Source organism: Paenibacillus pseudetheri, assembly GCF_924513355.1.
GTDB lineage: Bacteria > Bacillota > Bacilli > Paenibacillales > Paenibacillaceae > Paenibacillus_AQ > Paenibacillus_AQ pseudetheri.
The window spans coordinates 57672-115342 of the sequence record NZ_CAKMAB010000004.1; the positions used below are offsets into that span (position 1 = coordinate 57672).

The 57671-nt window shown below is 43.2% G+C and carries 60 protein-coding genes (2 of these 60 cut by a window edge); 57 read left to right on the forward strand and 3 right to left on the reverse strand.

Annotation, left to right across the window (positions count from 1 at the left end):
• From L1028_RS04685 to L1028_RS04770, 18 genes are all read left to right on the forward strand, one after another.
• Window positions 1-747: the 3' portion of a menaquinone biosynthetic enzyme MqnA/MqnD family protein gene (locus L1028_RS04685; RefSeq protein ID WP_234531866.1), read on the forward strand. 114 nt of this gene lie to the left of the window's left edge; 747 of the gene's 861 nt are visible here — the last part of the coding sequence; its start codon lies beyond the left edge, outside the window; it ends in the stop codon at window positions 745-747.
• Window positions 744-1712 carry a polyprenyl synthetase family protein gene (locus L1028_RS04690; RefSeq protein WP_234531868.1) on the forward strand — a complete coding sequence of 323 codons (969 nt, stop codon included), beginning with the start codon at window positions 744-746 and terminating at the stop codon, window positions 1710-1712. Before L1028_RS04685 ends, L1028_RS04690 begins: the two co-directional genes overlap by 4 nt.
• 99 nt (window positions 1713-1811) lie before the next feature.
• Window positions 1812-2255, forward strand: a complete 444-nt coding sequence (gene ndk / locus L1028_RS04695) for a nucleoside-diphosphate kinase (RefSeq protein ID WP_234531870.1) — start codon at window positions 1812-1814, stop codon at window positions 2253-2255.
• Window positions 2256-2282: 27 nt separating this feature from the next.
• Entirely contained in the window at window positions 2283-3086 is an 804-nt protein-coding gene (locus tag L1028_RS04700; RefSeq protein WP_234531872.1) for a CheR family methyltransferase, read from the forward strand.
• Window positions 3087-3191: 105 nt separating this feature from the next.
• Window positions 3192-3353, forward strand: coding sequence for a hypothetical protein (locus tag L1028_RS04705; RefSeq protein ID WP_170880309.1), 162 nt, complete (start codon window positions 3192-3194; stop codon window positions 3351-3353).
• A 219-nt stretch (window positions 3354-3572) separates the two neighbouring features.
• Entirely contained in the window at window positions 3573-4742 is a 1170-nt protein-coding gene (gene aroC / locus L1028_RS04710; protein ID WP_042190184.1) for a chorismate synthase, read from the forward strand.
• A gap of 2 nt (window positions 4743-4744) precedes the next feature.
• A complete protein-coding gene (aroB, locus tag L1028_RS04715) occupies window positions 4745-5839 on the forward strand; it encodes a 3-dehydroquinate synthase (RefSeq protein ID WP_234531874.1) in 1095 nt (364 codons plus the stop codon).
• A 2-nt stretch (window positions 5840-5841) separates the two neighbouring features.
• The gene (gene aroH, locus L1028_RS04720; RefSeq protein ID WP_042190180.1) at window positions 5842-6216 is read left to right on the forward strand and encodes a chorismate mutase; all 375 of its coding nucleotides are present in this window, start codon (window positions 5842-5844) and stop codon (window positions 6214-6216) included.
• Between the two features lie 336 nt (window positions 6217-6552).
• Entirely contained in the window at window positions 6553-8118 is a 1566-nt protein-coding gene (gene trpE, locus L1028_RS04725; protein WP_234531875.1) for an anthranilate synthase component I, read from the forward strand.
• A gap of 39 nt (window positions 8119-8157) precedes the next feature.
• Entirely contained in the window at window positions 8158-9198 is a 1041-nt protein-coding gene (gene trpD, locus L1028_RS04730) for an anthranilate phosphoribosyltransferase (RefSeq protein WP_234531876.1), read from the forward strand.
• Entirely contained in the window at window positions 9188-10018 is an 831-nt protein-coding gene (gene trpC / locus L1028_RS04735) for an indole-3-glycerol phosphate synthase TrpC (RefSeq protein ID WP_234531877.1), read from the forward strand. Before trpD ends, trpC begins: the two co-directional genes overlap by 11 nt.
• Entirely contained in the window at window positions 10011-10688 is a 678-nt protein-coding gene (locus L1028_RS04740; protein WP_234531878.1) for a phosphoribosylanthranilate isomerase, read from the forward strand. Before trpC ends, L1028_RS04740 begins: the two co-directional genes overlap by 8 nt.
• Window positions 10685-11884, forward strand: coding sequence for a tryptophan synthase subunit beta (gene trpB, locus L1028_RS04745; RefSeq protein WP_234531879.1), 1200 nt, complete (start codon window positions 10685-10687; stop codon window positions 11882-11884). Before L1028_RS04740 ends, trpB begins: the two co-directional genes overlap by 4 nt.
• Window positions 11881-12705: a tryptophan synthase subunit alpha gene (trpA, locus tag L1028_RS04750; protein ID WP_234531889.1), complete on the forward strand. Its 825-nt coding sequence runs from the start codon at window positions 11881-11883 to the stop codon at window positions 12703-12705. The genes trpB and trpA overlap by 4 nt, the downstream gene beginning before the upstream one ends.
• Window positions 12706-12764: 59 nt before the next feature.
• On the forward strand, window positions 12765-13862 hold the full coding sequence (gene hisC, locus L1028_RS04755) for a histidinol-phosphate transaminase (RefSeq protein ID WP_234531891.1): 1098 nt from the start codon (window positions 12765-12767) through the stop codon (window positions 13860-13862).
• A gap of 47 nt (window positions 13863-13909) precedes the next feature.
• Window positions 13910-15004 (forward strand): prephenate dehydrogenase, encoded by a 1095-nt coding sequence (locus tag L1028_RS04760; RefSeq protein WP_234531893.1) that lies wholly within the window; start codon window positions 13910-13912, stop codon window positions 15002-15004.
• Window positions 15005-15677: 673 nt separating this feature from the next.
• Window positions 15678-16013 (forward strand): YolD-like family protein, encoded by a 336-nt coding sequence (locus L1028_RS04765; RefSeq protein ID WP_234531895.1) that lies wholly within the window; start codon window positions 15678-15680, stop codon window positions 16011-16013.
• Window positions 16014-16224: 211 nt separating this feature from the next.
• On the forward strand, window positions 16225-17364 hold the full coding sequence (locus L1028_RS04770; RefSeq protein WP_234531896.1) for an IS4 family transposase: 1140 nt from the start codon (window positions 16225-16227) through the stop codon (window positions 17362-17364).
• A gap of 803 nt (window positions 17365-18167) precedes the next feature.
• Here the strand turns inward: L1028_RS04770 and L1028_RS04775 are convergent.
• Window positions 18168-18839, reverse strand: a complete 672-nt coding sequence (locus L1028_RS04775; RefSeq protein WP_234531898.1) for a hypothetical protein — start codon at window positions 18837-18839, stop codon at window positions 18168-18170.
• Window positions 18840-18898: 59 nt separating this feature from the next.
• Complete coding sequence (locus tag L1028_RS04780) at window positions 18899-19669, reverse strand: M23 family metallopeptidase (RefSeq protein WP_234531900.1); 771 nt, start codon at window positions 19667-19669, stop codon at window positions 18899-18901.
• A gap of 1057 nt (window positions 19670-20726) precedes the next feature.
• Between L1028_RS04780 and L1028_RS04785 the strand changes: the two genes are divergently transcribed.
• From L1028_RS04785 to L1028_RS04850, 14 genes are all read left to right on the forward strand, one after another.
• On the forward strand, window positions 20727-21494 hold the full coding sequence (locus L1028_RS04785; protein ID WP_234531902.1) for a hypothetical protein: 768 nt from the start codon (window positions 20727-20729) through the stop codon (window positions 21492-21494).
• 340 nt (window positions 21495-21834) lie between these two features.
• The gene (locus L1028_RS04790) at window positions 21835-22848 is read left to right on the forward strand and encodes a TolB-like translocation protein (protein WP_234531904.1); all 1014 of its coding nucleotides are present in this window, start codon (window positions 21835-21837) and stop codon (window positions 22846-22848) included.
• A gap of 578 nt (window positions 22849-23426) precedes the next feature.
• Window positions 23427-23840, forward strand: coding sequence for a L,D-transpeptidase family protein (locus tag L1028_RS04795; protein WP_234531909.1), 414 nt, complete (start codon window positions 23427-23429; stop codon window positions 23838-23840).
• 561 nt (window positions 23841-24401) lie between these two features.
• Complete coding sequence (locus L1028_RS04800; RefSeq protein ID WP_042190156.1) at window positions 24402-24989, forward strand: RNA polymerase sigma factor; 588 nt, start codon at window positions 24402-24404, stop codon at window positions 24987-24989.
• A gap of 5 nt (window positions 24990-24994) precedes the next feature.
• Window positions 24995-25585 (forward strand): anti-sigma factor family protein, encoded by a 591-nt coding sequence (locus L1028_RS04805; RefSeq protein ID WP_234531910.1) that lies wholly within the window; start codon window positions 24995-24997, stop codon window positions 25583-25585.
• 180 nt (window positions 25586-25765) lie between these two features.
• Complete coding sequence (locus tag L1028_RS04810) at window positions 25766-26353, forward strand: histidine phosphatase family protein (RefSeq protein WP_234531911.1); 588 nt, start codon at window positions 25766-25768, stop codon at window positions 26351-26353.
• Between the two features lie 89 nt (window positions 26354-26442).
• Window positions 26443-27525: a hypothetical protein gene (locus L1028_RS04815; protein ID WP_234531912.1), complete on the forward strand. Its 1083-nt coding sequence runs from the start codon at window positions 26443-26445 to the stop codon at window positions 27523-27525.
• A gap of 245 nt (window positions 27526-27770) precedes the next feature.
• Window positions 27771-27950 carry an IDEAL domain-containing protein gene (locus L1028_RS04820; RefSeq protein WP_042129535.1) on the forward strand — a complete coding sequence of 60 codons (180 nt, stop codon included), beginning with the start codon at window positions 27771-27773 and terminating at the stop codon, window positions 27948-27950.
• A 950-nt stretch (window positions 27951-28900) separates the two neighbouring features.
• Complete coding sequence (locus L1028_RS04825; protein ID WP_234531913.1) at window positions 28901-29320, forward strand: DUF2487 family protein; 420 nt, start codon at window positions 28901-28903, stop codon at window positions 29318-29320.
• A 239-nt stretch (window positions 29321-29559) separates the two neighbouring features.
• A complete protein-coding gene (locus L1028_RS04830; protein WP_234531914.1) occupies window positions 29560-30114 on the forward strand; it encodes a QcrA and Rieske domain-containing protein in 555 nt (184 codons plus the stop codon).
• 6 nt (window positions 30115-30120) lie between these two features.
• On the forward strand, window positions 30121-30792 hold the full coding sequence (gene qcrB, locus L1028_RS04835) for a menaquinol-cytochrome c reductase cytochrome b subunit (RefSeq protein WP_060622723.1): 672 nt from the start codon (window positions 30121-30123) through the stop codon (window positions 30790-30792).
• 26 nt (window positions 30793-30818) lie between these two features.
• Window positions 30819-31691, forward strand: coding sequence for a menaquinol-cytochrome c reductase cytochrome b/c subunit (locus tag L1028_RS04840; RefSeq protein WP_234531915.1), 873 nt, complete (start codon window positions 30819-30821; stop codon window positions 31689-31691).
• Between the two features lie 93 nt (window positions 31692-31784).
• Window positions 31785-32426 carry a DUF1405 domain-containing protein gene (locus tag L1028_RS04845; protein WP_234531916.1) on the forward strand — a complete coding sequence of 214 codons (642 nt, stop codon included), beginning with the start codon at window positions 31785-31787 and terminating at the stop codon, window positions 32424-32426.
• A gap of 155 nt (window positions 32427-32581) precedes the next feature.
• Complete coding sequence (locus L1028_RS04850) at window positions 32582-33481, forward strand: sporulation protein YpjB (RefSeq protein WP_234531919.1); 900 nt, start codon at window positions 32582-32584, stop codon at window positions 33479-33481.
• Window positions 33482-33539: 58 nt separating this feature from the next.
• Here L1028_RS04850 and L1028_RS04855 read toward each other — a convergent pair whose 3' ends face one another.
• The gene (locus L1028_RS04855) at window positions 33540-34409 is read right to left on the reverse strand and encodes a YitT family protein (RefSeq protein ID WP_234531921.1); all 870 of its coding nucleotides are present in this window, start codon (window positions 34407-34409) and stop codon (window positions 33540-33542) included.
• A gap of 168 nt (window positions 34410-34577) precedes the next feature.
• Here L1028_RS04855 and L1028_RS04860 point away from each other — a divergent pair, with 168 nt between their 5' ends.
• The 25 genes from L1028_RS04860 to L1028_RS04980 all read left to right on the forward strand — a co-directional run.
• The gene (locus L1028_RS04860) at window positions 34578-34907 is read left to right on the forward strand and encodes a nucleotide pyrophosphohydrolase (RefSeq protein ID WP_234531923.1); all 330 of its coding nucleotides are present in this window, start codon (window positions 34578-34580) and stop codon (window positions 34905-34907) included.
• A gap of 59 nt (window positions 34908-34966) precedes the next feature.
• The gene (locus L1028_RS04865) at window positions 34967-35488 is read left to right on the forward strand and encodes a tetratricopeptide repeat protein (protein WP_234531925.1); all 522 of its coding nucleotides are present in this window, start codon (window positions 34967-34969) and stop codon (window positions 35486-35488) included.
• 33 nt (window positions 35489-35521) lie between these two features.
• On the forward strand, window positions 35522-36325 hold the full coding sequence (gene dapB / locus L1028_RS04870; RefSeq protein WP_234531933.1) for a 4-hydroxy-tetrahydrodipicolinate reductase: 804 nt from the start codon (window positions 35522-35524) through the stop codon (window positions 36323-36325).
• Window positions 36326-36340: 15 nt separating this feature from the next.
• On the forward strand, window positions 36341-36763 hold the full coding sequence (locus L1028_RS04875) for a methylglyoxal synthase (RefSeq protein ID WP_042129517.1): 423 nt from the start codon (window positions 36341-36343) through the stop codon (window positions 36761-36763).
• Window positions 36760-37470 carry a bacillithiol biosynthesis deacetylase BshB1 gene (gene bshB1, locus L1028_RS04880; protein ID WP_234531942.1) on the forward strand — a complete coding sequence of 237 codons (711 nt, stop codon included), beginning with the start codon at window positions 36760-36762 and terminating at the stop codon, window positions 37468-37470. The genes L1028_RS04875 and bshB1 overlap by 4 nt, the downstream gene beginning before the upstream one ends.
• Before the next feature lie 20 nt (window positions 37471-37490).
• A complete protein-coding gene (gene bshA / locus L1028_RS04885) occupies window positions 37491-38648 on the forward strand; it encodes an N-acetyl-alpha-D-glucosaminyl L-malate synthase BshA (RefSeq protein ID WP_234531948.1) in 1158 nt (385 codons plus the stop codon).
• A 10-nt stretch (window positions 38649-38658) separates the two neighbouring features.
• The gene (locus tag L1028_RS04890) at window positions 38659-39954 is read left to right on the forward strand and encodes a CCA tRNA nucleotidyltransferase (RefSeq protein ID WP_234531949.1); all 1296 of its coding nucleotides are present in this window, start codon (window positions 38659-38661) and stop codon (window positions 39952-39954) included.
• Window positions 39944-40744: a biotin--[acetyl-CoA-carboxylase] ligase gene (locus L1028_RS04895; protein ID WP_234531951.1), complete on the forward strand. Its 801-nt coding sequence runs from the start codon at window positions 39944-39946 to the stop codon at window positions 40742-40744. Before L1028_RS04890 ends, L1028_RS04895 begins: the two co-directional genes overlap by 11 nt.
• 336 nt (window positions 40745-41080) lie before the next feature.
• Window positions 41081-41947: a 3-methyl-2-oxobutanoate hydroxymethyltransferase gene (gene panB / locus L1028_RS04900; protein ID WP_234531952.1), complete on the forward strand. Its 867-nt coding sequence runs from the start codon at window positions 41081-41083 to the stop codon at window positions 41945-41947.
• Window positions 41948-41996: 49 nt separating this feature from the next.
• Window positions 41997-42839, forward strand: coding sequence for a pantoate--beta-alanine ligase (gene panC / locus L1028_RS04905; protein WP_423803015.1), 843 nt, complete (start codon window positions 41997-41999; stop codon window positions 42837-42839).
• Window positions 42832-43215: an aspartate 1-decarboxylase gene (panD, locus tag L1028_RS04910; RefSeq protein ID WP_042129504.1), complete on the forward strand. Its 384-nt coding sequence runs from the start codon at window positions 42832-42834 to the stop codon at window positions 43213-43215. Before panC ends, panD begins: the two co-directional genes overlap by 8 nt.
• Before the next feature lie 111 nt (window positions 43216-43326).
• The gene (locus L1028_RS04915) at window positions 43327-43968 is read left to right on the forward strand and encodes a tetratricopeptide repeat protein (protein WP_234531958.1); all 642 of its coding nucleotides are present in this window, start codon (window positions 43327-43329) and stop codon (window positions 43966-43968) included.
• A 136-nt stretch (window positions 43969-44104) separates the two neighbouring features.
• Entirely contained in the window at window positions 44105-46966 is a 2862-nt protein-coding gene (gene dinG, locus L1028_RS04920) for an ATP-dependent DNA helicase DinG (RefSeq protein ID WP_234531959.1), read from the forward strand.
• Window positions 46967-47097: 131 nt separating this feature from the next.
• Window positions 47098-47751, forward strand: coding sequence for a redox-sensing transcriptional repressor Rex (locus tag L1028_RS04925; RefSeq protein ID WP_234531960.1), 654 nt, complete (start codon window positions 47098-47100; stop codon window positions 47749-47751).
• Window positions 47738-49039 carry an amidohydrolase gene (locus L1028_RS04930; RefSeq protein WP_234531962.1) on the forward strand — a complete coding sequence of 434 codons (1302 nt, stop codon included), beginning with the start codon at window positions 47738-47740 and terminating at the stop codon, window positions 49037-49039. Before L1028_RS04925 ends, L1028_RS04930 begins: the two co-directional genes overlap by 14 nt.
• Window positions 49040-49208: 169 nt before the next feature.
• Window positions 49209-49727: a cell wall elongation regulator TseB-like domain-containing protein gene (locus L1028_RS04935; RefSeq protein WP_234531963.1), complete on the forward strand. Its 519-nt coding sequence runs from the start codon at window positions 49209-49211 to the stop codon at window positions 49725-49727.
• Window positions 49728-50138: 411 nt separating this feature from the next.
• Window positions 50139-50681 (forward strand): hypothetical protein, encoded by a 543-nt coding sequence (locus tag L1028_RS04940; RefSeq protein WP_234531964.1) that lies wholly within the window; start codon window positions 50139-50141, stop codon window positions 50679-50681.
• Window positions 50674-52176 (forward strand): AAA family ATPase, encoded by a 1503-nt coding sequence (locus tag L1028_RS04945; RefSeq protein WP_234531965.1) that lies wholly within the window; start codon window positions 50674-50676, stop codon window positions 52174-52176. The genes L1028_RS04940 and L1028_RS04945 overlap by 8 nt, the downstream gene beginning before the upstream one ends.
• 133 nt (window positions 52177-52309) lie before the next feature.
• Entirely contained in the window at window positions 52310-53182 is an 873-nt protein-coding gene (locus L1028_RS04950; protein ID WP_234531968.1) for a 3-hydroxyacyl-CoA dehydrogenase family protein, read from the forward strand.
• Window positions 53179-54387 (forward strand): acetate/propionate family kinase, encoded by a 1209-nt coding sequence (locus tag L1028_RS04955; protein WP_234531971.1) that lies wholly within the window; start codon window positions 53179-53181, stop codon window positions 54385-54387. The genes L1028_RS04950 and L1028_RS04955 overlap by 4 nt, the downstream gene beginning before the upstream one ends.
• Before the next feature lie 21 nt (window positions 54388-54408).
• Window positions 54409-55707 carry an asparagine--tRNA ligase gene (asnS, locus tag L1028_RS04960; protein WP_234531972.1) on the forward strand — a complete coding sequence of 433 codons (1299 nt, stop codon included), beginning with the start codon at window positions 54409-54411 and terminating at the stop codon, window positions 55705-55707.
• A gap of 26 nt (window positions 55708-55733) precedes the next feature.
• Complete coding sequence (locus tag L1028_RS04965; RefSeq protein ID WP_234531974.1) at window positions 55734-56486, forward strand: DnaD domain-containing protein; 753 nt, start codon at window positions 55734-55736, stop codon at window positions 56484-56486.
• Window positions 56487-56712: 226 nt separating this feature from the next.
• Window positions 56713-57168 carry an RNA polymerase sigma factor gene (locus tag L1028_RS04970; protein ID WP_234532240.1) on the forward strand — a complete coding sequence of 152 codons (456 nt, stop codon included), beginning with the start codon at window positions 56713-56715 and terminating at the stop codon, window positions 57166-57168.
• Window positions 57165-57650, forward strand: a complete 486-nt coding sequence (locus L1028_RS04975; RefSeq protein WP_234531976.1) for a hypothetical protein — start codon at window positions 57165-57167, stop codon at window positions 57648-57650. Before L1028_RS04970 ends, L1028_RS04975 begins: the two co-directional genes overlap by 4 nt.
• An 18-nt stretch (window positions 57651-57668) precedes the next feature.
• Window positions 57669-57671, forward strand: the 5' end (the start) of a protein-coding gene (locus L1028_RS04980; protein ID WP_234531978.1) for a hypothetical protein. 1101 nt of this gene lie beyond the right edge of the window; the window shows 3 of its 1104 coding nt (coding positions 1-3); it begins with the start codon at window positions 57669-57671; the stop codon falls past the right edge of the window.

Here is a 57671-nt window from a genome sequence, read left to right on the forward strand (position 1 = left end):
GTACCTGCCATTCTTAATCAGGGGATGAGTCGTGGAACGATTCATGTGGGTGCATTATCCTCTTTTGCGTATGCTGAAGCCAGTGATAAGTTATTGCTGTTACCTGATTTATCGGTAAGTGCGGACGGTCCTGTGAGGTCTATTTTTCTTTTTTCTCGAGTGCCTCTTGCACAGATAGGTACAGGTACGATTGCTGTTACGAACACTTCTGCAACATCGGTAAATTTGCTGAAAATTTTAATGGAAAAGGCTTTTGGCAATAAACCAGAATATATTAGCGCTAATCCTGATTTGGATGCTATGATGCATCAAGCAGATGCCTGCTTACTCATTGGTGATCATGCGATTAAAGCCTCTTGGCAGGATCAAGGGTATATCGTTACAGATCTGGCGGAGCTTTGGAAAGAATGGACGGGCTTAGGGATGACCTTTGCGGTCTGGGCAGTGAATCGAAAAGCTGCGAATGACAAACCGGAAGCCATTGCGGAGATTACAGAAGCTTTTGCTGAGAGTAAACTGCGGGGATTAAGTGATTTAGATCCTATAGTACTTGCAGCCTGTACGACAATTGGAGGAACTAGGTCTTATTGGGAAGGGTACTTTCGCAATTTATGCTATGATTTTGGAGAAAGGCAGCAGAAAGGTCTGAACCTCTATTTCCGCTATGCCTATGAGATGGGTCTGCTGCCGCAGGCAGTGAAGATGGAGATTTGGAGTCATAAACTGTTGACACGGGTGAAGGAATGAAACGACTGCAAATATTCGGATTACTGAACAGAGACATGGATCAGATTGAGAAAGATTTGTACCGTAGCGTACAGGGTGATGACGACCTACTAACCGAGACTTCTCTGCATTTATTAAAAGCTGGCGGTAAAAGATTGCGTCCCGTATTTGTTTTGATGGGTGGGAAATTTGGTAAGTATGATCTTGAAAAACTGAAGCGTGTGGCGATACCGCTAGAACTAATTCATAGCGCTTCACTAGTTCACGATGATGTCATTGACGATGCAGAACTGCGCCGAGGTGAACTTACTGTTAAGGCCAAATGGGGCGATAAAATTGCCATGTACACTGGTGACTACATATATGCGAAAGCACTGGTGATGACGACGGAGCTGAAGAATCCGCGAATTCATCAGATTTTGTCCAAGGCCATGATTGAAATGTCGATCGGTGAGATGGAGCAGATTCGTGACTTCTTCAACAGTGAGCAAAGTGTGCGTCATTACCTGCGGCGGATTCGCCGCAAAACAGCGCTGTTGATTGCAGTCAGTTGCCAATTAGGTGCACTTGCTGCTGAAGCTGAACCAGAGGTTGCTCGTCTACTTTATAATTATGGATATAATGTAGGGATGGCCTTCCAGATTCGTGATGATTTACTTGACCTCTCAGGCACCGAAAAGCAAATCGGTAAACCTCCAGGTAGTGATATGCGGCAAGGGAACATCACCCTTCCTGTCATTTATAGCCTGGAAGATGAAAGATTGCGAGCTTCGCTTCTTGAGGAGTTAAAGTCTATTCGTGAAGGGCACAGCACAGTAGGGCGTGCAATTGATCTTATTCTTTCTGGAGACGGAATTGCCCGTTCCGAGCAGCTGGCTTCGCGTTATATCGCGAAGGCACTTGCTGCACTGGATCAGTTGCCTAACAACAAGACTAAGCGTAATCTACGCGATATTGCCTTTTTTGTAACAGGTAGAGCCTATTAGTATTTTGGTGATCATGAAATTAAACGTTTCCAGAAAGCGCGGTTTCTGTTAAGATAGCGTCAAAACAACCCAACGAATGGGAAATTGGAGAGTGCCTCTATGGAAAAGACGTATCTGATGGTCAAACCGGATGGAGTACAACGTGGATTAATTGGGCGTATTGTCTCACGCTTTGAAGATAAGGGCTTTAAGCTGGTCGCTGCAAAGCTGATTACAGTTAGTGAAGACCAAGCAAAAAGACATTATGCGGAGCATGCTGGCAAGGACTTTTTTGCAGAGTTGGTTTCTTTTATAACTTCAGGTCCAGTGTTTGCAATGGTATGGGAAGGTGATGATGTTGTAGCATTATCCCGTATGCTCATTGGTAAGACGAAGGTAGGAGAAGCCTCGCCAGGTACGATTCGAGGCGACTTTGCCAGCCATACACCGCTTAATTTAATTCATGGATCAGACTCGCCTGAAAGTGCAGAACGAGAAATTGCTAATTTCTTTACTCCAGATGAACTGAATCTTTATAACAAAGAGATCGCAGTCTGGATGTAGGAGCTAAGCGGGAGGCGGGGGATTAATATGTCTGATCGTAATGTTGCAGCATTAACAGCAGATTCAGATTACATCGGGTTTATTCATCATGTTAAGCAAAGCACCGGAATTGATCTGGCTCTGTATAAAGAAGCGCAGATGAAGCGGCGTTTAACGACTCTTCGTGTGAAGAATGGATATCAAACCTTTAGTGATTTTTTTGCCGCAATGATGAAGGACAAGGAATTATTTTATGAATTTTTGGACCGAATGACGATTAATGTCTCCGAGTTTTGGCGGAATCCGAATCGGTGGGAAGTACTGCGAGATATCATTCTTCCTGACATACAACAATCTGGTCGCAGATTGAAACTGTGGAGCGCTGCATGTTCCACTGGAGAAGAACCCTATACGCTGGCTATGATTTTATCGGATAAGAATTTATTGGGACAGACTGGCATTCTGGCTACGGATATTGACGACGGTGCGCTTTCCAAAGCAAAGCAAGGACTGTATCTGGAACGTTCTTTAAAAGATGTGCCTAAGGATGTTGCTGCGCGATATTTTAAACCTGACGGTCTTTTATTCAAAGTTAGTGACACGCTTAAGAAAAACATAGATTTTCGTAAACAGAACCTACTGCTGGACAAGTTCGATGAGGGCTTTGATCTTATCATTTGTCGTAATGTAATGATCTATTTTACTGAAGAGGCGAAGAATAAGCTCTACCATAAGTTCTCGGCTAGTTTACGTCCAGGCGGGTATTTGTTTGTAGGTAGTACAGAGCAGATCTTTACGCCAGCGCAATATGGCTTTGAATCGACGGAAACCTTTTTCTATCGTAAAAAATAAATACTTCTTGCTCCTTCGTCTGTACTTTTTTAGGTATACTTTCGCTATCGTTCAGTGATACTGGGTAGTAGAATCTGTAAGCTAAGCGAAAGGATCGTTAAACCGATGGACAAAAGTAAGGTCATTGCCGCGTACAAACGAGGCTTTATTACCGTTCGTGAGTGCGGGCAAATTCTCGGTGTAGAAGAAATGCAATTGAAGCGCCTTCTACAACTGGAAGAGCGTAAGTCTACATTTCCTTCAACAAGTCAGCGGATCGGAAGCTAACAAGTGCCGGACCGAGCCGAGCCGAGGAGCGCCATTTATCACTCTATAGAGTATGAATGGCGCTTTTTCTTTACACAAAAACCAATTCATTTTGTCACGAATGGAGTCGTTTTAGGGAGATCCCTTTCTTGTCAAAGAGGATTGCCTATACTATAATGAGCAAAGATCATTAGGATTTTAGCGGTTTACAGTTTAAAAGTATAGAAGGGGGAACGCAGCATGAGTTTGCGCTATTTAACAGCGGGGGAAACGCACGGCCCCCAGCTTACGGCCATTATTGAGGGATTGCCAAGTAACTTGACATTGGATTTTGAAGAGCTTAATTTTCAATTGCAGCGTCGACAAAAGGGTTATGGACGTGGACGTCGCATGCAGATTGAGAAAGATACGGCACAAATTGTAGGTGGAGTGCGTCATGGCTATACTACAGGTGCTCCAGTAGCCTTGGTAGTAGAGAATAAAGACTGGACCCACTGGAAGAACATCATGAATATCGAGCCTATTCCTGGCAGTGACGAAGAAAAACGCCGCGTAAATCGGCCGCGTCCTGGTCATGCAGACCTGAATGGCGGATTGAAGTACAACCATACGGATCTTCGTAACGTACTGGAGCGCTCCAGTGCCCGCGAAACAGCAGCCAGAGTCGCATGTGGCGCTGTAGCCAGACAGCTGCTTGCAGCTTTTGGCGTGAAAGTAGCAGGGCAAGTTATTCGTATTGGTGAAATTGAAGCGCCTGCAAACGATCTGCCTATCGATGAGCTGATTGAGCGGACAGAACAGTCCTCTGTCAGAGTTGTCGATAAAGAAACGGAACAGAAGATGGAGGCTTACATAGATCAGATTAAGGAAGAGGGCGACTCCATCGGTGGAATCGTTGAATGTATCGTCGAAGGACTTCCTATAGGACTTGGCAGTTATGTACAGTCTGATCGGAAGCTTGACGGAGCAATCGCTGGGGCGGTAATGTCGATTAATGCATTCAAAGGCGTTGAAATTGGCATTGGGTTTGAAGCTGGTAAATTGCGTGGATCGCAAGTCCATGATGAAATTATGTATGAAGCTTCTAAAGGATACTACCGTGCAAGTAATCGCTTAGGTGGTTTTGAAGGTGGTATGACTAACGGCATGCCTGTTGTAGTTCGCGGGGTCATGAAGCCGATCCCTACCCTTTATAAACCGCTTCAAAGTGTGGATATTGACACGAAAGAACCATTTACAGCGCAAGTTGAACGCTCCGACGCTTGTGCAGTTCCAGCGGCATGTGTTGTTCTGGAAAACGTAGTGGCTTGGGAAATCGCTAAAGCATTCCTTGATAAATTCGGTGGCGACTCACTGGAAGAAATTAAAGCGAACTATGAAAATTACCTATCACAGCTGGAGAGTTACTAATTATGCGTACCATTAATGTAGATTTGGGCGACCGCTCGTATCCTATTCATATCGGTAGTGGTTTACTAAAGGACATCGCCCATTATTGTGCTGAGGCTGGATTTTCGGAGCGTAGTCCACTGTTAGTAGTGAGTGATACTGAAGTAGCACCAAGGTACTTGCCGGCTCTTGAAGAAGCTTTGCGTTCTCACGGCTATACAGTGGTTAGTCACATAATGACGGCAGGTGAAGCCTCTAAATCTTTAGCCGTGTATGAAGAAGTCATGACAACCGCAATTCAAGCAGGATTAGACCGCAATTCAGCGGTTTTAGCTTTAGGCGGCGGCGTGGTTGGCGATTTAGCAGGATTTGTAGCAGCAACCTATATGCGTGGAATCGGATTTCTGCAAATTCCGACGACGATCCTAGCGCATGATAGTAGTGTGGGTGGTAAAGTGGCGGTCAATCATCCATTAGCCAAAAATATGATAGGGGCTTTCTATCAACCGTCAATGGTACTCTACGATTTGGATACACTACGTACTCTTCCAGCACGGCAAGTTTCATCAGGTCTGGCTGAAGTGGTAAAGCACGGTCTCCTCGTGGACAAAGAGTTCGCATATTGGTGTCGTGATCATGCCGAAGAGCTGCTAGAGCTGAATGTCGAAGCCTTAGGTTATGCTTTAGAGCGTGGCTGTGCAATTAAGGCAGATGTAGTGGCGAATGATGAGCGTGAGCATGGACTTCGGGCGATCTTAAACCTTGGACATACGATCGGACATGCCATTGAAGCAGTTGGTGGGTATGGTGTGTTTCTGCATGGAGAAGCGATTGCGATTGGGATGGCGGGTTCAGCACTATTGGCTGCGAAGCTTGGGCGGGATACTTCCATATATGAGGATACAGTATCTATGCTGACCGCGCTGTCACTGCCTGTACGGCTTCCTTCCGAGTATGATGAAGATGAACTGATGGACGCTATGATGCATGATAAGAAATTCAAAGAAGGCAAGATGACCTTTATCGTGCCTGATTCCATAGGCTCTGTAAGCATTGTGAACGATGTCCAGGAGTCACTTGTGCGAGAGGTTCTCGCAGAGCTTAAGAAGGAGGGATGACCGTGGTAAACCGAGGAATTCGCGGAGCAACAACCGTGACTAAGAACGAAGAGGCAGAGATTTTACGCGAGACCGTTATATTGCTGCGGGAGATCGTAGAACGTAATGATGTTATAGCTGAGAATATAAGCAATGTATGGATTACGATGACCAATGATCTGGATGCTACATTTCCTGCAAGAGCTATTCGTGAGATTGAGGGCTGGGAAATGGTTCCACTTATGTGTTCAACTGAAATCCCGGTTAAAGGAAGCTTACCAATGTGTATCCGGTTGATGGTACAGATTAATACGGATAAATCGCAGCGTGAGATTCGCCACGTTTATCTGAATGAGGCTCAGAAGCTACGTCCGGATTTATCAGAGAGCAAGTCTTAAATTATAGTTGTGGGTTGTCAATGACCCTTGTCATCATGTATAGTGTATTTAGCCGAGTATAGAAGAGTTTAGTTGAGTTGAGATGAGTATAGTTGAGCAGAGTACGAGAAGTTTTTTTAGATTAGCATGTACCGTGTAAGCAGATTCTTTATTTTGATATGCACTGAAGTTATTTATCATCAGTGATATATCTTATTTAGGGATAAGTCTGTAAACACTACATAATTATGCTAATCCATGCTCAAAAACATATACTTACTTACACAAACCCTCTACTTCGGTAGAGGGTTTTTTTGTATTTCGGAACCATTCATATATCTAAGGGGGCATCTAACAATGACGAATCCAAGTGTTCAAGAGGTGGTAAAGCTGTCGCGGGATTATAATCTGATTCCTGTTGTAAAGCGACTGCTCGCGGATATGGAAACACCTATCCGGTTATTCCAACGTTTCGCTGAACGTGATCGCGCGTTCTTGCTTGAAAGTGTAGAGGGTGGAAAACAATGGGCACGGTATTCGTTTATCGGCAGCGATCCCTTTTTGATGATATCCGGTAAAAAGGGTGCAATTAACGTTGAAGTCGGCGGAGAGAAGAAGCAACTATACGGAAAGCCGATTGAGGAGCTTAAAGCGTTACTCCGTTCATACCGTAGTCCTAAACTTGATGAAATGCCTCCATTTACTGGAGGGGCTATCGGATTTTTCGGATATGATCTGCTGCAATATTATGAGAAGTTACCTCAGCATCCTGTGGATGATCTCCAAATGGATGATATAAGATTTATGTTTTGCGATCGGATCATTGTTTTTGACCATGTGAAGCAACAGATTCTGCTTGTTGGTAACCTGCATGTAAAAGATGGAGATACAGATTCGGATATCAGATCCAATTATGAAAGCCTGAGTCGTAAGCTGGAGGCTATGGCCGAAGATCTACAAAAAGAAGGCCCTAAGGAAAATGTGAATCGCCGCAGCATTCCGCAGGATATCGAGCTTGGAGAGATTCATTCTAATCTCACTAAAGAGCAGTATATCAACAATGTAGAACAGGCGAAGGAATATATTCGTTCAGGCGATATTTTTCAAGTGGTATTGTCACAGCGATTGCATATTGAAACGGAAGTTTCTCCATTGCATGTATACCGGATGCTCAGAACACTTAACCCCTCTCCTTATATGTACTATTTGAAAATGGACGAGGAGATTATTGTTGGCACTTCACCTGAAGCGCTCGTAAAGGTGGATAGAGACCGTGTGGAGACACGGCCGATTGCTGGAACTAGACCAAGGGGTGACAGTGAAGCATCGGACCGGGCGTTTGCTGCGGAGCTCTTAGAGGATGAAAAAGAACGTGCGGAGCATCTGATGCTTGTTGATTTGGGTCGTAATGATCTAGGGAGAGTATCCAAATTTGGTTCAGTAAAATGTGATTCCTTTATGGAGATTGAAAGATACTCCCATGTCATGCACATGGTATCGAATGTGTCAGGAACGCTCAGTGAGGATAAAGATTTCTTTGATGCCTTCCTCTCCTGTCTGCCTGCCGGAACGGTTTCTGGGGCACCGAAGCTACGAGCTATGGAGATTATAGCAGAGCTGGAAAGAGAAGCTCGAGGTGCTTATGCCGGAGCAATTGGATATTTAGGGTTCTCAGGAAACATGGATTCTTGTATCACCATTCGTACCATCATCTTTCGGAAAGGTCGTGCGTACGTACAGGCCGGAGCAGGTATCGTTTGGGATTCGGTTCCCGAGAAAGAGTATGAAGAAACGGTGAATAAGGCGAAGGGTATGCTGAAAGCTATTCGTATGGCAGAAGCTATGTTTCCATCCGAAGTGAAAGAGAAACAAGTTATCAACCAAGATTATATGTACGAATATACCCCTGAACAAGTGGTTTGATTTATATAGTAACTCATTAAGGCTGGGAGGAAGAACATTATGGATGCATCGAAATTAATTCAATCAGGAATCGCCGGACTAATCGAAGGCAAGAATCTGACACGCACAGAAGCACGGAATATAATGGGTGCTATAATGCTAGGAGATGCTTCACAAGCACAAATCGGTTCACTGCTGACCGCTTTACGAATTAAAGGAGAAACCGTGGAGGAGATTACGGGTTTTGCGGAAGCTATGAGAGGGTTCGGCACATCCGTACTGACTGATCGCGCACGCTTGTTAGATACTTGTGGTACGGGCGGTTCCGGCATCCATAAATTTAATATTTCAACCGCCTCAGCGATCATTTCATCAGCGGCTTCTGTAAGAGTAGCCAAGCATGGAAATCGCTCTGCATCTGGCAGAGCGGGAAGTGCGGATGTACTTGAAGCCCTTGGTGTAAATATTCATCTGAATGCAGACCAAGCCCGAGAATGTCTGGATCGTATCGGCATTTGCTTTTTATTCGCACAAATTTATCATCCCTCGATGCGGCATGCAGCAGCTCCTCGTAAAGAGCTTGGTGTACGTACGATCTTCAATATGCTGGGCCCTCTTACGAATCCCGCTGGAGCTGACCGTCAGCTGCTTGGGATTTATGACCGCAATAAGACGGAGACGGTGGCTAATGTACTGAAGGAGCTGGGTTCCAAGCGTGCAATGGTTGTAAGCAGTTCGGATGGTCTGGACGAAATCAGCATCTCAGCCTCTACATTAGTGTCTGAACTAAAAGAGGGTGTAGTGACCACTTATGAAATTACTCCGGAGGGATTAGGTCTTAACAGACATCCGCTTGAAGCTGTTTTGGGTGGAGACGCAGCAGAGAACGCAGCAATTATTACCTCTGTGCTCCAAGGTGAGTTCAATCCCTATCGGGATATCGTGTTAGCTAATGCAGGAGCGTGTATTTATGTTGCGGGTCTGGCAGATACCATGGCCGGAGGCGTAGAGAAAGCTAAAGAAGTAGTGGATTCAGGTAAAGCATTATCCAAGCTGAAACAGCTTGTTGTGATGACGGAGGAGCTTAATTATGTATCTTGATAAAATTGTCGCTACAAAGATCAAAGAGGTAGAGGCGCTCAGTGATAGCTTTTCTCTAGCTCAAGCTGAACGTGATATAGCCGCACTCCCTCAGACTAGAGGCTTTCGTAAGGCAATGACCCAAGGGAAGAACAGGGATATGGGTTTGATTGCGGAGGTAAAGAAGGCATCCCCTTCAAAAGGGTTGATTCGTGAAGATTTCGATCCTGTTTCCATTGCAAAAGGTTATGAAGCGGGCGGCGCTGATTGTTTATCTGTTTTGACGGATACGGATTATTTTCAGGGCAGTGCTGCTTACCTGCAGCAAGTGAAGGAAGCTGTAAATCTGCCGCTGCTCCGCAAAGATTTTATTATCGATGAGAAACAGATTTATGAAGCGCGTATTCTTGGAGCAGATGCGGTGTTGTTAATCGTTGCTATTTTGACACCGGATAAACTGTCTCACTTTATAGAATTAGCTACTGGGCTTGGAATGGATGTATTAATCGAAGTTCATGATCGGAATGAGCTTGCGGTGGTATTAAGCACAGAGAAGATAACACATCCTAATATTCTACTGGGTATTAATAATCGTAATCTGCGTACCTTTGAGACATCCTTAGAGACGACAGCAGAGCTGGCAGCACTAGTACCTCAAGGGGTTCCTGTGATCAGTGAAAGCGGAATTGCAGGGCCGAGTGATATTGACTACCTAAGAACGACTGGCGCTCACGGGGTACTCGTAGGGGAATATCTAATGCGTCAAGCAAATGTAGAAGAAGCGGTAAATGGATTGCTAGGAATGCTTCCAAACGGAAAGGACCGTGTCCGGCATGGCTGAGACATTAGTAAAAATCTGTGGACTTCAGGACGTTGAAGTGCTAAAATGCATGTTACACTTACCACTAGATTATATTGGATTTGTATTCGCACCTAGCCGTCGCAGGGTTACTCTGGAGCGTGCTTCCGAACTGATTGCTGAACTTCCGCAATGGAAGACTAGTGAAAAACCAAAAGCTGCTGGGGTTTTTGTTAATCCAGAGCTGGATGAGCTGAGTGAAATGCTCTCCGTTGTGTCACTAGATGTCATTCAGCTACATGGGCAGGAAAGTCCAGCCTTTTGTCAAAAGGTTCGTCATGCTTTCCCACAAGTTCAGGTGTGGAAGGCATTGTCTGTTGCTGATAAAGAGCGTGATGACGCTGATAACAAATATACATTGGAACAATACGCAGGCTTCGTTGATGCTGTATTGTTAGATACTTATGATCCTCAGCAGAGCGGCGGCTCTGGGCGCACGTTCGCTTGGGAGAGGTTGCCTGATTATCAGGAAATCGCGCTACGAAATGGTTTGCCGTTATTTGTGGCTGGAGGACTTCATCCTAATAATGTAGGAGAGTTGCTGGATACTTATGCTCCGTACGGAGTAGACGTATCTAGCGGAGTAGAGAGTGAAGGCGTTAAAGATATTATTAAAATGACAGCTTTTGTGGAAAGGGTGAAGCAATCATGACACAAGTACCGGACCAGCATGGACGTTTCGGTTCATTCGGAGGGCGCTTCGTGCCCGAAACTTTGATGACTGCATTGATTGAGCTGGAGGAAGCCTATCAGAAGTATTCGGCGGACCCGGCTTTTCAAGAAGAAATAGATTATCTATTAAAGCAATATTCCGGACGGGAGACCCCGCTGTATTATGCGGAACGTCTAAGTAAACATCTGGGAGAAGCAAAAATATATTTGAAGCGTGAAGATTTGAATCATACAGGTGCTCATAAGATTAACAATGCGATTGGTCAGGGAATTCTGGCTAAAATGATGGGTAAAACCAAGGTGATCGCTGAGACAGGAGCTGGTCAGCATGGTGTAGCTACTGCTACAGTTGCAGCTCTGCTTGGTATGGAATGTAAGGTGTTTATGGGGGAAGAGGATACTCGTCGCCAGGCACTCAATGTATTCCGTATGAAGCTGCTTGGTGCTGAGGTGATTCCCGTTACTTCCGGATCGCGCACTTTAAAAGATGCTGGAAACGAAGCGCTACGCTACTGGGTTAGCAATGTGGAAGATACTTTTTATATCCTCGGTTCTGCCGTAGGCCCACATCCTTATCCAATGATGGTTCGTAACTTTCAGCGGGTTATTGGTGATGAGACGCGGCGCCAGATTCTGGAGGCTGAAGGAAGGCTGCCAGATGTGCTCGTAGCTGCTGTAGGTGGCGGTAGTAATGCTATCGGCATGTTCTATCCCTTCGTAGAGGATAAAAGTGTCGGTATGATTGGTGTTGAGGCAGCAGGCAAAGGAATTGACACACCATTTCATGCGGCGACGATGAGTAAGGGGACTCATGGCGTATTCCAGGGTTCGATGAGTTACCTTCTGCAGGATGAACATGGTCAAGTAACAGAGGCTCATTCCATCTCCGCAGGTCTGGATTATCCTGGCGTAGGTCCTGAACACTCCTATTTAAAAGATATCGAACGCGCAAAATACGTTCCGATTACGGATGCAGAGGCACTCGATGCACTGAAGCTGTTATGTGTAACGGAAGGTATTATTCCAGCTTTAGAGTCAGCACATGCGATAGCCCATGTAGTGAAGATGGGTCCAACCCTTACCAAGGATGATATTGTTGTTATCTGCCTGTCAGGCCGGGGAGACAAAGATGTGGAATCGATCATGGCCTACACAGAAGGGAAGGGAAACGAATGACAACCGAGACTACAAACCGAATGGATTTGGTATTCTGGAAGCTTAAGGCTGAAGAACAGACGGCATTAATTCCTTTTCTGACGGTTGGAGACCCTGATCTGGAGACTACTCTTGCCATCATTGCAGAACTGGAGGCGGCAGGTGCAGACATTCTGGAGCTAGGAGTACCTTACTCTGATCCACTAGCAGATGGCCCTGTCATTCAGCGAGCGTCTGCACGAGCTCTGCGGGGTGAGGTTCACCTGCGTACCTGTATGGAGACCGCGTTAAAAGCTCGTCAAGCCGGAAGCAGCTTGCCCTTTATCTTGTTTTCCTATTACAATCCTATCCTGCAAATGGGGCTGGATACATTTTTCGCAGAACTGAACGCTCATGAGATTAGTGGCCTTATTATTCCAGATCTTCCTGTCGAGGAATCAGGGGAGATGCGTCGCCGCAGTAGTGAGGTTGGCGTTAATCTCATTCCACTAGTTGCTCCGACCTCAAGTGAACGTATTGCGAAGATTGTCTCAGGTGCGAGTGGGTTTATCTATTGTGTATCCTCGTTAGGTGTGACAGGGGAACGATCCACTTTCCATGCTGATGTAGAGGCATTTATTGATTCCGTGCGTCAAGCTACGGATCTGCCAGTGGCTGTAGGATTTGGGATCTCAACTGGGGAACAGGTTGCCCGCTTTTCTCAGATTTGCGATGGTGTTGTTGTAGGTAGTGCGATTGTTCGCAAAATTGAAGAGGTCATTCCGCTGCTAGATAATCCCGCTACACGGAATGAGGGGCTGTTGCAAATTCGAAAATTTGTGGCACAATTAAAAAGACCATAACAGTGTCATTTTGACCTGTGTATGGTGGAGTAATCAATTATGGAGAGCGAGGACTATTCATGAATCCAAAACCGAATATAGTTAATCTTCCTGTCTACAAACCAGGGAAACCTATAGACGAAGTTAAGAAGGAGCTCGGCTTAAGTGAGGTTATTAAGCTTGCATCCAATGAGAACCCGTATGGAGCTTCCCCGAGGTCTAAAGAAGCTATTCTAGCAGAGCTTGAGAATCTTTATCTATATCCAGACGGATCGGCCGTTGAGTTGACGGCAGCACTTGCCAACCGTCTTGGTGTGAATAGCGATAATATTATTTTTGGCTGTGGTTCTGATGAGATTATTGCTCTTATTGCTCGTGCCTTCTTCTTGAAAGGTGATGAGACAATTATGGCTGACCAGACCTTCTCTGTGTATAAGAGTAACGCAGAAATCGAAGGCGCTGTATCCATTGAGGTACCACTTGTAAATGGTACACATGATCTGGATGGGATGCTGGCCCGTATTACGGACCGTACGAAGGTTATCTGGATCTGTAATCCGAATAACCCGACAGGAACGATTGTACCAGAGGAAGCCTTGGTTTCTTTCCTTGCTGCTGTTCCTTCCAATGTAATGGTTGTCCTTGATGAAGCATACTGTGAGTACGTAACAGATCTTTCTTACTCCAACGGTATCCAATTATTAAATCGGTTTAAGAACCTGGTTGTGCTTCGCACATTCTCCAAAATTTATGGCTTAGCTGCTATGCGTATTGGATACGGTGTTGCGAGTCCTGAGATCATTTCGTTGATCAACAAGGTACGTGAGCCTTTTAATACCTCTCGTCTTGCGCAAGCTGCAGCTCTTGCTGCTTTGAATGACCAAGATCACGTGGAGGAATGCCGTCGTCTTAATAGCGCGGGTATTGTCCAATTACAAGGTGAATTCAAACGTCTGGGCCTAGAATCCTTCCCTGCACACGGGAACTTCATTATGGTAGATGTTCGTAAACCTGCAACCGAGGTTTTCGATGCTTTGATGCGTAAAGGAATCATAGTAAGAGCGGGTCATCAAGTTTACCCTACTTATATTCGTGTTACTGTGGGCTCTGCTGAACAGAACAAAGTGTTTATAACTGCGCTGGAACAAACGCTTATAGAGTATGGTGTGCGCGCTTAGTAATAAATAGCAAGACTAGACTAAAAAAGGCAGGTAGTTCAAAGAACATGACGACAAAAATAGCTATATTCGGTGTCGGTCTGATCGGAGGCTCACTGGCCCTTTGCTTTAAAGGCAAGGAGGGCCTGACCATCGTAGGACATGCCCACCGTCCTGAATCCGCGAGTAAATATATAAGCAGAGGTGTGGTTGATCAAGCCACGCTTTCTGTTGAAGAAGCGGCACATGATGCTGATTTCATTTTTTTATGTGTGCCAGTAGGGATGTTAGAGGATTATCTGCAGCAATTAAGTAAATTGCCTCTAAAACCCGGCTGCATTATTACAGATGTAGGAAGCACGAAAGCTAGTATTGCAGCATGTGCGGTCTCATTAGATATTCCAGGAGTACATTTTATCGGCGGACACCCCATGGCAGGATCAGAGCGCTCAGGTGTTGAGGCAGCTTCATCACTGCTATTTGAGAATGCCTATTATGTGTTGACGCCTCCTCCAGGAGTGCCAGACGATGCTTATCATGCACTGGAGTCTTTACTACACCACACAAGAGCGCAGATTGTACGCCTTGATCCAGAACGTCATGATGAGATTGTAGGTGCCATTAGTCATTTACCGCATATTATTGCTGTTGCTTTGGTAAATCAGATTCGTGTCTATGACGATACTGACTCCTTATATAGCACGTTAGCTGCAGGGGGCTTTCGGGATATCACTCGGATTGCGTCCAGCGATCCTATAATTTGGCGAGATATTTTGTTGAACAATCGTTCCGTAATGCTTCGTTTATTAAAGGATTGGAACGAGGAAGTTTCTTCTTTTGTTCGTCTACTGGAAGGTGCAGATGGCGTAGGGATTGAAGAGGCATTTCAAGAAGCGAATGGCTTCCGCAGTCAGTTGCCTGAACGGCGTAAAGGCATGATAGCACCTTTATTCGACCTACATATTGATGTACCGGATCATCCGGGGATTATCGGTCGTATCGCTACTGAGCTGGGGAACCAAGGCATTAACCTTAGCAACTTACAAATCATCGAGAGTCGTGAAGATGTGCCGGGTATTATGCGCCTATCTTTTCGTCAGGAGAACGATATGGAACGAGCGAAAGTGCTGCTGCAGCAGCACGATTATACTGTATATGTGTAGTAAGCAGCCCTTCCATTATGGAGGGGCTTTTTTTGTTATGTATCAATGCAGAAGTGGGTATTAATGATTGGGGTTATTTCGGAGGATCCGTACGTTCTAAATAGTAGTGATGTTAGCTTAATCTAGAACAGGAAGATACAGCGCTTACAGGACAAAAAAAGACCGCTTACAAAGTAAGCGGCTACAGTTCACAATAAATTGGAACCGTGTAGTATTTGGATAGGAGTGGAGAGAAACCATACTGTACTTTTATTATATGTATACGTTTACATTTTGTCAACAGTTTATTAAAAAGAGATTAAAGTCATATTATAGTGACTAAAGTCTTATAGATCCTTAAGGATGCTTTGGTATGCTTAGCGACACAGCCCGTAAGTTAATTATGATATTGAAGCATTCTTCGGTCTATCATTCTCATATGCCAACCCTACAAGAACTAATAATCAAAAGCGGACGCACTCCCGATAAAATTCATAAGGCATTTCATGAACTAGTTGATGAAGTTTATATCGAATGGGAGCCACACACTGCCTTAGAGAGTGCTGTAATCATTAAAGGTTGGGAAACTCCTGACATAAGACTTAAAACCTCCTAGACAGACGGATTTGAGATAGGGTGGGGCCTAGATGGAAGTAATATCGAATACTGGACAAAATATTAGGAGGATAAAATAGTGAGAAAAAAGTTAGAAGGAAATGGTCTTGGGGAGAGTAGCCGAATGATTATGCCTGAATACGGACGACATATAATTGCAGATCATCATAATCAAGAGATCCGCAACAAACCCGAGCTTGATCCTCTAGCATGGGATGAAATCCATCAATTAGTGGCTAAGTCAATTGAGGATCATAGTGCAATTACATTAACTATGTTCGATTCTAATGAGAATAAAGTAATCGAAGGAATTGCTACGAGGATCGATAAACAATTGAATCAAATCAAAATGAGATGGCCAAATGATGACTATGATTGGATCAAAATAGATAATATTATTAGTGCTAGTTTGTAGTGAATATCTTTTTGATAAAATAAATAGCCCTGGCGCTTATAAATAAGTATCTAATAATATTTTCTATAAATAATAGTATACTAATGTATATTTTGATAGATGAATGCACGCCTGTTGATTAACCAAAATAAGGGATTACTAAATTGAAAAAAGATCGCCCTTTCTATAAAATCGTATGCACCACACACCACGATTTGAAAGAGGCGACCTCATGAAAAAGTCTACCACGTTTACAAACCTAGTTCAAACTCTTCTTAATGAAGAAGATGTGAAGAGGATCCTAGAAGATTTAGATTATAAAGATACTGCGACAAAATTTACAGCTCATCAGTTGTTGTTGTTTTTCACTCATTCTGCTCTTGGTGAATGGGAAAGCTATCGCTCAGCTGTTGGGAAAGCCGTTACTTGTGGCCTTCGTAATATTGATTATTCAACCTTTTCCACGAAAGCTAGTAATGTACCTTATGAGTTGTTCAAGCAACTGTTTCATTTACTTCTGTCCAGATGTAATCGAGCAACAAGACGCCATCTTCGTATCCCAAAAGATCTATTATTAGTAGATTCTACAACGATTACGGTAGGCAAAAGTCGTCTTCCTTGGGCCCTTTTTCACGGTCAACGGGCGGGTATTAAACTTCATGTTGCACTTAGTGCTGCCACGGAACAACCTGCTCAAGTCATTGAAACAATCGGTAAAGTCCACGATGGTCCCATCGGCGAAAAACTTGCAGATAAGAATTACATTCTGGTTCAAGACCGTGCTTACGGAAAAATCAAACGATTTGATCAATATGCTAGAGAACAGCAGTATTTTGTTACTCGTATCAAAGAAAACGTCATGCTTGTAAAGCCCCATTCGTTAAAACGACAATCCATTGAAGACTCGAATATTACGAAAGATATTACTTGCTACCTAGGAACACCGCAGAGTCAGTCAGAACTTCGTCACCGTGTGGTAATATTCCAGGATAACAATCAAAATGAGATTCGCGTTGTCACCAATCTCATGCATGTATCGGCCGAACAAATCGCTGACATGTACAAGGCACGTTGGGGCATCGAAGTGTTCTTTAGATGGATTAAGCAAAACTTAAATGTCCCTGTTCTTTTTGGTACGACAAAGAATGCCGTATTTAATCAATTGTTCGCAGCACTCATGACATACGTGCTTTTAAAGTGGTTATATAATCATTCAAAACCATACGTAATCGCTTGTAAATCAATACCTCTCATTCGATTTAAGGAACAAATCGAAGACGATCAATTACAAGTTGAATGGATTTTAGCTATTGCTAGGGTACTCAAAAAGTCCGTCTATTTGTCGAACCTTATAATTCCAATATCTGGTTAATCAACAGGCGTGAGATGAATGCTTATATTATTATATGAATAGGGATAAAACTGCTAGAAAAAAACCTGGACTCTTTATGAGTGCAGGTTTTTTTCTGAACCAAAAGACACTATGCTAGATAATTTACATAGCTTGAAAGAGGAAAGAAGGTGATTAAATGAAGTAAATAGGTGGAAAATGGTATGTCTCTTCAGCTAACGTTGGCAACGCCCGTTCAGGTTTAATCCGTTGGTTGGAGCAAGGTGAAAGAATTGATCAAGATGCTGTGCGAAGTACCTTGAAAAGCACTAGCAATTTGCAGGATAATATTGTAAATTACCATCGTTGTCGGTGAATTAACGCAATCCTTGAAAGATGACACAATCGCATAAAGGCTTACCAGCGACGACACTATTTCACATTAATCGTGAGTGCTACAAAGCAGGTATTTTGATTGAGTGTTATCGACTACGTTTATCATAAAAAACTCAACTGCTATTTTTTTGATTCAACCCTTTTTTCTAATTATCTCTCTAATTTTAGGATCATCTATATTAAGTGAAGGGATTTTTTGATCTTCAAACTATTTACTCTGCTGCGTGTTTTGAATTTTTAATTTGGATTAGTTTCATTCCGAAGACATCGCTTAACAACACGTAGCTTTACCTCGAGAAATTGTACTTCTATATGGGCATAATAAAAACTCGAAGAAAATACCCGACAGTTCTATTAAACATGAACTGGCGGGTATCTAACCATTTTATTGTTTTTTTACACTGTCTATTTGACAGGTAGAACTTCAAAATATCAAGCAAGTCCTTCTTTTATTGATCCATTCTCAAATCAAAAAGAAAGTAAAGCTGCTCTTTGGATAATTTGCGAATAGTGTCAATACTATTCAGAAGCTGAAATTTATATTGTAGGTCCAGTTCCTCGTCCTTCGAATTCGTTGATATACCGCTCCCCTCCTCTATATTGAACATCGGTGAGAAGTAACTGAGTGACTCTTTCTTAGCTTTAAGTGTAACTTCGAATGTTTTGTTACTTCCATCACGGAGTATTACATCATAGGTTCCCGATACTGCAATAATGTCACTAGAGTAGGATTCGATTTCCAGATTCTTCAAACTCGTTTTTTTAGCTGGCAACAAACCCTTTTTTAGAAGTTTTTCATATTCAAGATAGTAGGTATGCTTATTAAGCTGAGCCTTTAATCGTATCCTTGCATCATCGTCAATGTACCAAGTGATAAAAGCATATTTATTGAAAAGATCATCAACGGATTTTGCAGAAAAAAGCTTAGGCCAATCAGATTCCAATTTCCCAATCAATACTTGGGTGTAGCTCTCTTGGATTTGAACTTTCTCTAGAATTTTAATTTTCCGCTCTAGAATTTTTGCAGATTTGGTTTGGGCATGGGCAACTGTCAGTGAAAAACAGAACATTGTAGCTAGCAGTCCAATACAGCCAAGAAACCAATACTTTCGGGATATCATAATATATTCTCCTTCTGAGAGCTAACAAAGAGGATTAAGTAATAATTACCTTTGATTAATTATGGCAAATTGTTAAGAATGGACATTGCTTTTGGATTATCTTTAAACTTCTGTTTAGCATTCTCAATTTCAAGATCATTTAGTTGATTTTCTTTTTCATCGCTAATACTGAAATGATTTTTGAATTCTTGATTTGTACGATTATCTATAGGATTTGAATCGAACCATCTCTGGAATTCCTCTACACCTACATAATTGATGAGAGTTTGACTGATGACATTGTCAGGGTTGTTATAATCAATTTCATGATGATGATCCTCATCTATGAGAGCAGTTGTTTGAGTTTCATTGTTAAGACTGAGAAGAAAAGTGCTCATTGTAGGATAAAAGAGCATGGGGTTAATTGTCTGAGAATAAGTTGGGTAATCCACATATTGATCATTGATATCAAAGTGTAAATGAGGGGGAACACCTCCAGATGTTCCTGAAGTAGCAATCAACGTCCCCTTAGATACATAGGAAACAGTAGAATAATTTCTTGCGCTCAAATGTAAATATCGGGAGATTATATTTAATCCGCTGTCACCCAAATAGGGATGAGTGATATGAATTGCACTAGTTCCATCCGAATATACACCGGAGAAAGAAATCAATCCTTCTTGAGCTGCATAAACAGGAGCGTAATTGGCGCGAATGTCAATTCCTTTGTGCGGACCGCTATCTCTATTTTCACCATAAAGGCCAGTGACCGTTGTATTGGGTGTCGGCCATTTGAATGCATACGAACCATAGTTGGCGGCAGATGCACTGACTGCTGGAATTACTAGCATTGCTACTGATACTAAAGTTAATACAAACAGAGATTTCCTACTTTTCTTAATTCTATCATCTCCCTAAAATGTAATTTTTATACATCCATAGCTTACTACAGATGATCTCTATTAACAATATAATTTCCAAAATTTAATAATAAATAGATATTGTTTTACAAATATTACGAATAGCATTTTTAGCATGTCTTGTATTCCTAATGGCTATCAAAGAAAGGTAGTCAGTTTAATAGAAGTAGCTAACTAATCTCAAAGGGTTAGTGAAGTAACAACCATTTAACTCATACTCATCCAGAATTCTGTGATCAAATCACTCACTATTTGCATCCCTTTAATGAATTGGTTTTGATACGGTTTCTCACGAAGAATCGATTGCGGTATCTGTTAGAAGTAAACAAAGTATTAGACTGAGAACATAAAGTTATAGCCTGACTGCAACGCGGCGTGGACGGTAGCCGAATCAAGCTGTGGTAACACTTGCTCCTGGTTCTTCTAAGTTTTACCAGATGGCTGTAGTGAGGCCGAGAATCCCGCTAGATAGAGGGGAGGTAGCTCTCGTTCCTGGTGATCCGGATTTGGCGGCTACGAACCATTGCGGGAGGAACGGTCGCCGATCAAACAGCGGCAGCTCAATCTACTATTTTATTTCACACTCCTCATTTTGTCAGAGCGTCATGGCGAAAAGGGCTTGTAATACAGAGTTACAATCCTTTTATAGTGGAGTTATAGTCACAGAATACCCTTTAGAAGCCAGTAGTAAATGATAGCGATGCAATCAAGGTCTGCGGAATAAATTCGAGGATGAGATGCTTTCTTTTCACACTCGGCAACGATAAAAGTAGGGAGAATTTAGTTATTTGGACACATCAGAATATGAGAGTTATTATCGTTTTTGATACATTGTTAAAAAAACAGTACAGTTCTTAGCTCATATCTTCTAATAGACACGGAACGGATATGAATATTCCAAAATTTATAAAAAAACTATTGTTTTTAATATAAAATACATTTATTACTAAATTAGTAAATATAACCATTAATGGAAAGGGTGTAAGCTATGCAGTTAGGAAAATTAATCTTATCTGGTTTACTTGCAACATCTCTTTTGAGTCCAAGTTTTGCTTCAGCTTCAACAAATTCCGAAAAAGGAATTATCCCTAGTGAAATGCCACCAGGTACAGTTATTACTTTTGATGAAGACAATAGTCCTGTTATTACAAAACAAGGATCGTCTACTTTTAGAATTAATAATGTAGAAAAAATTGATTTGAGTAAGGAAAATCCAGAAATTCCTAATAGTCCGATTTCACTGGATGAGTTTAATAAAGTGATAGAAGAAATTAAGCAAGAAGCAAAGGATTTACCAGTATACTACATTGAAAGTAAAAAGCCTCAACCTGGAACAGTAGTCTCCTATGGTTCTGATGGACAAATCAATACTATCGAAAGTAAATCGCCAAATATTTCCACTTATGCTACAGCTGCTAATGGAAATTATGTATATGGGTCATATCCAAATACAATTACGATTACTACTAGTAAAGTTTCAGGTGTAGGTAGATTTACAGTATTTAATTCTATAAAAGGTGATAATGATAATAATTTAGTAGTAGGAGATGTAGCTACTAAAGGTCAATACGATAATCCTAAATCAGGAACAATAATTACAGCATCAGCAAATGGAATTACAAAAAATCTAACAAAGAATGATAATGGAGCATTAGATAACGCAGTTTTAGATGTTTGGAAATGGTCAGGTGTAATGTTTGGATATACTTATAGCAGTACCCTTTCTTTTGCTGGAAGCTATTATTACAATAGATAGTTGTATGGAAATAAATACTTATGAAGAATAAAGCATTTTAGCCTTCAGATATACTAATTTCTGAGTGCTATATAACTAATGGCTTTTACAAACTAGATAATTGATCTAGAGTGTAAAAGCCATTTCAATTTGTGCTTTATGATTTGAATCTGATTATTCTAATATAGTAAAGTAGATACACACCTTGATCTTTTTATTTATAGTAAATGTAAACAAAATTGAAAGGTATCTCGTATTCTTCTTACAGGAAGGAAAAACTGGAATTTCTTCCACTAATCTTATTGAATCATTCAACAAGAGAATTAAGAAATATACGATGCGAAAGGAATAATAGATACTTATGAAAAACAAAAAAAATTTAGGAAGAAGCTTACTATTTTCAATAGCTTTTATTTTTTTTCTACTAGGTTGTAATAGTAAAGATAAAGATAGACTTATAGAAAAGCATGATGATTTTTTATCAATAACGTGTACTACATATATTCAACCAGATAAAGAGGATATGTTAACCACTATTTACCAGTACGCTCCTAATACAGGGGAAGTAAAAGAAATATATAATTTCTCATACACAACCCAGTATCCATTAGGAGTTTTCAGTTCGAATGATAAAGTTGTTTATTATACAAAAAGGGATGATAGTAAGCGTGATCAAATCTTTAGTTATAATGTAGAGAATAAAGAAGAAACGCAATTAACAACAAATTTACGGGCTGTTAATCAAATAATACCCACAAAAGAAAAAGTATTTTTTGTAGCTTCTATAGATAGGGTATTAAGGTTAGGTATGTTAGATAAACAAAGTGGTATTATTTCATACTGGGGAGATGAAGATACAAATGTGGAAACTATCGCGATAAATCCAAACACAGAACATATCTACATATCTGCATTTTCTTATAGTAAAAATCGAGAGGTTTTAGAGAAACAGTTTATCTCCGATGAAAATAAATATACTATGCCACTTTTTTCAGTTTATGAAACAAATTATTCCTTTACGGATACGCGAAAATTCCTCTCAGGACATGCCTGGATTAAAATTTTGATGGTTAATATGAAAGAAAATAAGCTTATAGCCATTTATGACAAAGAATATAATTCAGATGAAAAGTCAAAAGCTGTAGCTATAGATGTTAACTCTCAAGAAAATGAAGAGTTTAATTTACCACCTGAAAGGATGAACGTAGATGGAGCTAGTTTTTCAGTTGATGGAAAAGGTCTATATGTGACATCGGTTGTAAATGATAAAAGAGGAGTCTATTATTATGATTTTAAATCTAAAGAATATACAAAAGTTTTTATATCTGAAGATGGATTTATGAATAATTTTCAACTGGTTTTAAATAGTCAATAAAATAGCCTTTGCAACCAAAATAGCAGGAAATATACAATCTAAGTTTGAGCTTCGTTTCACATCTTAAAGTAGAGCCGTTCTATCTTTATCATCGACGAAGTACGGTTGAAGCATCAAGAAGAAGAGCATCTTATCCAATTGAATAATGATAAACGAGCGCGGCTAAAACTAAAAGAACTGACACCGATAGAGTATCGGCGTTAGTTCTTTTAGTTTTTTTAAAATGACCACTAAATAGGGTCTTGATCACTTCATTGGGTGGACTCTTTTTGTTAGTTTTACAGATGAGAGATGTTCAACCTTCCACTTCACTCTTTTGCTTCCTTGAAATCTCCACCTGGCTGTAATTCAAGAAAATAAGGTATCAGTTTTCATTTCAAATAAACTAGGTTGTAAATACCCAAGCTTAATCACCTATTATATAGAAGGTGGTTGATGCAGAGTACAATGATATGGAGTTATCTAGTATACTCTGCACTCCATCAGCTTATCCTTCAAAAAAAATCGGAGGTTTTAAAAATGGGATATCACATTATGGTTAACTTGTTAGCAGATCGTACAAAATTGGTACGTTGAAAATGTATAATGATAGTGGTGCTTTAGTATTTGGCCCAAAACAAACACTTGGCCGCTCAGAATACGGTTACAACTGGTCTCAAATTAACGGACATACACCGACTGGAGTATATTCAGCAACAATTTCGGGAGCTCCAATGGACCAAACTGAAGGTAACATCCGTTCTTATGGGCCATCGAAATATGTCATTATGGATCCTATCAGTGGTAATGCGTTAACTGCAGAACAAAATGGGCGCACAGGTCTATGGATTCACGGTGGTGCTGCAGCAGACGCAGGTGCCATTTCTTATCCGCTTCGTCCCACACATGGTTGCGTAAGACTTTCTGATAATGACCAAGCCAGTTTGATTTATGTGCTTTCAACGTTGGGTGGAGGCACAGTAAGGTTACTATCTCTGAAAGTTAATCAGTAAGCAGAAAAGGATGGGCTTAAGCCCATCCTTTTCTGCTTAAAAACTAAATTATTATTCATTCTATCTTTATCGGTAATAATTTTGTTAAGGTTGTTTGTTCGTTTTCAGTAAGATTATTGGTTATATTTTAGTATTCGTATATAGTTTGATGTCATGTCGTGCTGACGAGATTACTGCTCTGAAGTCTATTAATGTCATCCTATGAGAATCTATGATACAATAGAGTAGGTATGTTTCTAGATGCTAAAATTTTTGTGCACTTAGAATTATGTCATTTTTCTTTTTATATTCATCACAATCATCATGCCTTAATCATAGGGTGGTTGAATATACATAGATGTATTTGAAAATTTAAGAACGTGTAGGTCTCGTGTTTACTTTATCCATAAATGTAATGTCTACGAGAAACGATTGTCCATCATAAAAGGACGTCTAAGTCATTTCTTCTTGTAATAAACTAAAAACTTGCAGTAACACCGCAACTTTTAAAGCCCAAACCGGTATAATAAGTACGGACCGGACGGGAAAAGACGTGCAAGGGCGAGGAGGGCCAATCTCACCATGACGGATTCCCAGTTGATCCAGGAAATCAAACAAGGCAACACAGAATTATATTCAGAATTAATGCGTCGTTATCAACGAAAAATATTGGCATTTGTATATCATATGCTTAGAAACTCACAAATGGAGCTAATTGCAGAGGACCTTTGTTCGGAGACTTTCTACAAGGCATTCCGTAGCTTGCATTCCTTTCGAGAGGTAGATGCTTCCTTTTCAACATGGTTGTACACTATTGCTCGTAATACCGTGCTAAGTGAGCTTCGTAAGAATCGTGCCGGAAATGTATCCCTAGAAGAGAGTGGATATACTCCCGTTGCACCGTTTGAAGTAGCGCCTGAGCAGGCTGCATTGCGTAAAGAACGGATGAATTTGGTTCGTGAGGCAATTAATAATCTTCCGGAGAAACAACGCTCTGCGCTAATCCTGCGTGAATACGATCAGATGGATTATCAAGAAATTGCAGAAATTTTGGATCAGAGTGTAAGCTCCGTGAAATCATTGTTGTTTCGTGCCAGAAGTAGTGTGAAGCTTCAACTCGAATCCTATTTCAATGAGCCTGAAGTTGAAGAGCAGGTTGAGAGGGTGTAAGGCGAATGAATTGCAGGGAAGCGCAAGAATGTATTCCGCTCTTGTGGGACGCTCCCCCCACACATCCTAGGCGGATTTTGCTTGAACAACATATTGAAACTTGTCCTTACTGCGCTGCTGAATGGTCTCTGTGGCAAGAGAGTAGCCAGCTTATGCATGATTTGAAAGAAGAGATTAGTGAAGAGCGTGCAGAAGTTATAAATGTTAAAGTTATGGAGCGGATTTATCTAGAGAGTCCTTGGTTGATGCCAGGGGATGGGAAATCCGCAGGGACATCTGCCATTGTTCGCCATAGGCTTAGTCTCTGGATCGCTTGCTTCCTGGCGGTATTTTTGTCCAGTGTTCTTTACTTTACTATGTTTAGAACACCTGCTGATATCACTGTGGCTCAAAGTGGAATTGTAGAGACTGGCGTTGCTGGCTCTATGGAATGGACATCCACTTATCCCATTTTAGGCTCTGAAGGTGGGATTATTGAACCACTTGTAGTAAATATGAGACCTACTCATCCTCAATATTGGATGATGTTATCCATGCTTGGCGTGGGTTTTGCAGTGTTTTCGTTAACCCGGCTGAATCGATATCGCAGATCATAAAGGGTCTATTGATGTATGACTTAGCTATTTCAGTATATAATAGTGTTAAGAACGATGTCGGAGTCCCTTTATGTAAAGATAAGGGGCTTTTTTTGTATTCTAATGCGCATAAAAGAAGACATTTTTATTCATCCATGTTACATTAAGAGACAAATACTTTGGTGAAAAGGGGGAGGCAATATGCTAATCGGCTTGATACGCCATGGATTGACGGACTGGAATGCAATTGGAAAGATACAGGGGCAAAGTGATATTCCGCTTAATGATGAAGGACGGATGCAAGCTGCTATGCTTGCTGACCGCTTATTACAAGAGCCGTATCGCTGGGATTATTGCATTACAAGTAACCTTTCCCGGGCAGCAGAGACAGGCAAGATTATCGCTGATAAATTAAATGTACCGTTGCTTGATCCTGATCATCGGATTCGGGAACGTGCCTACGGGCAAGTAGAAGGGCTTACTGCCGCTGAACGTGAAGAGAAGTGGGGGAAAGATTGGAGCCAGCTTTCACTTGGTCAAGAAACTGACGAAGAGCTTCAAGCGCGTGCACTTGCCTTTATGGAAGATATTTCGGCGCAGCATCCCAATCGGAACATATTAGTCATATCTCATGGAGGGTTCCTCGCTCAACTGTATACTGTATTTTACAAAGATAAGTATTCTGAGCGAATTGGAAATTTATCTTTGACGATTTTGGAGAAGAAAGAACAGGAATGGAACCCTATTTTATATAATTGTACTCGCCATATCCTGCAAAATCAGCGTTAACCCGTGCATCGGGTTATTTTTTTTGCGCAAAGGGGAATAAAAAGGGCTGTATTTCCCATAATGGTAGTAAAACGGTGAGGCGATAAAACATGAATCTGGCGGATATGCTCACTTATGCAGATATTGGACAGCTGACCGCCATAGCGGGACGCTACCGGTGTGAATGCAAGCAGAATTCCAAACATGACTTGATCCAGAGTATTCTGATTATGCTTGGAAGCAGAAGTTTTATGGAGTCTCATATCCGGGAATGTGCTCCGGAGGATCTACGCTTTCTGAATACATTACTTTTTGATGAACGCTGCTACTTTAGTCTGGAAGATTTGTTGGCTGTAGCTAGACAGGCTTCTTTTGATACTCCAGAAGGAAAGACCGGAGGCTTCCGGGAAATGGTTTCTCGTTTCAAAAGCGCAGGCTGGCTCTTTAGCGGTTCCTCCCAGCAAACCAGATACTTGTTCCAAGTGCCTAAAGACTTAAAAGAGCGCTTTCGTGAGACGATGAGCGCGCATATCAAGGATAAGGTTACGGTTAGCTCTGAACCAGCCATGTATCGAAATGAAGGAGAATTGTTATTAAGTGATCTGGTTATGCTTCTAAGATATATCAAGGAAAATGAGCCAGAGCTGAATCAGGAAGGGGCAATGTATAGGCGGTATCAGCAAGGATTGATGAATGCACTTCATATTCCGGAGGATCTTCTTAGCAAAGGCGGCTGGAGATTTGGTTATGGTAGGGCATGTGAGCATTATCCACCTAGATTAGCGCTCCTGTATGATTATGTTCGTCATCGCCGCTGGATCACTGAAGAAGGTTTTCGGCTAAGGCTTACAGCAACAGGAGAGGCAGTGTTGGCTGATGGGAAATGTGACTCGTTGATGCAGATATTCTCTTTTTGGTTAAAACTATATAAGGGGGCTGTACCAAACCTGCCTTCACTTGTGTATTGGGTAAGCATTAGTGCTGGGAATTGGGTGAGCGTACCTTCATTAGTGGATGGTATAGGGTGGTTAATTAAACCATTCTATTATGACAATGCCGCATCTATTTTGGAACAACGAATTATTCGGATGATGGTGCACCTTGGGATGCTTAAATTAGGGGAGACCACTGCTGGTCTCACTGTGATGATGACGCCGTGGGGGATGGGGATAGCCGTGCCTAAACATCTATAGTAGTATGGAGGCATACAAGCAAATGCTTATGGGAATTACATACGTAGATGAGGACTTCGCTTTGGTTATTGATAGGAACAATAGATGAAGTATTGATTAGAATGGGTGAATATGTAGAACGTAGACAGGATTGTTGAATATGATTTAGTAGGTGCCGTCACTTTTGAAACCGAAAACAAAATCATCTTGATGGATATCAAAATATTAAAGCAATAAGGATCTCTTAAACAGCGGAGGTGTATCGAATGGACAAAATGAAGGCTACGTACGAAGTGATGCTAGGACTTGCGGCAGAAATGGTGTGGGATGAAGCGCTGCGAAAGCGTCGCTCCGACATCTTGCACCGTGAGATTGACACGGCGCTGGCTACAGGAGATAAATTGGCTTTTCGAAATCTTACAGAAGAACTTAAAAGTTTGGCATAAAGAAATGCGCTTAGCGCATTTTTTTTTTTAGTACGCCCAGCATGGGCGCTATCTATAGGGTTGAAGTCCCGAATGGCGAAGGCAGTAGTAGCCATTAGTCTAAGGCAAGGATGTCCACCGTGAGTTGGAATCTGAAGGAAAACCGGCGGCAAATCTCCGGTCTGAGGAACACGAACTTCATATAAGGCTAGCGTACGTTGGGTGAGGTTGTTAAACAAACTAAAACCCTTACTGCCAAAGGCGTGCGAGAGTAAATGAAGCAGATGATGGAGAGGAAGATAGCGTTCTTACCTGGGGAGATCTGTGCGGAAGGCGGAACAACTTCCGTAACCTTACCTGTGAAGGTAAGTTGAAAGTACAGAAGTCAGCAGACGCCATAGTACGTCCCATGGTGCAATACGGGTGGAAGGGCTGAATATGAAATAGGTATTTGTATATCCAGGCGTTCGAGATGAGTGATGAAAGCAGAAAAAAATCCGTAAGGATCTAACTGAAGAAGGAAGCGATGAATCCCGTAGGGGACTTCAGCAGGGCTGAATTCATCTTTGGCACAAGAGGAAGGTGCAAATCACGTAAAGAGAGGTGGAAAAGATGTACCGATCATTTTATTTACGATCTCGGGGTCGGTTTCTTTCAATCCGGACTCATTTATTTCAATAACTGTACTTACAGGCTCCAACTCTGTTAGAGCAATTGTAACCACCGTTTCTCCGGATCAATGATTGCTTCAAAAACCTCATTCACTGGCTTAGAAATTTTGAATTTCTTAATGACTTGAGTATCCAACCTGTTCAACTCACTTTCTGTATCAATTAGAGGTGAAGGAAGACGAGTGGAAATCTAAATCTAGACGTTTATCCCCCTCTTTCAATATAATGGGATTTATAACTTCGGGCAAATTTGTGAAAAGTGTAAGCGACGAAGGATCGTATATAGGGAGATGGACATAAATGAAATTCAGTGATTTTAAAGTTGAGCAATGGAAAGAAAATCAAAAGTTCTATGATACATGTCTCATACCTTTTACAGGATTAAGTGGGTCCGAGACTCCTCCCGAGGCGGTTCAAGCATTAGAAAGGTTACGTGATTTCATGGATTTGGTGGAAATACCGTTTAAGGGACGTATTGTAACTTACCCAGCGATTCAGTATGGAGGGGATGGATATGTCGGTTTAATTAATGAGGTTTGCCGAAAAGTCAAATCCAGTGGTTTCCAGTATGCCGTGGTGTTGACAGCAGATGTAGCACTTCTGGAACAAGAAATTATTGAAAGCGATTTAGTACTCTCTCTGCCTATCATTGAGGGCTCTCTGGAAGGTAAGATTAATAGTGATATTAGTATGAAAATTCAAGAGATGTGGCGACGGTGAGTCTCTTTTAAATGTGACAGAAAATCAACAATTGTAATGAGAAATCACTTTTTGGCCTGTCACAAATTAGACAATATTCTTGACGGGTTTTGGTGCCTAAGCTATTATTAGGTTGAATCGAAATGGTATGTGATGTATTTCATTGATAAGATTTGAAAACGGATTATTTATAGTAAGGCATCTCTGATCGGACAGCTTAGATACTTTCTTATATCTTGAGAAGGGGGTTATATAACAGTATGAGCAGCCATAAGGATCAACAGGATATTTGGCCTGAACAACCACCCAGCCGTAAAGAGATGTCGCGCAGGCAATTTTTGACCTACACGCTAGGTGGCGCTACTGCTTTTATGGGGGCAGGTACAATTCTCCCCATGGTCCGTTTTGTCGTGGACCCAATATTACATAAGAAGGGCGCAGGGGATTTTATAAAGGTTGCTGAAATAAGTAAAATCACCGAAGAGCCCCAAGAGTTTACGTTTGAATTGAAACAGAAAGACGGATGGTACGACAGCACAGCGACGCTGACTGCGTGGATCCGTAAAGACGCAAAGGGAGATATTTATGCGCTTTCACCCATTTGTAAACATTTAGGATGTACGGTCGGATGGAACAATGATAAGGCGCATCCGGACGAGTATCACTGCCCTTGCCACGGTGCACGTTATACCAAACTCGGCAAAAATCTCGAAGTAGCTCCAAAACCGCTTGATCAGTATAAAACGAAATTTGATAACGGGTGGGTTCTTTTGGGTGATATTGTGCCTAATACAGTAGCTAGTGAGGAGGCGTAGGTTCTAATGTTTAAAAATATCTATAACTGGATTGACGAACGTTTGGATGTTACGCCAATTTGGAGAGATGTGGCCGATCACGAGGTTCCTGAGCATGTTAACCCGGCCCATCACTTCTCTGCGTTTGTGTATTGTTTTGGCGGACTGACCTTTTTTATTACAGTGATTCAGATCTTATCGGGTATGTTCTTAACGATGTATTATGTTCCAGATATTATCAATGCTTATGCAAGTGTTGAGTATTTACAATCTAGTGTTGCCTTTGGACAAATTGTTCGCGGAATGCATCACTGGGGTGCCAGTCTTGTCATTGTTATGATGTTCCTTCATACGATGCGCGTCTTCTTTACAGGCTCTTACAAGGCTCCACGTGAAATGAACTGGGTAGTTGGAATGCTCATTTTCTTCGTAATGTTGGGGCTCGGTTTAACGGGGTACTTATTGCCTTGGGACAATAAAGCTTATTTTGCGACTAAGGTAACACTCGAAATTGCAAACTCTGTTCCAGTGATGGGGCCCGTATTGAAAGAACTTATGCAAGGCGGTACGATTGTTGGTGCAGAAACGTTGACTCGGTTTTTCGCACTACATGTATTCTTCCTCCCAGCGGTGCTTCTTAGTCTGCTCGTAGGACACTTTATTATGATCCGCAGACAAGGGATTTCTGGACCGTTGTAAGTTAATCTGAGAGAGGAGGAATACGGATGGCACATGGAAACAATTCTAAGGAAAAGGTTGTATATGTCGGTGATACCAGAGTTCGTAAAGGCAATGGATTTATCATACCTCCAGACTATACAGCCTATCCTGGTAAATCGGAAGCCTTTATCCCTAACTTTCTACTGAAAGAATGGATGGTTGGTGTCGTTGTACTTGTAGGAATATTAGTGCTTACTATTTCAGAGCCTGCGCCGCTAGGGTTTCCAGCGAATGCGAGTGCTACGGTTATTCCAATTCCTGACTGGTATTTCTTGTTTCTTTATCAGTATTTGAAGCTTCCTTATGCATCTGGTGATTATATCGTTCTAGGTACATTAGGAGTGACAGGTGTAGCTTTTGGTTCACTTCTTCTAGCTCCATTTCTTGACACGGGCAGAGAACGTCGCTTCTACCGTAGACCGATCGCTTCATCTTTGATGTTCTTATCACTTGCGGCGATTGTGTACTTAACGAATACGGCTTGGACGGAATACAAACATGAAATGGCTGAGACTGGCCAAATTCCTGAAGATGTTCAGCGGGAAGAGAAGGCGGCAGAGAATAGGGCGAAGGGGCTTCCAACCTCGAGTGCAGTTAAGGCAAAGGAAGTAGCGATTGTAGATAAGGATGATCCAGCTATGGGGCTCTTTAAGCAAGCTACTTGCATCTCTTGTCATGCGGCGGATTTGAAAGGGGCAGGTGGACCTTCACTTCGCGGCGTTGGGGACACCCATGATAAAGAAGCAATCCTTACTATTATAAAAGAGGGTCAAGGGCAAATGCCGAAGATGTATGATACTGCTCTGGGAGCGGGGCTTTCGGATCAAGACATTGATGCCTTGGCAGACTGGCTTGCCAAACAAAAAAGCGAACAGTAAAATAATAATAACGCAAAACCTGATCGAAACTGCGGTCAGGTTTTTGCATGTCTAAATGTAAAGTTGCCACTACTTGGGAGGTTAATGATCTGTATGTCAGTTCTTGATAAACTGTTTAAGCACCGAGGAATCATTTGGTTGTTATTTATTGTGAATCTTCTCGGTACCCTTTATGGCTACATATGGTACGGCAATCAATTGGAGTTCACGGCGGCTAACTTTCCGCTTTGGTTGCTCCCGTTTGTTCCAGATAGTCCAACCGCGAGCTTGTTCTTTACCTTGGCGCTGTTGCTAATGCTCTTTCCTCCAAAAAGCTATACGGGAAACAATGTAAGGGAGCTTATTGAGGCGTTAGCAGTGGTGACTTCTGTTAAGTATGGGATTTGGGCAGTAAGTATGATTTTTGCTGGAGGTTATCAAGGAGATATTCTAGTCTGGAAAGACTGGATGCTGGTGGTCTCTCATTTGGGGATGGCGGTAGAAGCTTTGATCTATGCACGATTCTTTTCTTTCCGCAAAATGATTCCGCTAGCGCTGTTCTGGACCCTTGCTAACGATATGCTGGACTATTCCTATGGAATATACCCATGGTTACCCTCTGTACTGAACGATGATGTCACACAGGTGCAATACTTCACGATGGCGCTTACGTTGTTTAGTGTGATTGTTGCTTGGTTGTTTAGTAGTAGACAAAGACCAGTAGACTCTATCTATCAGTTTAAGAATAGGTTCTAGTAAGCAGTTCTAACCCTTGTCCCCCTGCCATACATTTAGAATTATAAGAAGTATAATTTTTATACTATACTTTATCCTTATAATTTTACGAGAAACGAATATCGTCTTTAAAAGACGACAACGTCGTTTCTTCTTAGGCAGGAGGGGGATGTCTCATGCTCCGAGGGAGATATTATGTGTTGGTTATTCTAGTATTTTGCTGGTTACTGACCAGCATGAATGTTGAAAAAGCTTCAGCAGCGCAAGGGAATGCTGGTGAAGGTTCTGGCAAGGTTTCGAAGCAAAGCGCCGACGTTAGTTCGGGCAACGGTTTGACAGTGATAAGCGGAAAGACTGGAGCACAGCAGCTAGAACAAGCCGCTGAGGCATTGTATGGGTATGTCTTGGAAGGGGATGTGATGAAGGTCCGACAAGAGACCGAAGAGATCTCTAGGATCATAGTGTCCTCTTCTTTTGAAGGAATGACCTCTGTAGAGGGCATTAATGCGTTGTCAGGGGTCATTATGGACCTGAAGTCTGCTGTGGCAAGTGCAAAAGTATCCCAGCAGCAATTGGAAGCTACAGCTACCAGGTTACGATTAGCTGCTAACAGTCTGAATCAACCCGGACAGCCCATTTGGCTTCAGTATTATAAGCTAATCCGCGAGGATTTAAATGCGATGGAGCAAAGTGGTGCTACAAATGATCTGGCGGGATGGAAAACGGCTGTAGAGAGGCTACAGGGCAGGTACGAAAATATCAGGCCAGCGGTGATCGTCTCCCGGAAACCTGAAGTTGTAAATGCTTTTGATTCTTGGCTCTCTTACGCCGCAGGTATTCCTTCTTCCTCACAAAAAATCGAACGGGCCCGGTTGCTTGAAATTGTATCTTACGGTCAGGATACGGTGCGGGTAATGTTCGGAAAAGAGAAAGATGAGCCGGCTTTGTCAGTACCCCTGGCCTCACAAGAATTTGGGATTTGGGGAGGACTAGCCGCAGGCTTTATTATCGCTGTATTAGCTTATGCGGGCTACCGTAAGTACAGAGGAGAGAATCAGAACTTGAAGCCAATTTAGTGGAATGGTTATATAAATAACCAAAAGGAGCGGGGAAGAGTCCCCCGCTCCTTTTGGTTTATGTTTCTCTGAATCCTTCGCCTTGTACGTCGTGCACATCGCTAATAATTACGAACGCGTGTGGATCAACCGATTTTACCAGTAAACTAAGACGGCGAATTTCCTGCCTTGAAACTACACAGTACACCATATGTTTGGCTTGCTTAGAATACGCACCGATTGCGGGGATAAGTGTTACCCCTCGTTCTAGTTCAGCAGTTATTAGATCAGCAATTTGAGGTGCCTCATCACTAATGATTGTAAAAGCTTTGGCGGCATAAGCACCTTCTTGGATAAAATCGATGACACGCGATGCGATAAACACTGCAACGAGTGTGTATAGAATTTTTTCTTTGGGAATATAGAAGATGGAAGAGCCGATAATGAAAATGTCGATGGCCAGAATAATCTGCCCCATGCTCCAGCCGAAATTCCGTCCCAGAATTCTTGCCACAATGTCTACACCACCTGTAGTGCCACCAAAACGGAATACAATCCCAAGCCCGGTTCCAAGTGTTACCCCTGCGTATAGCGCAGCAAGAATAAAGTCATGTTCGGTACTGAAAGGAACAATCCAACCAGCAGAGATCAATCTTTCGAAGATCCACAAGAAAAGGGACAAAGATCCGATTCCTACACCTGTGTATACAATTTGGCGGCCGCCTAGGACTTTCCAACCCAGCAGAAACAAGGGGAGATTGATTAGCAGTGTTGTTAAAAAGATTGGAATGTCAAAGGCATAATTCAGCAGCAGTGTGATTCCCGTTACGCCGCCTTCCATTAGTTGACTGGGAATGATGAAATACAGTAGTCCGAATGCATATACTGCGGTTCCGAGCATGATAGGGGCAACTGTTTTGCTGATTGAAATTACCTTGTTTGAATTCATAGAATCCCTCGTTAGGCCTTGTTAAGGCAGTTTTTCTTTTCCTATAATAAGTATACCTTTTCTTGCAGGTGTTAAAATATTCAAAAAAGATTTGTCTTCAAAACGTCTTTACGATAACATAGGGGCAAACAGAAGGCAAGATATACTGAGGGGGCAAAGAAACATTTTATGGACAAAAGTCTTGGTGACATTCAGCGTGAAGTAGACGCTTATATATCGCAATTTAAAGAAGGATACTTCAGTCCGCTGTCTATGTTAGCCCGCATGTCCGAGGAAGTCGGAGAGTTGGCGCGGGAAGTCAATCATGAATTCGGTGAGAAGCCGAAGAAATCTGATGAAGCAGACAATTCTATTGAGCTTGAACTGGGAGATATTTTGTTTATTACTGTTTGTTTTGCAAATTCTCTTGGGATTGATCTGACTGAAGCACATAATAAGGTCATGCATAAGTTTAATACCCGAGACGCTGGTCGTTGGACACCAAAAGACACCGATTAGGCCTCTATAACATATGCTGTACCAAACGAACGGGATTTAGCCGTGAGGATGGTGAGGATATGGATCAAAGGGATTACGTAAGAGAAGCCTATCGCTCTATATTGCGTAGTGACTTTGCAGAAGCTATTGTTTGCTTTGAAGCCGCGATTGCAGCAAGTCCGGCTGATGCTGAAGTCAGATATCGTTGTTCCATAACGTATGCCCGCAGTGGTATGCTAGATAAAGCTTTAGTTCATGCTCAGGCGGCTATGAAGTTAGATGGCAGCAAACCTGAGTATAGTCTACATCTACAGCATCTTCAAGCTATGATGCATGTACAGGAAGCTAAGCGGTTGATAGAAGATGAAGATAACAAAACTCGTAACCCGTATCATCCGATTACGCTACTTAAAGAGGCCATCACCCTTGATCCATTATATGGGGATGCTTATGTATGGCTTGCCATCGCACATAGTCGGGTGAATGAACATATGCAGGCTATGGCCGCCTTGAAAGAAGTGATTTCTTTACATCCGGATGATTCTGGTTTGCGAGAATTGATGGCAGACCTTCAGAAATCCATACAATCGTATATGCAGTAACTATATAACTAGTGAAAGCGAGGATGAAAAGATATGAGCAACAAGATCAGAGTTATCGTATCCGGAGCAGGCGGGAGAATGGGTAAAGAGGTAGTTAAACTTGTGCTGCAGGACGAAGAGTTGGAGCTAGCGGCTGCGGTAGATCGTTCAACGATGGATATAGATGCAGGCCGTCTAGTAGGTCTCGAAGACTCAGGAGTTATTGTAACTTCAGATCTTGGGGCTGCCCTCGCGGGAAGCAACGGAGATGTTGTGGTCGATTTCACTACACCGCAATCAGCGTATATGAATACAGTGCTAGCCATTAAATATGGAGTGCGTCCGGTTATCGGTACAACCGGATTCACACCGGAGCAAATTTTGGAACTGGACAAGCAGTGTCAAGACCAGGGGATAGGTGGACTTATTGCTCCGAACTTCTCCATAGGGGCTATTCTGTTGATGAGATTTGCAGCTCAAGCTTCAAAATACTTTCCACATCTGGAGATTATCGAGTATCATGGTGACCAAAAACTGGATGCTCCATCCGGAACTGCAGTCAAAACAGCAGAGATGATTTCAGAAGTACGGGAAGAGCTTCGTCAAGGAAACCCTAAAGAAGAAGAAACGATTGAGGGTTCCCGTGGGGGTTATTATAACGGATTCCGGATACATAGTGTCCGTCTTCCTGGTGTGTTTGCCCAAGAAGAAGTGATTTTTGGTGGGTTCGGACAATCCTTAAAAATCCGGCATGATTCTTATGAGCGAGCAGGCTATATGCCAGGCGTTAAGATGGGTATTCAAAAGGTTATGGGATATACTGGCTTGATCTATGGATTTGAGCACTTTATAGAATAGACAGGGGAGAACACCATGTTAAAGATCGCATTTATTGCACATGATCGTAAAAAAGATGAAATCGTAAATTTTGTATTAGCTTATGAGCATGTATTTGTAGGTCATGAATTGTTTTCTACGGGGACTACAGGCCAACGGATCATGGATGTGACTAGCTTGAAGATTCATCGCTATATGTCAGGACCATTGGGTGGAGATCAGCAAATTGGGGCAATGGTAGCCCAGGATGAATTGGATCTTATTATTTTCTTGCGCGACCCATTAATGGCACAGCCACATGAACCAGATATTACAGCTTTACTTCGTCTATGTGACGTATATGGTATCCCTGTAGCAACGAATATCGCAACAGCTGAGGTGCTTGTGAAGGCGATTGATCGTGGTGACTTTGCTTGGCGTGAACTCGTCCATAAATACAAACCAGGTGTTGATGAATGAAGCTGGACATTCTTGTATTTGGGGCTCATGCGGATGATGCGGAGATCGGAATGGCAGGTACGATTGCGAAGCATACCGCTGCAGGACTAAAAGTAGGTCTGTGCGATTTAACAGCTGCGGAAATGTCCTCGAACGGTACTGTAGAGCTACGCAAGGAAGAGGCACAGCAAGCTGCTGATCTGCTTGGCGTGTCAGTGCGGACGAATTTGGGTTTATCTGACAGAGGGCTGTTTATAACAGAAGAGCATGTGGCCGCTGTGACAGCAGAAATTCGCCGGTTTGCTCCTGCGATTGTTTTTGCTCCTTATTGGGAAGATCGTCATCCGGATCATATTGCGTGCAGTAAGCTGGTAGAAGAGGCTGTTTTTAATGCTAAACTACGAAAATATATGCCGGACAAGCCGGCAGTTCCGGCTCCACAGCTGTTTTTTTATTTTATAAATGATCTAGGACGTACAGATCTTATTGTAGATGTAACTAAACAATATGGGATGAAGGAGCAGGCGTTGTCCTGCTATCGTTCCCAGTTCACCATGCCGCTCGGTGCCGATGCTGTATCCACACCGCTAACAGAAGGTTACATTGAACGTGTTCGTTCCAGAGACATGTTGCTTGGACAGCGGAGACTCATTCCCTATGCGGAAGGGTTTGCAACAAAAGTTCCTTATGCAGTAGATCTGTTCACTGCAGGGGATCAGACTATATAAGGTATAGAAGGGGACGGAATATGGATCGTTTGAAAATAGGCATCACTTGTTATCCGTCTCTTGGCGGCTCAGGCGTAGTAGCGACTGAATTAGGAAAACTCTTGGCCGAGAAGGGACATGAAGTTCATTTTATTACACACAGCATTCCGTTTCGGTTAGGAAAATTCCAGAAAAATATATTTTACCATGAGGTAGAGGTTAATGATTATTATGTATTTAAATATCCTCCTTATGATTTAGCACTTGCTACGAAGATGGCTCAGGTTGCCAAAATGCAGAATTTAGATCTGTTTCATGTTCATTACGCCGTTCCGCATGCTGTTTGTGCTTTCCTTGCTAAGCAGATGCTTGGTAATGATATAAAAGTTGTAACGACTTTGCATGGCACTGATATTACGGTACTTGGACAGGATGAATCGCTAAAAGATCTAATCCGTCTTGGAATTAATGAAAGTGATGCCGTAACAGCCGTATCGAAGGATCTCATTAGAGAAACACGAGAGGTGCTGGATATCACGCGCGAGATCGACCTTACTTATAATTTCGTTGATCATCGTGTCTATTATCCTCGGGATGTATCGAATCTGCGAGAAGATTTTGCTTCTCCTGAGGAGAAGATCTTGATGCACATCAGTAACTTCCGCCCAGTTAAAAGGGTAAGCGATGTTGTCGATATCTTTGCTAAAGTGAATCGTGAAAACCCTTCACGCCTGCTTCTTGTTGGTGAAGGGCCAGATCTTCCTAAGATTCAAGCTAAGATCAGTGAAATGGGTCTGGATGATAAAGTCCGCTTCTTAGGAAGACAGGATGAGATTGCTCAAGTTATATCGTTGGCTGATCTTCTTCTGTTACCTTCTGAGAAGGAAAGCTTTGGTCTGGTCGCCCTGGAAGCGATGGCCTGTGGCGTTCCGACTATAGGTTCCCAAACCGGAGGCATTCCGGAGCTCATAGAACATGGCAAGACAGGATTCATTGCTCCAATTGGTGATACAGAAACTATGGCGAAATATGCAATCAAACTCCTATCGGATGATCGTATGGTGGAGCAGTTCAGACAAGCTTGTCTGGAAACGGCCTGCAAAGATTTCTGTAAGGATTCGATTACAAGTCAGTATGAGGATATATATTACCGTGTGCTCGGGCGCAAGGTACCTAGACTGGATACAGTCAGGGGGTAAGGAGTTCGTAATGAAATGGAAAATGGCGCCATCAGCTATGGCTCTTGCGGCGGAAGATGTAATTTCTGAGCTAACTCAAAACGGCCATGAGGCTTTTTGGGTCGGAGGTTGCATTCGCGATGAGCTATTGGGTAGGCCAGTGCATGATATGGATATTACAACTTCAGCAGTGCCTGAGGAAGTGATAGCCATCTTCGCACGCAGTATTCCGACAGGGCTAGCACATGGGACGGTCACCGTGCTTCAGGATGGGCATGGATTTGAGGTGACGACATACCGGACTGAAAGCGGCTATGTCGATCATCGCCGTCCGGACCATGTTGAATTTGTTAGCGATGTGAAGGAAGATCTTCGCCGTCGTGATTTTACGATTAACGCGATATGCTGTGGGCTGGGTGGAGATTTGATTGATCCTTTCGGAGGTGAGAAGGATCTAGCTCTCCGTATGATCCGCTGTGTGGGTGATGCAGAGGAACGGTTCGATGAGGATGCGCTTCGCATGCTTCGCTGCGTTCGTTTCGCATCGGTGTTAGATTTCTCCATCGCGAAGAATACGTGGAGGGGGCTACTGCGCCAGCGAGATAAGCTGGCGCATATTGCTGTGGAGCGTGTCCGCGCGGAGCTGGACCGTATCGTAGAGGGGCCGCATCCTCGGCGCGGCCTTGCTATGCTAGCGCGCTGCGAGCTGCTAGCGCGCGGCAAAGCCCCGTTCCCCTGGAACGGAACCGATCTGGCGGCTGCTGCCGCCTTAACGGCCGGGATAGGGGAACTGGAGAGCGCCCATCTGCGGTGGGCGCTTCTCCTCCATGCCCTGAAGCAGTCGGCCCAGGAGGCCGATGAGCTGCTGCGGGCATGGACGTTCTCTGGGACGACGCGTACCAGCGTCGTCCAGGTGCTGCGGGTCCGCGAAGCTTGGACCGCTGCCCTGGAGGCAGTGCCACCGGGGGAACCGGGCGGCACGGATTTACTGCGGCGGCGCTGGATCGCCGCCGTGCTTACCTTCGGCGTGGAAGCCGCCGAAGGGTGGCTCTCGCTGCTGGCGATCCTGCCAGCAGATGCCCTTCCCGCTGCTGACAGAATCCCAGCGGTGCCTGCAAGAGACTGGATCGCACAAATGCCATTGAAGAGTCTCTCGGAGCTTGCTGTTACAGGCAATGAGTTGGCGGAAGCGCTTGAGAAACGTCCAGGACCTTGGCTTGGCAATATGCTGAGTGCACTTCTGCAGGCGACTGCTTCGGGAGATCTTCTTAACAATAAACAAGAATTGCTGCTTGAAGCAAAAAGGATGGATGGACATGAGCTATGAAAAAGCGCTGTCGCTAACCGGATTGAAGCAGGAAGCTTCTGATTCGAATTGGCTAGACAGAGTTCAGCTCCTAGAGTCTGTCGTATCTACTCAGGAGGAAGCCAAACGATTGGCGGAAAACGGTGCGCCAGAAGGAACAACCGTAATCGCTGAAGAACAGACCGGTGCTAGAGGGCGAATGGGTAGGAAATGGTTTTCTCCTCGTGGCAAAGGCATTTGGATGAGTATTGTATTGCGTCCGAATTTACCTTTGTTACAGACTCCTCAGTTAACACTGCTTGCTGGGGTTGCTGTCTGTAAGGCAATTCGCCGTGTAACTGGAGTAGACGCCGGGATTAAATGGCCAAATGATTTGCTTGCAGGCGGTCGAAAGATATGTGGAATTTTGCTCGAGTCTTCGCTAAGAGAAGGAGAGCTTCATTATTGCATCGCCGGGATTGGAATTTCTGCGAACTTGACTGAAGACGATTATCCTGATCACCTGAAGGAAGTAGCGACTTCTCTTCGGATTCAGCGGGGCGGTGTCCCTATTGACCGTTCGGAGCTGGTAAGAGCTGTATTGAATGAGTTAGAGCTGCATTACAATCTATACATGGAACAAGGTTTTAAACCTATCAAAGAGCTGTGGGAGTCGATGTCAGTTACTTTGGGTCGCCAAATCGCTCTGAATAGCCCTCAGGGACGCTCTGAAAGCATTGTGGTAGGTCTGGATGAGTTAGGTGGACTAATCCTTAAAAACAGCGCAGGAGAGATTTCAAGCGTATGCTCAGGTGAAATCGAGCTTTTATAAATCTTTTTTTATATGACAGGGTATCATCCCTTGTCATATTTTTTTCGTGTATTTCCGAGTCCTTTTTGTTATACTATGGGGCAGAGGCGGTATCGTTTTGCGAACTGTACTCTTGATCTTATGAACTTATAATGGTTTTATTATTGGAATCACCTTCATAACTGCGTTAGACGGTTACGTTGGATTCTGCTCTGAGCCGTAAGGACCGAGACAGAAGGGACGATCGCGAGTGACTCTTTTTTGCCCTTCGGACCTTTTTAGCAAATCGTTGCTAAAAGGTTTTTTTGTTGCGATTTTTACGGGGATGTAATTTCAAAAAGGAGGACGAAGAGAGAAATGGCAAACAATCAAGCGCTTAATATTGTGAAAATGAAAAAAATGAAAGCAGATGGTGAGCGGTTAAGCATGCTGACTGCTTATGATTACCCATCGGCTCTACTTGCTGAAGAAGCCGGTATCGATCTTATTCTGGTGGGTGACTCCCTGGGAAATGTGGTACTTGGATATGATACAACTTTACCTGTTACGATTGACGATATGGTCTACCACACTCGTTCAGTAACTCGGGGCGCACAAAAAACATTCATTGTGGCAGATATGCCATTTATGACCTACCACGGAAGTATAGATGAAACCTTGCGGGGTGTGCGCAGACTGATGCAGGAAGGGCGGGCTCATGCCGTCAAAATGGAAGGCGGTCTCGAAATTTGTGAGACTGTTACTGCGGTTGTAGCTGCGGGAGTTCCTGTGCTGGGGCATATTGGACTTACACCACAATCGGTAAATATGATTGGTGGCTACCGCATTCAAGGTAAGGACGCCAAAGATGCAAAACGTCTGATGAATGAAGCTAAAGCCCTTGAAGCGGCAGGTGCTTTTGCAGTGGTACTGGAGCTGGTGACAGAAGAAGTAGCACAAGCGATTTCTGAGGCACTGAGCATTCCGACCATTGGAATTGGTGCAGGCCGTTATTGCGACGGTCAGGTATTGGTTTTCCATGATTTGCTACGTTATGCCTCACCCTACCGTGAGAAACGTTTTGTCAAAACCTACGCGGATGTGGGTAATGTAATTCGTGAGGGTATCAGCCAATATGTACAAGAAGTGAAGGACCGTTCGTTCCCAGATGAAGGCCATGTTTTTAAGGCGGATGAAACCGTTCTGGAATCTTTATACGGCGGCGCCGGAAAGGATGGGGAATAAAATGAGAGTCGTCAGAAGCGTTAAGCAACTGCGCGAGGCCTTGGAATATATGAGACAAGGTGGGCATACCCCGATTGGGTTTGTTCCAACAATGGGATACCTGCATGAAGGACATGCCAGTCTGCTTCGGCGGGCAGGAGAAATGAGCAACACGGTCGTCATGAGCATATTTGTGAACCCGCTGCAGTTCGGACCGAATGAGGATTTTGATTCCTATCCGCGCGATGAAGAGCGTGATTTGGAGCTTGCGGAACGCGAAGGTGTCGATATTGTATTTATCCCCAGTGTGGAAGAAATGTATCCACAACCTACCCGGACTACTGTCTCGGTATCAGAGCTTACCACTCGACTTTGTGGGGCTTCGCGTCCAGGGCATTTTAATGGCGTAACAACAGTTGTTAATAAACTATTCAATATCGTGCAGCCAGATTATGCTTTCTTCGGGTTAAAGGATGCTCAGCAAGTAGCTGTACTCCGCCGAATGGTATCCGATTTGAATATGAATGTTGAAATTGTGCCTTGCCCTATCGTTCGTGAAGGAGATGGACTTGCACTAAGCTCGCGTAACGTATTCTTATCTCCGGAGGAACGTTCTCAAGCATTGGTGTTATCTCGTTCCTTACGTGAAGCACGTCAGGCCATTGAAGAAGGAAAAGTTACAACCGTTGCTGAAGTGCGGGAATTGTTGACATCGGTTGTATCCAGCTCACCTTTGGCGGTCATTGATTATGCGGAAATACTGACATTCCCTAATCTGGAAGGCTTAGAGAACGAAGTTTTATTAACGGATGTAAATGGGGAAATTATTATAGCGCTTGCCGTGAAGTTTGGCAGAACGCGCTTAATTGACAATAATGTATTTATTCCAAAGGAGGTTGCCGCTCTTGTTTAGACATATGATGAAATCCAAAATTCACCGGGCGACGGTGACAGAAGCGAATTTGAATTATGTGGGAAGTATTACCATTGATGAGAACTTAATGGAAGCGGCAGATATTCTTGAGAATGAAAAAGTGCAGATCGTGGATAACAATAATGGTTCACGGTTAGAAACCTATGTTATTCCAGGGCCTCGCGGCAGTGGTGTGATCTGCCTAAATGGTGCAGCTGCACGTCTTGTTCAACCGGGAGATACAGTAATTATTATTTCGTATGCGATGCTGTCTTCGGAAGAACTGGAGTCGCATAAGCCAACGGTGGTATTCGTGGATGAGAACAACAGACCTGTGAAGCTGGCTGATCATGAATTGCATGCTACAATCGCTTAAATTATGGACTTACGCCATGTAATGAATGGCAGGGATGAAAGACCCCGTTCTCGCAGAAAATGAAGTCAGGCAAGCTGAACTGATTTCATCTTCAGTAAGGGGGGATAGCCCATGTTTCAACATTTGTTTGCTGAAATGAACAAGGTGCTTCAGGAGATCGTAACAGATTACCCTACAGCGGAGGGTGCCCGCCGGAATGAGCTTTTATGCAATTATAATATGCTGCACCGACTTAGTGATAAAGTGATGGATGAATGGCTGGCCTTTGCTGAGAAGCTAAGTCACTTTCGTGAAAGTGTAGATTTTACGACTGTGGTTGAAGAGGAAGTGCCAGAGCAGGAAGCACCCGAGCTGTGCATGGATACTTTTGTTAGAGGTCAGGGGTATTATAAGCTGCTGATGTTTGGAAAATGTATTGAACAGTTTAAGGAAGTTATTGTGCAATATCCGGATAGCCTGGCTGCTCGATTATATTTAGCCATCTCTTACCTGCAGGAGGGGGAGGGGGAAGCTGCTTGGAGTCATCTGAACCATATGCTCGGTTTGGTACGGGAAACCAAGCTGAAGGCAATGGTTTATAACGCTTTAGGTTGCATCAGGGCCTCTCAAGAACGTTTCAATGAAGCGCGGGAGCTGTTTGGCCTTTCTTTGCAGCTTGACCCGGCACTTCCTGAACCAACCGTTAATTTGGAGGTTTGCCGCCGCCGAGGAGGTAAGCTTCATTTCGGAAATCAGCTTGTTTCATTATTGTAAATTATTACGTTTACGGTTTATTATTCCGCATTTTCATTCAAGCGATGCATCCCCTGAACCAGTGGTGTGCATCGCCTTTTTTCGCAACTTCTGTTATGCTGATTAAGAGTCTCAATTGAAAGGGAATAGAATTATAATGAAATTTGCCGTGCTTGATTTTGAAACAACGGGAACCCAATCCGTGGGTGAAATTATCCAGGTTGGCCTTGCAATTATAGAAGAAGACCGGTCCATCTCCCGGGTATATGGTTCCTACGTCAAGCCCGGAACGCCGATACCTCCTTTTATAACTGGTCTAACGGGGATTACCGACGATGATGTAAAGGATGCACCTGAGCTGGATGAGATGATGATGGAGCTTGTCCCACTCTTGGATGATGTTGTGCTTGTAGGGCATAATGTCGCATTCGACTTCCATTTTTTGCAAAATGCTTTAGACCGATGTGGGTATTTACCATTTCAAGGGCGGATTTTAGATACGATTGATTTTCTGAAAATCTGCTTTCCTTCCCTCACATCCTATCAACTAGGATCAGTTAGTGCACATTTTGGAGTGACGCATGATCGTCCGCATCAGGCAGACAGTGATGCACTCGCAACAGCTCTTGTATTGCTGAAATGTTTGGAGGAGCTCTACGATTTGCCTCTGCTGACGATCCAGAGACTCTGTGAGCTGTTTACGGAAGAGGATAGTGATCTTGGTTGGTATTTTGATGGTCTGCTGCGTGAACGGGAAGCGGAGACGCTTCAGCCCGAAGGTGATCTGACTTTCTATCGTCAATTAGCACTTGCTGTAGGAGACTGGAACGAATTAGCTCCACCTCGAGACGAGCATGCTGAGAATCCACTACACAATTTATCTTTTACAGATTATATGGATGAAGTAACGAAACGACTTAAAGAAACTTTGCCACAGTATGAAAGCCGAGAAGCTCAGGATATTATGATCAATGAGGTGATGACGGCACTTGCCGAAGATAAGCATTTATTGATCGAAGCAGGGACAGGAACCGGCAAATCCCTTGGTTATTTATTGCCTGCCATATACCAAAGCGTACGAACAAGTGAAAAAGTCATGGTCAGCACTCATACTATTAATCTGCAGGATCAATTGCGTGAGCGTGATATTCCTTTGTTAACACAGGTAGTTCCTTTTCCATTTAAAGCTGCAATTTTTAAGGGCAGAGGGCATTATTTGTGTCTTCGTAAGTTCGAACATAAAATTAATAAAAAAGACTTTATAAGTCCGAGGGAAGATGCGCTTACTGCGGCTCAGATGATCGTTTGGCTGACACAAAGTGAATCAGGAGATGACGAAGAGCTCAATCTAAGTGGACGTGGCGGAGATTTCTGGGAGACGGTGGCAAGCGATACCGATTCTTGTCTGGGTCGCTCCTGTCCTTGGTTCCGTAAGTGTTATTATCACCGGGCTAAGCATGAAGCTGGTATTGCAGACGTGGTCATTACGAACCACTCTAAGCTTTTCGCAGATGTTAAGGCTGGGCACCAGCTACTTCCGGCTTATGAACATCTTGTAATAGATGAGGCCCACCATCTGGAGGACGTGGCTGGCAAGCATTTAGGCATGCATATGAAGCATTTCACGGTGGCGCATACACTATCGCGTCTTTATAAGGATAGTCGAAATGGCCAACTTCCTACGCTGCGTCAAATGCTTCAGTCATCAGGCAGTGAGGAAGCTTCTGAATGGAGCGGAGTGATCGATAGAATCTATCCGGACCTGCTTACCGTAAAAGAAACCTGGGATCTGCTTAGTGATAAACTATTCAGCCTCTTGCCGGAACGTAGCGATGCAGCGGCGGGAGAAGCTGGACAGTTAGTCATGCGGCTACTTCCTACCCGTAAACCGAAAGATTGGGATGAATTGGTTGCTCTAGAGAATACTATGAATCTGACATTAAGCGAAATTATCCGTAAAGGTGATAAAATGCTTAATGAGATGCGAGATCAAGAAGGTCAATCTTCCTCAGATAGTCTAGTTACCGATATTAGCGGCTTATTTAAGGATTTAGCTTCTATACGTGAGCAAGTGCGGTTTTTTATGGGATTAAACGATGAGAATGTAGTATATTGGCTGGAGGCGAATGGGAATTATCGTAGTAAATCGCTACAGCTGTATGCCGTTCCTGTTGATGTTAGTACTCAGCTTAAGGAGCTGTTTTTCGACAAGAAGAAAAGTATCGTGCTAACTTCGGCGACACTCTCTGTCGACAAATCTTTCCAGTTTATGATTGATAATCTCGGACTTAATGAAGCTGCGGAAGAGGGGCGTCTGATGACATCACTCCTGCCTTCTCCCTTTAAGTATCGGGAGCAGGCGCTGTTAGTTATTCCCCGGGATTTCCCTAGTGTGAAGGGTAGTGTGGGCGATGCCCGATTTGTCGATACACTCGTACAGTCACTTGCAGAAGCAGCGATTACAACACGTGGGCGGATGCTTGTCCTGTTTACTTCTTACAAGATGCTACGTCAGGTTTACGATCCTCTGAAAGAGGCTCTGGCTTCACAAGAGATCGCGGTGCTAGGTCAAGGCGTGGAGGGGGGCAGCCGTAGCAAGCTGATCCGCCGTTTTCAGGATAGTGCAGCCTCTGTACTGTTAGGAACAAGCAGCTTTTGGGAGGGTGTAGATATTCCAGGTGAAGCATTAACATGCTTGGCGATCGTGAGGCTTCCATTTCAACCGCCAAACCACCCCCTAGCGGAAGCAAAGTCTGAGTTATTACAAGCCCAGAAAAAGAATCCGTTCATGAAGTTGTCTGTTCCTCAGGCGGTTATTCGCTTTAAGCAAGGATTTGGAAGGCTGGTACGGACAGCGCAAGATCGGGGTATTGTTATTGTGTATGACACAAGGGTGATTGAATCTCACTATGGGAAGTATTTCCTCTATTCGTTGCCTGGCCCGAAAATGGAGCATATGCTTACGGATCAAATGGTTCCTCGTATAGCGGAGTGGTTGGAAGACGGAGGCGTTTCTTGAAAAGAACGTCATCGATCTTATTAATCACTCTACAATGAAGGGCGGTATAAGAATACCGCTCTTCATTGAGACGAGGTGCAGAAATTTTGATAGGATTTGAACAGAATATTACTTAAATTAGGAGGTAAATTATGAAATCGGATAAAATATCAGAAGCCGTTGTTCGCAGACTTCCTGTGTACTTGCGTTTCTTGAATGATCTCCAGAAACGTGAAATATTAACCGTTTCCTCACAAGAACTAGGACAAAAACTTGATTTAAATCCCGCTCAAATCCGTAAAGATTTAGCTTATTTTGGAGACTTTGGCCGAAAAGGTATCGGGTATGACGTAACTTATCTTATTGAAAAAATCCGCCATATTCTGAAGCTGGATCAACAATTGAATGTGGCTCTAGTAGGTGCTGGTAACCTTGGACATGCATTATCTAATTACAATGCTTATTTGAAAGATACTATGAAGATTACCGCTATATTTGACTCCTATGCACCTAAGGTAGGACGGAAAATCAACTCTCTTACCGTTCAACCGATGGAGGAGCTTGGTCAGACGGTTCGTGAACAAGGGATTCGAATTGGGATTATTACAGTGCCTGATTCAGAAGCGCAGAATGTAGCTGATATTCTCATTGAGTCTGGCATTGAGGCGATTTTGAATTTTGCACCAATGATTCTAAAAACACCACCGAATATCCGGGTTCATGCTGCCGATTTTACAACGGATTTGCAAAGCCTTGCTTATTATTTGAAAGACGGAAAGGAAGAAAGCGGAAATGAAGAGCAGTAAAACGATTATTAAGGGCGGGCGATTTCTTATTCCGGGAACGGATGAGCCGGTTCTGAGTGGATATATGACTATTGAAGATGATTTGATCACTTACATAGGAAAAGAAGAGCCTTTAATGGAAGATGGTGTGCAAATTGTTGATGGCAGTCGTCTGCTGTTTATGCCAGGTCTGGTAAATACACATGGCCATGCTGCAATGTCATTGCTTCGTGGTTATGGAGATGATTTAGCACTTCAGGTGTGGCTTCAAGAGAAGATGTGGCCGATGGAAGAGAAATTCACCGGAGAAGATGTATACTGGGGAACCTCCTTATCAGTACTAGAAATGCTGAAAGGTGGCACTACAACCTTCCTGGATATGTATGATCATATGGATCGAGTAGCTGAGGTAGTCGAATTATCAGGTATTCGTTCCGTACTGATGAGAGGCGTAATTGGCTTATGTCCAGAGGAAGTACAGAATCACAAGCTTGCGGAAGCGATTTCTTTTGCGCGCAACTGGCATGGTAAGGCTGACGGCAGAATTACGACGATGATCTCGCCTCATGCCCCATATACTTGCCCACCGGACTTCTTCGTTAAGTTTGTACAGGCGGCACATGATTTGGATTTACCAATGCATACCCATATGTCCGAGACGAAACGCGAAGTGGAGCAGAATGTGGTGGATTACGGACTGCGGCCTGTAGCGCATTTAGAGAAGCTTGGAATGTTCACACGTCCGTCTATTGTTGCTCATGGCGTTCATTTGAATGATGAAGAGATCGAGATTCTGGCTCGTCATGATGTAGGTGTGTCTCATAACCCAGGAAGTAATCTGAAACTGGCTAGTGGAGTGGCTCGGGTTACGGATCTTCTAAAGGCTGGTGTGAAGGTGTCATTGGGTACAGATGGTGCGGCAAGCAATAATAATCTGGATATGTTTGAAGAGATGCGTCTTGCAGCCCTCATCCATAAAGGTGTAAGTGGTGATCCGACGGCTGTTCCAGCTCCGGAAGCGCTGCGTATAGCTACGGAGTATGGAGCAAAGTCTATCTTTTTAAATGATGTGGGTAGACTCGCTGCAGGCATGAAAGCGGACTTTATCGCGATTGATATAGACCAGCCGCATTTGCTACCACACACAGATCTGTTGTCTCATGCTGTATACTCTGCCAGTGCCAAGGATGTTGAGCATGTATGGGTGAACGGTAAACAGGTTGTAAAACATGGACAATGTGTAACGTTAGATGAGGAAGCAATCCGTCGTAAGGCGCAAGAATCCTTTGATGGACTGCTTAAACGGTAGTCTAAGATCAAAACGAATAACTGAAAGGCTGTGACTTTCTGCGATTGCAAAGTTACAGCCTTTTGTGTTTCTGATCATTAGATCATTGAATTGGATATGAAACTTTGGATAAACACACAGGTGTGTTATATAATCAAAAAAGATATATTACTAGAAAGGGAGCTGCACCTTGAAGAAAAGGAAAAAATGGATCCTCCTGGGGTCAGTTCTGATTCTGCTCCTTCTGTTCGGACTTATCCAGTTCTATGCTTATATTATGAAAGATCAATGGAACGAGCGAGATATCGCTAAGGATGTCGCCAAAACCAGTGCTGGTCTGACAGAGGTAACCAAAGCGCAGAAATCCGTGTGGGATGAAAATGCGGTGTACTGGGTCTTAACAGGGAAGAATGAAGCCGGGACCGAGTTGATGGTTTGGGTGCGTTTTACTGTAGACGGGAAGTTTGTTGAAGGAACCGACGCAGTATATGCTGAAGAACTAAGTAAAGGGACCTCTGAAGCGAAAATGCGTAGCCTTATAAAAGCCGATCTTCCGGACATCAGCATTGAGCGGTTGTTGCCAGGAGTGTATAACGGGGAGTATGCTTGGCAGCTTTTTTATAAACAAAGCGGTCGATATTATTATCAATTTTATCGGTTCTCAGATGGGGCTCGAATGGGTGAAGGTTACAGTTTACCTAGCCGCTAAATTAAACAAAAGCATTATAGGAGAAACAAGCGGATCATTTATGGTTCGCTTGTTTTTGTTCAAACGGATATTTGTTTGATATACTAAAAGTATACGAAATGTGATATACTATAAGCGTGGTTTTTTTATATAGGTATTTAAAGATTCATATGAAAAAAAGGTCTGTTAATTAAGAGTAACAGCCCTTTTTTTGTCGAAATAAATCAATAAATTTAATAAAATGGAAAGAATTAAAAAATAAAATTTTAAATATCTTCACACTTTTTTTCAATATAGTATATACACCTATGATATACTACTGTTTGTAATTAGAACAGTGTAAGTAGAACGTTAGGCTCTGATGAGCTCTTAGCAGCTATGACTTTGGATCATTCTGTTTACATTTTTTCATCTTTGAGAGGAGGACGTTTCTTGAAATTACGTCTTGTACCTGTACTGATAACGTCTCTACTGTCGGCTATGCTATTATTCGGAGGATTCTTTTTATATCGTCAGTTTGCTTTGCAGGAACCGCTCCAAAAGATTGTAACTGGATTTGAGGGAGTAAATACTTCACATATTAGTATTAACCGCGATGAGGTCACTTTGAAACTTGATTTGCAGCCGGGCACGAATTTACGTGATCTAGTATCATATGTATCCAAAGAAGGAAAATCAGTGATTGAAGGACGTAAACTTAAACTCGATGTGGAGCAAAATTCAAGTGAACTATTGGATGATTACTGGGATAAAGCGATGTTCTCTGTTGCTGAGGCCATGGAGAGCCGTAAATATACAATTATACCTACAGAACTTGATAGATTGAAACAGCAAAATACGCAATATAAAGATGTAATAGCATCTACTGATATCGACGACAACAATGTATACGTAAGCTTGAGTAATGGAAAAGAAAGCAAATTTATTATTTTGCCGCGAAAACCTGCGACTTTGGGGGTATGGAATAATGCCTAAGTACCTTAAAGAAATTTTACTCGGATTTATTCCTGTACTGTTTATTTTCATGGCTTTTTTAGGTATTAATATATTCCCGATTGTTATAGCAGCTGGGATGCTTACTGCACTACTTATCATTGCTCATTTGCGTGGCGGGCTTACGGTGAACGCTGGTGCTGGAAAGAAACGCAAGAAGGAAGGACCTTCAAAGCTCACTTTTGAAGAAATAGGTGGGCAAGACAATGCGAAGCAAGAGCTTCGTGAGGCGCTCGATTTTTTGATCCGTCATGAGGAGATCAGTAAATTTGGGATTCGTCCTTTGAAAGGGATTCTACTCACTGGCCCTCCAGGAACAGGTAAGACCCTTATGGCCAGAGCGGCTGCGCATTATACAAACTCTGTATTCGTGGCTGCATCAGGCAGTGAATTTGTAGAAATGTATGTTGGTGTCGGGGCCGGTCGGATCCGCGATTTGTTCAAGGATGCTCGTAACCGTGCTGTTAAGGAAAACAAACAAAGTGCCATTATTTTTATTGATGAAATTGACGTAATTGGCGGTAAACGTGAAGGCGGCCAGCAGCGTGAATATGATCAGACCTTGAATCAGCTGTTGACTGAGATGGATGGTATTTATAATAACGAAACTCCGCGTATTCTACTGGTAGCTGCAACAAACCGGAAAGAAATGCTTGATTCGGCATTGCTGCGTCCTGGACGCTTCGACCGTCATATTCAAGTGGACATGCCTGACAAAAAAGGCCGCAAATCGATTCTCGAATTGCATGCGAAGAATAAACCTCTTCATCCAGATGTGAGTCTCGACAAAATTGCTGAAGAAGCCTATGGTTTTTCCGGTGCTCAGCTTGAAAGTGTCATGAATGAGGCCGCGATTTATATGATGCGTGAGGACTTGACGAAAGTTGAGCAGCGGCATCTGTCGATGGCGATTGACAAAGTAATGATGGGTGAAAAAACGGATAGAGAAACAAATCACGAAGAGAAAAAGAGAGTCGCCATTCATGAATTGGGACATGCCATCATGGCAGAGCTCCTTCGTCCCGGAAGCGTTAGTCAGGTTACGCTGACTCCACGGGGGCAAGCCCTTGGTTATGTGCGACATAATCCTCAGCAAGAGCAGTATTTGTACACCAAAGATTATTTGGAAGATCAGATTATGATTGCACTTGGTGGAGCAGCGGCTGAAGAAATGTATTATGGTGGACGAAGCACAGGTTCACGCGGTGATTTCGATCAGGCGCTGAATATTGTGGAAACGATGATGAAGTCAGGTTTAACTTCGCTGGGTATCGCCAATCTGGAAATGGTTACCACTGAAGAGCTTATGAAGGAAAATAGTAAGATATTGGATGAGTTGATGACGCGCACTCGTGAGCACCTTGAAAAGCAACGAAATGTATTTGATTACTCTCTTGACATTTTAATGAAGGAAGAAGTACTCTCTGGAGAGCAATTTCGATGTCAATTTCGTGACAGCGTCCTTTTACCAGCATAAATATTTATGCTGGTTATTTTTTTTTACTTTTCAGGCATGCTAAGATATCATTATATGTCGGGCTTTATAAATTTTTGCGACAGACAAGGTACAATACAAAAGTATAGATACCTGAAAGGATGGAGACTTTTTTATGAATTTCAAAAAAATAGGTGTCATCGGCGGTGGCACAATGGGACAAGGTATTGCTGAAATGTTAGCAGCCAAAGGCCTGGATGTATTACTAGTGGAGAAAACCGCGGAGAAACTGGACTACTCTTACGAAATGATCGAGACAAGTCTAGATAAGCAACTGGAGAAATGGGCGATTACTCAAGCAGAGAAGAAGCTGATTCTTAGCCGTATTCAAAAAGTGACACATTTCGCGGAGCTCAGCTCTTGTGATATGGTTATCGAAACCATTGTTGAGGATTTGGATGAAAAGAAAAAGATTTTGAATCAATTGGATCAAGTATGCCCGAACCACATTATTCTTGCCAGCAATACATCAACACTTAGCTTGACTGAACTTGCAAGTTCTACGATGTATCCGGAACGCGTGATCGGAATGCACTTCATATATCCTGTAGCTAAAGTGGATCTTGTAGAAATCGTACGCGGTCTGAAAACTTCAGATGCTACTTTTGAAGATACAAAATCCTTCGTTGATGAAATTGTTGAGAAAAAAGGTGTAATGATTTATGAATCCCCAGGATTTGTAACATCACGCCTCATTTGCTTGTTTATCAATGAAGCTATGCATGTGCTACAAGAAGGCGTTGCCTCCGCACAGGATATTGACGATGCTATGCGTATTGGTTATCAATTTCAAAATGGACCGCTTGAAATGGCGGACAGATTTGGCCTGGATTCGGTACTTGCTGCACTTGAAAATATGTTCCGTGAATACGGAGAACTGAAGTACCGTCCTTCTACAATTCTTAAGAAGATGGTTCGTGCAGGACAACTGGGTATGAAATCAGGAGAAGGCTTCTTCAAGTACGACAAGGATGGTGACCGTGTATGAATATTTTAGTTATTAACTCAGGTAGTTCTTCTTTGAAATATCAGCTGTATAACATGACAGATGAATCGGTTTTGGCTAAAGGTTTGGTTGAACGTATTGGAATGGATTCCTCCATTCTGAATCATAAACCGACTGGCAAAGCGGAAGTGACAGAAGTAAGCGAAATTCTGGAACATAATACTGCGATCCGCAAAGTCCTTGCTTGTCTTACAGACAAAGAGCATGGTGTAATTGAATCTATTAATAAAATTGATGCTGTAGGTCACCGCGTAGTGCATGGTGGTGAGTTCTTCAAAGCCTCTGCACTTGTGGATGCTGACGCAAAAACGAAAATTCGTCAATTGTTTGACCTTGCACCACTGCATAACCCAGCAGCAATGATGGGGATTACGGCTTCTGAAGTAAATATGCCGGGTGTACCGCAGGTTGTTGTATTCGATACTGCATTCCACCAAACCATGCCTGAAAAAGCTTATATGTACGCTATTCCTAGAGTACTGTACAATAAATATAAAGTTCGTCGTTATGGCGCACACGGTACATCACATGACTTCGTAAGCAAGGCTGCTGCGGAGTACTTGGAGCGTCCACTGGAAGATCTGAAGATCATTACTTGTCATATCGGTAACGGCGGTAGTGTAACTGCAGTTCAAGGTGGAGTGTCCGTGGATACTTCCATGGGTATGACACCTCTGGAAGGTTTGATGATGGGTACTCGCAGTGGTGATCTTGACCCAGCAATTGTCCCTTACGTGATGAACAAGGAAGAATTGTCCGTAGGCGAAGTTAACTCCATGTTGAATAAACATAGTGGTCTCTTAGCAATTTCGGGCGTAAGCAGTGACATGCGTGATATTATTGATGGTATGGAAAAAGGTGAGCCTAATTCCACGCTAGCTTTTGAAATGTATGAATACCGCTTGCGCAAGTATATCGGTTCATATACGGCTGCCATGAACGGTGTAGATGCGATCGTATTTACTGCCGGTGTTGGGGAAAATGCTTCATTACTTCGTGAGAAACTGCTAAATAACCTTACTTTCCTGGGTATTGAGTTGGATGCTGAGGCTAACAAAGTTCGTTCCGGCGATCCACGTCGTATCTCTACGGCAAATTCCAAGGTACAAGTGCTAGTAGTTCCGACAAACGAAGAACTTGTCATTGCACGTGATACACACCGTATTGTGCAAGGAATTAACGGCTAAATTAGAGGAGAGATTGAAGGCATGGCTAACAAGAGTGTAATTAAGAACGTGAATGAACATGTTGGAGAGAGTGTTGTTATCGGTTGTTGGGTAAACAACAAGCGCTCCAGTGGTAAAATTCAGTTCCTGCAGCTTCGCGATGGTACAGGTTATATTCAGGGAGTTGTAGTGAAATCAGAAGTGCCTGAAGAGGTATGGGATGCAGCTAAGAGCCTCACACAGGAAAGCTCTTTGTATGTGACCGGAATTATCCGTGAGGAACCTCGCAGTCAATCTGGTTTTGAAATGACTGTAACAGGAATTGAAGTCCTGCATCTTACAGAGAATTATCCGATTACTCCGAAAGAGCATGGCGTAGATTTCTTAATGGATCACCGTCACCTCTGGCTGCGCGCCTCGAAGCAGCGGGCTGTTCTGGTAATTCGTGCGGAGATTATTCGTGCAATCCAACAGTTCTTCAACGAGAGTGGATTTACAAAGGTGGATCCTCCGATTCTGACGCCAACGTCAGCAGAAGGAACTACGAACTTGTTCCACACGAAGTACTTCGATGAGGATGCCTATCTAACACAAAGCGGACAGTTGTATATGGAAGCAGCGGCAATGGCACTAGGCCGTGTATATTCCTTTGGACCAACCTTCCGTGCAGAGAAATCTAAGACTCGTCGCCACTTAATTGAGTTCTGGATGATTGAGCCGGAGATGGCCTTTACAGATCACGAAGAAAGCTTGAAGGTTCAGGAAGAGTTTATTAGCTTCGTAGTGCAATCCGTGTTGAAGAATTGCCGTGCGGAATTAGAGGCGGTGGGTCGCGATGTTTCCAAGCTGGAGAATATCAAAGCTCCATTCCCACGCATTACTTATGATGACGCGATCAAGTTCTTGAACGATAAAGGCTTTGAAGATATTGCTTGGGGTGATGATTTCGGTGCACCTCATGAAACAGCAATCGCAGAAGCATACGATAAACCTGTATTCATTACTCACTACCCTGCTTCTTTCAAAGCGTTCTACATGAAACCAGATCCAAATCGTCCGGAAGTCGTGCTATGTGCGGATATGATCGCTCCAGAAGGCTACGGAGAGATTATTGGTGGCTCACAGCGGATCGATGATCCTGCACTGCTTGAAGAGCGTTACAAAGAGCATAATCTTTCGATGGACTCTTACAAGTGGTACATGGATCTGCGTACTTACGGATCTGTACCTCACTCTGGTTTTGGACTTGGACTTGAGCGTACTGTAGCTTGGATCTGTGGCCTTGACCATGTACGTGAGACTATTCCATTCCCACGTACACTGTACCGTCTCTACCCATAAGTTCTTATATTTGAAGGGGGACGTTCATGGACGGCAAAGGATGGAGTACCTGGGGCGAAGGCGTCTCCTTCGGTCTGGAGAACGGAATGGCCGTCATACCTTACGCATTACTGAAGTATTACCGAAAGCTGAATTTAAGCGGAAGTGAAGCTATGCTGCTGATACATCTGCTTTCTTTCAGGCAGGTGGAAGGGATTGACTTCCCTTCTCTTGAGGAGCTTCAGGTTGTAACAGGCCGTAGCATATCCGTTCTAGCAGGAGAATTGCAGAAGCTTATGAAGGAAGGTTTTATTAGCATCGATGGAGACAACGATGAGCTAAGAGACATCCATTATGAACGCTACAATTTCTCAGGGTTATACGGAAAGCTTGGTGCTTATCTAGCGACAGTTGTACAAGAGCATGAGCAAGATAAGCACGTAGGTGGCTATGCAACGTCGGCACCGCGGGCTGCTTCAGGGGGTGGATTCGGCGGAAAGCCCTCCTCATCTCCTTCTCAAATTGGGGCTGAAGAAGAAAGTCGAAACCTGTTCAGTATTTTCGAAAAGGAATTCGGACGTCCGCTATCTCCAATGGAGTGTGAGACGATATCCAGTTGGGTGGATCAAGACCGGTATCCAGAGGAGCTGATTCTGTTAGCGCTGAAGGAATCTGTATTTGCAGGAAAGGTTCATTTCCGCTATATTGATCGAATATTGCTGGAATGGGCCCGCAACCGGGTCAAGAACGCTCAGGATGTAAAGAACTATACACAAAAATTCCGCAATGGCGGAAGATAGATCGTTCAGGAGAGGACCGCATTGCTTTAGCCCATCGCTAAAGTCAGTGCGGTTCTTTTTAATATTTTTATAAAAAGATGCAGGGGTAGTTGTAATCGGGCGCGTCTATTGCTGTGGGAAGGAGGGGAGAGTCATTGAAGAAGAGGTATTAATCCAGCGGATTTGCCAAGGTAACGAGGATGCATTCCGTCAATTTGTAAATACATACAGTCAACAAATTTACAAAATTACTTATTCTGTATTACGCGATGTCAAAATGGCTGAAGATGCTGCTCAGGAAGCTTTTTTACAAATGTACAAATCTCTCCCTGACTACCGTTATCAAGGCTTAAAGTCATGGATTACAAGGATCGCCTTAAATAAGGCAATTGATGCGAAACGTAAACGTGATCGAGTTAGGGAGCTTCCTGTTGACTATGAGCTTGTACTGAGCCAGACCGCTTCCAACGAAGAGGATGTGTTGTCAGGTGTGATACGCCGTGATCGGATGGATCGGCTGCTCGGTGAAATCAATAGCCTGCCTGAAACTCATCGTGAAATTATGGTGGCTTATTATCTGGAACATAAAAGATATGATCAGATTGCTGCAGAACAGGGAATTTCCCTGAAGACGGTAGAGTCCAGATTATATAGGGCGAGACAATGGATTCGAAATCATTGGAAGGAGGACGAATGGCTATGATGAAGCGTGGAGACGATCTAATCCAACGGGAACAAGCAAAAGCTTATATTGAAGGTCACATGGACGAGGCGATCAGAGAAGATTGGGAACGTTTGCTGCTGGAAGATGAAGAAACGTTTACTTCATACATGAAAATGTTGGATGAGCTACAGGAGGATCTGCCTTCATTGGAGAATTCGTCTGTTTTTACAGAGAGAGTCATGGGAGATTGGGCTAACCTGACGGAATCTTCTGCAGCATTGGAACAAGTAACGGTTGAAGAAGGGGGACGGCGATATCGCTGGTATGAAAAGACAATCTTTCATTATGCGGTTGCCGCGTCACTTACGCTGTTGATAATGTCATCTGGTATGTTTGATAAGCTGCACACAGGTCAAATGGAACTAATGATCCCTAAAAAAGATAATTCCCTATCATTTAGCGAGCAAGTCATACAGGCAACTAGCGGATGGTTGGATCAGCTAATGGGCAGCAGAAAGTGATGAGAGGAGAAATGAAACATG

Bases quoted from the DNA above. Each gene is read 5' to 3' on its own strand.
- L1028_RS04690 (WP_234531868.1), top strand. From the start codon at position 744: ATGAAACGACTGCAAATATTCGGATTACTGAACAGAGACATGGATCAG.
- ndk (WP_234531870.1), top strand. From the start codon at position 1,812: ATGGAAAAGACGTATCTGATGGTCAAACCGGATGGAGTACAACGTGGA.
- L1028_RS04700 (WP_234531872.1), top strand. From the start codon at position 2,283: ATGTCTGATCGTAATGTTGCAGCATTAACAGCAGATTCAGATTACATC.
- L1028_RS04705 (WP_170880309.1), top strand. From the start codon at position 3,192: ATGGACAAAAGTAAGGTCATTGCCGCGTACAAACGAGGCTTTATTACC.
- aroC (WP_042190184.1), top strand. From the start codon at position 3,573: ATGAGTTTGCGCTATTTAACAGCGGGGGAAACGCACGGCCCCCAGCTT.
- aroB (WP_234531874.1), top strand. From the start codon at position 4,745: ATGCGTACCATTAATGTAGATTTGGGCGACCGCTCGTATCCTATTCAT.
- trpE (WP_234531875.1), top strand. From the start codon at position 6,553: ATGACGAATCCAAGTGTTCAAGAGGTGGTAAAGCTGTCGCGGGATTAT.
- trpD (WP_234531876.1), top strand. From the start codon at position 8,158: ATGGATGCATCGAAATTAATTCAATCAGGAATCGCCGGACTAATCGAA.
- trpC (WP_234531877.1), top strand. From the start codon at position 9,188: ATGTATCTTGATAAAATTGTCGCTACAAAGATCAAAGAGGTAGAGGCG.
- L1028_RS04740 (WP_234531878.1), top strand. From the start codon at position 10,011: ATGGCTGAGACATTAGTAAAAATCTGTGGACTTCAGGACGTTGAAGTG.
- trpB (WP_234531879.1), top strand. From the start codon at position 10,685: ATGACACAAGTACCGGACCAGCATGGACGTTTCGGTTCATTCGGAGGG.
- trpA (WP_234531889.1), top strand. From the start codon at position 11,881: ATGACAACCGAGACTACAAACCGAATGGATTTGGTATTCTGGAAGCTT.
- hisC (WP_234531891.1), top strand. From the start codon at position 12,765: ATGAATCCAAAACCGAATATAGTTAATCTTCCTGTCTACAAACCAGGG.
- L1028_RS04760 (WP_234531893.1), top strand. From the start codon at position 13,910: ATGACGACAAAAATAGCTATATTCGGTGTCGGTCTGATCGGAGGCTCA.
- L1028_RS04770 (WP_234531896.1), top strand. From the start codon at position 16,225: ATGAAAAAGTCTACCACGTTTACAAACCTAGTTCAAACTCTTCTTAAT.
- L1028_RS04775 (WP_234531898.1), bottom strand. From the start codon at position 18,839: ATGATATCCCGAAAGTATTGGTTTCTTGGCTGTATTGGACTGCTAGCT.
- L1028_RS04780 (WP_234531900.1), bottom strand. From the start codon at position 19,669: ATGCTAGTAATTCCAGCAGTCAGTGCATCTGCCGCCAACTATGGTTCG.
- L1028_RS04785 (WP_234531902.1), top strand. From the start codon at position 20,727: ATGCAGTTAGGAAAATTAATCTTATCTGGTTTACTTGCAACATCTCTT.
- L1028_RS04790 (WP_234531904.1), top strand. From the start codon at position 21,835: ATGAAAAACAAAAAAAATTTAGGAAGAAGCTTACTATTTTCAATAGCT.
- L1028_RS04795 (WP_234531909.1), top strand. From the start codon at position 23,427: ATGTATAATGATAGTGGTGCTTTAGTATTTGGCCCAAAACAAACACTT.
- L1028_RS04800 (WP_042190156.1), top strand. From the start codon at position 24,402: ATGACGGATTCCCAGTTGATCCAGGAAATCAAACAAGGCAACACAGAA.
- L1028_RS04805 (WP_234531910.1), top strand. From the start codon at position 24,995: ATGAATTGCAGGGAAGCGCAAGAATGTATTCCGCTCTTGTGGGACGCT.
- L1028_RS04810 (WP_234531911.1), top strand. From the start codon at position 25,766: ATGCTAATCGGCTTGATACGCCATGGATTGACGGACTGGAATGCAATT.
- L1028_RS04815 (WP_234531912.1), top strand. From the start codon at position 26,443: ATGAATCTGGCGGATATGCTCACTTATGCAGATATTGGACAGCTGACC.
- L1028_RS04820 (WP_042129535.1), top strand. From the start codon at position 27,771: ATGGACAAAATGAAGGCTACGTACGAAGTGATGCTAGGACTTGCGGCA.
- L1028_RS04825 (WP_234531913.1), top strand. From the start codon at position 28,901: ATGAAATTCAGTGATTTTAAAGTTGAGCAATGGAAAGAAAATCAAAAG.
- L1028_RS04830 (WP_234531914.1), top strand. From the start codon at position 29,560: ATGAGCAGCCATAAGGATCAACAGGATATTTGGCCTGAACAACCACCC.
- qcrB (WP_060622723.1), top strand. From the start codon at position 30,121: ATGTTTAAAAATATCTATAACTGGATTGACGAACGTTTGGATGTTACG.
- L1028_RS04840 (WP_234531915.1), top strand. From the start codon at position 30,819: ATGGCACATGGAAACAATTCTAAGGAAAAGGTTGTATATGTCGGTGAT.
- L1028_RS04845 (WP_234531916.1), top strand. From the start codon at position 31,785: ATGTCAGTTCTTGATAAACTGTTTAAGCACCGAGGAATCATTTGGTTG.
- L1028_RS04850 (WP_234531919.1), top strand. From the start codon at position 32,582: ATGCTCCGAGGGAGATATTATGTGTTGGTTATTCTAGTATTTTGCTGG.
- L1028_RS04855 (WP_234531921.1), bottom strand. From the start codon at position 34,409: ATGAATTCAAACAAGGTAATTTCAATCAGCAAAACAGTTGCCCCTATC.
- L1028_RS04860 (WP_234531923.1), top strand. From the start codon at position 34,578: ATGGACAAAAGTCTTGGTGACATTCAGCGTGAAGTAGACGCTTATATA.
- L1028_RS04865 (WP_234531925.1), top strand. From the start codon at position 34,967: ATGGATCAAAGGGATTACGTAAGAGAAGCCTATCGCTCTATATTGCGT.
- dapB (WP_234531933.1), top strand. From the start codon at position 35,522: ATGAGCAACAAGATCAGAGTTATCGTATCCGGAGCAGGCGGGAGAATG.
- L1028_RS04875 (WP_042129517.1), top strand. From the start codon at position 36,341: ATGTTAAAGATCGCATTTATTGCACATGATCGTAAAAAAGATGAAATC.
- bshB1 (WP_234531942.1), top strand. From the start codon at position 36,760: ATGAAGCTGGACATTCTTGTATTTGGGGCTCATGCGGATGATGCGGAG.
- bshA (WP_234531948.1), top strand. From the start codon at position 37,491: ATGGATCGTTTGAAAATAGGCATCACTTGTTATCCGTCTCTTGGCGGC.
- L1028_RS04890 (WP_234531949.1), top strand. From the start codon at position 38,659: ATGAAATGGAAAATGGCGCCATCAGCTATGGCTCTTGCGGCGGAAGAT.
- L1028_RS04895 (WP_234531951.1), top strand. From the start codon at position 39,944: ATGAGCTATGAAAAAGCGCTGTCGCTAACCGGATTGAAGCAGGAAGCT.
- panB (WP_234531952.1), top strand. From the start codon at position 41,081: ATGGCAAACAATCAAGCGCTTAATATTGTGAAAATGAAAAAAATGAAA.
- panC (WP_423803015.1), top strand. From the start codon at position 41,997: ATGAGACAAGGTGGGCATACCCCGATTGGGTTTGTTCCAACAATGGGA.
- L1028_RS04915 (WP_234531958.1), top strand. From the start codon at position 43,327: ATGTTTCAACATTTGTTTGCTGAAATGAACAAGGTGCTTCAGGAGATC.
- dinG (WP_234531959.1), top strand. From the start codon at position 44,105: ATGAAATTTGCCGTGCTTGATTTTGAAACAACGGGAACCCAATCCGTG.
- L1028_RS04925 (WP_234531960.1), top strand. From the start codon at position 47,098: ATGAAATCGGATAAAATATCAGAAGCCGTTGTTCGCAGACTTCCTGTG.
- L1028_RS04930 (WP_234531962.1), top strand. From the start codon at position 47,738: ATGAAGAGCAGTAAAACGATTATTAAGGGCGGGCGATTTCTTATTCCG.
- L1028_RS04945 (WP_234531965.1), top strand. From the start codon at position 50,674: ATGCCTAAGTACCTTAAAGAAATTTTACTCGGATTTATTCCTGTACTG.
- L1028_RS04950 (WP_234531968.1), top strand. From the start codon at position 52,310: ATGAATTTCAAAAAAATAGGTGTCATCGGCGGTGGCACAATGGGACAA.
- L1028_RS04955 (WP_234531971.1), top strand. From the start codon at position 53,179: ATGAATATTTTAGTTATTAACTCAGGTAGTTCTTCTTTGAAATATCAG.
- asnS (WP_234531972.1), top strand. From the start codon at position 54,409: ATGGCTAACAAGAGTGTAATTAAGAACGTGAATGAACATGTTGGAGAG.
- L1028_RS04965 (WP_234531974.1), top strand. From the start codon at position 55,734: ATGGACGGCAAAGGATGGAGTACCTGGGGCGAAGGCGTCTCCTTCGGT.
- L1028_RS04975 (WP_234531976.1), top strand. From the start codon at position 57,165: ATGATGAAGCGTGGAGACGATCTAATCCAACGGGAACAAGCAAAAGCT.